Source organism: Sphingopyxis panaciterrulae, assembly GCF_014199295.1.
GTDB classification, from domain to species: Bacteria; Pseudomonadota; Alphaproteobacteria; order Sphingomonadales; family Sphingomonadaceae; genus Sphingopyxis; species Sphingopyxis panaciterrulae.
On the sequence record NZ_JACIJH010000012.1, the window covers coordinates 57,672 to 112,261 of the forward strand.

At 67.4% G+C, this 54,590-nt stretch carries 58 protein-coding genes and 1 tRNA gene (1 of these 59 only partly in view); 30 read left to right on the forward strand and 29 right to left on the reverse strand.

What is annotated here, in order from left to right:
* Nucleotides 1-45 precede the first annotated feature (45 nt).
* Nucleotides 46-372, forward strand: coding sequence for a DUF423 domain-containing protein (locus FHR21_RS15810; protein ID WP_184100079.1), 327 nt, complete (start codon nt 46-48; stop codon nt 370-372).
* A 368-nt stretch (nt 373-740) separates the two neighbouring features.
* Here the strand turns inward: FHR21_RS15810 and FHR21_RS15815 are convergent, their stop codons facing one another.
* The 8 genes from FHR21_RS15815 to FHR21_RS15850 all read right to left on the reverse strand — a co-directional run bounded on the left by FHR21_RS15815 (nt 741) and on the right by FHR21_RS15850 (nt 7,739).
* A complete protein-coding gene (locus tag FHR21_RS15815; protein WP_184100081.1) occupies nt 741-1,796 on the reverse strand; it encodes a potassium channel family protein in 1,056 nt (351 codons plus the stop codon).
* 6 nt (nt 1,797-1,802) lie between these two features.
* Nucleotides 1,803-2,870, reverse strand: a complete 1,068-nt coding sequence (locus FHR21_RS15820; RefSeq protein WP_184100083.1) for a peptidoglycan DD-metalloendopeptidase family protein — start codon at nt 2,868-2,870, stop codon at nt 1,803-1,805.
* 202 nt (nt 2,871-3,072) lie between these two features.
* Nucleotides 3,073-3,837, reverse strand: coding sequence for a 5'/3'-nucleotidase SurE (surE, locus tag FHR21_RS15825; protein ID WP_184100085.1), 765 nt, complete (start codon nt 3,835-3,837; stop codon nt 3,073-3,075).
* A gap of 97 nt (nt 3,838-3,934) precedes the next feature.
* The gene (serS, locus tag FHR21_RS15830; protein ID WP_184100087.1) at nt 3,935-5,218 is read right to left on the reverse strand and encodes a serine--tRNA ligase; all 1,284 of its coding nucleotides are present in this window, start codon (nt 5,216-5,218) and stop codon (nt 3,935-3,937) included.
* Nucleotides 5,219-5,316: 98 nt separating this feature from the next.
* Entirely contained in the window at nt 5,317-5,529 is a 213-nt protein-coding gene (locus FHR21_RS15835; RefSeq protein ID WP_184100089.1) for a hypothetical protein, read from the reverse strand.
* Between the two features lie 62 nt (nt 5,530-5,591).
* Entirely contained in the window at nt 5,592-6,062 is a 471-nt protein-coding gene (locus FHR21_RS15840; RefSeq protein ID WP_184100090.1) for an SRPBCC family protein, read from the reverse strand.
* On the reverse strand, nt 6,059-6,400 hold the full coding sequence (locus FHR21_RS15845; RefSeq protein ID WP_184100092.1) for an ArsR/SmtB family transcription factor: 342 nt from the start codon (nt 6,398-6,400) through the stop codon (nt 6,059-6,061). The genes FHR21_RS15840 and FHR21_RS15845 overlap by 4 nt, the downstream gene beginning before the upstream one ends.
* 121 nt (nt 6,401-6,521) lie before the next feature.
* Entirely contained in the window at nt 6,522-7,739 is a 1,218-nt protein-coding gene (locus FHR21_RS15850) for a PEP-CTERM sorting domain-containing protein (protein ID WP_184100094.1), read from the reverse strand.
* A gap of 389 nt (nt 7,740-8,128) precedes the next feature.
* Here FHR21_RS15850 and dksA point away from each other — a divergent pair, with 389 nt between their 5' ends.
* Together dksA and FHR21_RS15860 are read left to right on the forward strand one after the other, a co-directional pair.
* Nucleotides 8,129-8,590, forward strand: coding sequence for an RNA polymerase-binding protein DksA (gene dksA / locus FHR21_RS15855; protein ID WP_184100096.1), 462 nt, complete (start codon nt 8,129-8,131; stop codon nt 8,588-8,590).
* 80 nt (nt 8,591-8,670) lie between these two features.
* The gene (locus tag FHR21_RS15860; protein WP_184100098.1) at nt 8,671-9,069 is read left to right on the forward strand and encodes a PilZ domain-containing protein; all 399 of its coding nucleotides are present in this window, start codon (nt 8,671-8,673) and stop codon (nt 9,067-9,069) included.
* Between the two features lie 151 nt (nt 9,070-9,220).
* Here FHR21_RS15860 and FHR21_RS15865 read toward each other — a convergent pair whose 3' ends face one another.
* Entirely contained in the window at nt 9,221-9,382 is a 162-nt protein-coding gene (locus FHR21_RS15865) for an HP1242/YdcH family protein (protein WP_184100100.1), read from the reverse strand.
* Nucleotides 9,383-9,509: 127 nt separating this feature from the next.
* On the opposite strand from FHR21_RS15865, the gene FHR21_RS15870 reads away from it, so the two are divergent.
* From FHR21_RS15870 to FHR21_RS15880, 3 genes are all read left to right on the forward strand, one after another.
* Nucleotides 9,510-9,707: a DUF465 domain-containing protein gene (locus FHR21_RS15870; protein WP_184100102.1), complete on the forward strand. Its 198-nt coding sequence runs from the start codon at nt 9,510-9,512 to the stop codon at nt 9,705-9,707.
* A 110-nt stretch (nt 9,708-9,817) separates the two neighbouring features.
* On the forward strand, nt 9,818-10,288 hold the full coding sequence (locus FHR21_RS15875) for a DUF1465 family protein (RefSeq protein ID WP_221235211.1): 471 nt from the start codon (nt 9,818-9,820) through the stop codon (nt 10,286-10,288).
* A gap of 97 nt (nt 10,289-10,385) precedes the next feature.
* A complete protein-coding gene (locus tag FHR21_RS15880; protein ID WP_184100104.1) occupies nt 10,386-10,838 on the forward strand; it encodes a hypothetical protein in 453 nt (150 codons plus the stop codon).
* Between the two features lie 43 nt (nt 10,839-10,881).
* Here the strand turns inward: FHR21_RS15880 and FHR21_RS15885 are convergent, their stop codons facing one another.
* Nucleotides 10,882-11,964, reverse strand: a complete 1,083-nt coding sequence (locus tag FHR21_RS15885; protein WP_184100106.1) for a DUF2332 domain-containing protein — start codon at nt 11,962-11,964, stop codon at nt 10,882-10,884.
* A gap of 38 nt (nt 11,965-12,002) precedes the next feature.
* Here FHR21_RS15885 and hisG point away from each other — a divergent pair, with 38 nt between their 5' ends.
* From hisG to FHR21_RS15910, 5 genes are all read left to right on the forward strand, one after another.
* Nucleotides 12,003-12,671, forward strand: a complete 669-nt coding sequence (gene hisG, locus FHR21_RS15890; RefSeq protein WP_184100108.1) for an ATP phosphoribosyltransferase — start codon at nt 12,003-12,005, stop codon at nt 12,669-12,671.
* A complete protein-coding gene (gene hisD / locus FHR21_RS15895) occupies nt 12,658-13,962 on the forward strand; it encodes a histidinol dehydrogenase (RefSeq protein WP_184100110.1) in 1,305 nt (434 codons plus the stop codon). The genes hisG and hisD overlap by 14 nt, the downstream gene beginning before the upstream one ends.
* A 112-nt stretch (nt 13,963-14,074) precedes the next feature.
* A complete protein-coding gene (gene nusB / locus FHR21_RS15900) occupies nt 14,075-14,527 on the forward strand; it encodes a transcription antitermination factor NusB (protein ID WP_184100112.1) in 453 nt (150 codons plus the stop codon).
* Nucleotides 14,528-14,638: 111 nt separating this feature from the next.
* Complete coding sequence (gene thiL, locus FHR21_RS15905) at nt 14,639-15,568, forward strand: thiamine-phosphate kinase (RefSeq protein WP_184100114.1); 930 nt, start codon at nt 14,639-14,641, stop codon at nt 15,566-15,568.
* A gap of 365 nt (nt 15,569-15,933) precedes the next feature.
* Nucleotides 15,934-18,042, forward strand: a complete 2,109-nt coding sequence (locus tag FHR21_RS15910) for a sodium-translocating pyrophosphatase (protein WP_184100116.1) — start codon at nt 15,934-15,936, stop codon at nt 18,040-18,042.
* A gap of 219 nt (nt 18,043-18,261) precedes the next feature.
* On the opposite strand, the gene FHR21_RS15915 is transcribed toward FHR21_RS15910, so the two are convergent.
* Nucleotides 18,262-19,080, reverse strand: a complete 819-nt coding sequence (locus tag FHR21_RS15915) for an SDR family NAD(P)-dependent oxidoreductase (RefSeq protein ID WP_184100118.1) — start codon at nt 19,078-19,080, stop codon at nt 18,262-18,264.
* A gap of 313 nt (nt 19,081-19,393) precedes the next feature.
* On the opposite strand from FHR21_RS15915, the gene FHR21_RS15920 reads away from it, so the two are divergent.
* Nucleotides 19,394-19,921, forward strand: a complete 528-nt coding sequence (locus FHR21_RS15920; protein WP_184100120.1) for a CarD family transcriptional regulator — start codon at nt 19,394-19,396, stop codon at nt 19,919-19,921.
* 176 nt (nt 19,922-20,097) lie between these two features.
* Here the strand turns inward: FHR21_RS15920 and truA are convergent, their stop codons facing one another.
* Together truA and fmt are read right to left on the reverse strand one after the other, a co-directional pair.
* Nucleotides 20,098-20,838: a tRNA pseudouridine(38-40) synthase TruA gene (truA, locus tag FHR21_RS15925; RefSeq protein ID WP_184100122.1), complete on the reverse strand. Its 741-nt coding sequence runs from the start codon at nt 20,836-20,838 to the stop codon at nt 20,098-20,100.
* Between the two features lie 43 nt (nt 20,839-20,881).
* Nucleotides 20,882-21,802, reverse strand: coding sequence for a methionyl-tRNA formyltransferase (gene fmt / locus FHR21_RS15930; protein WP_184100124.1), 921 nt, complete (start codon nt 21,800-21,802; stop codon nt 20,882-20,884).
* Between the two features lie 180 nt (nt 21,803-21,982).
* Between fmt and recR the strand changes: the two genes are divergently transcribed.
* A complete protein-coding gene (gene recR / locus FHR21_RS15935; protein WP_184100126.1) occupies nt 21,983-22,579 on the forward strand; it encodes a recombination mediator RecR in 597 nt (198 codons plus the stop codon).
* A 31-nt stretch (nt 22,580-22,610) separates the two neighbouring features.
* The gene (gene def / locus FHR21_RS15940) at nt 22,611-23,144 is read left to right on the forward strand and encodes a peptide deformylase (protein ID WP_184100128.1); all 534 of its coding nucleotides are present in this window, start codon (nt 22,611-22,613) and stop codon (nt 23,142-23,144) included.
* Between the two features lie 52 nt (nt 23,145-23,196).
* On the opposite strand, the gene grpE is transcribed toward def, so the two are convergent.
* Nucleotides 23,197-23,748 carry a nucleotide exchange factor GrpE gene (gene grpE, locus FHR21_RS15945; RefSeq protein WP_184100129.1) on the reverse strand — a complete coding sequence of 184 codons (552 nt, stop codon included), beginning with the start codon at nt 23,746-23,748 and terminating at the stop codon, nt 23,197-23,199.
* Nucleotides 23,749-23,752: 4 nt separating this feature from the next.
* A complete protein-coding gene (hrcA, locus tag FHR21_RS15950) occupies nt 23,753-24,796 on the reverse strand; it encodes a heat-inducible transcriptional repressor HrcA (protein ID WP_184100130.1) in 1,044 nt (347 codons plus the stop codon).
* A 116-nt stretch (nt 24,797-24,912) separates the two neighbouring features.
* Here hrcA and rph point away from each other — a divergent pair, with 116 nt between their 5' ends.
* The 5 genes from rph to FHR21_RS15975 all read left to right on the forward strand — a co-directional run bounded on the left by rph (nt 24,913) and on the right by FHR21_RS15975 (nt 29,024).
* Nucleotides 24,913-25,629 (forward strand): ribonuclease PH, encoded by a 717-nt coding sequence (gene rph / locus FHR21_RS15955; RefSeq protein WP_184100131.1) that lies wholly within the window; start codon nt 24,913-24,915, stop codon nt 25,627-25,629.
* 189 nt (nt 25,630-25,818) lie between these two features.
* Entirely contained in the window at nt 25,819-26,445 is a 627-nt protein-coding gene (gene rdgB / locus FHR21_RS15960; protein WP_184100132.1) for an RdgB/HAM1 family non-canonical purine NTP pyrophosphatase, read from the forward strand.
* A gap of 7 nt (nt 26,446-26,452) precedes the next feature.
* Entirely contained in the window at nt 26,453-26,848 is a 396-nt protein-coding gene (locus FHR21_RS15965) for a hypothetical protein (protein ID WP_184100133.1), read from the forward strand.
* Between the two features lie 30 nt (nt 26,849-26,878).
* Nucleotides 26,879-28,024, forward strand: coding sequence for a radical SAM family heme chaperone HemW (hemW, locus tag FHR21_RS15970; RefSeq protein ID WP_184100134.1), 1,146 nt, complete (start codon nt 26,879-26,881; stop codon nt 28,022-28,024).
* 106 nt (nt 28,025-28,130) lie between these two features.
* On the forward strand, nt 28,131-29,024 hold the full coding sequence (locus FHR21_RS15975) for a tyrosine-type recombinase/integrase (RefSeq protein ID WP_184100135.1): 894 nt from the start codon (nt 28,131-28,133) through the stop codon (nt 29,022-29,024).
* Nucleotide 29,025: 1 nt separating this feature from the next.
* Here FHR21_RS15975 and FHR21_RS15980 read toward each other — a convergent pair whose 3' ends face one another.
* The 4 genes from FHR21_RS15980 to rsmI form a co-directional block, all read right to left on the reverse strand.
* The gene (locus FHR21_RS15980; RefSeq protein WP_184100136.1) at nt 29,026-29,634 is read right to left on the reverse strand and encodes a DedA family protein; all 609 of its coding nucleotides are present in this window, start codon (nt 29,632-29,634) and stop codon (nt 29,026-29,028) included.
* A gap of 231 nt (nt 29,635-29,865) precedes the next feature.
* Nucleotides 29,866-30,819 (reverse strand): glutathione synthase, encoded by a 954-nt coding sequence (gene gshB, locus FHR21_RS15985; protein ID WP_184100138.1) that lies wholly within the window; start codon nt 30,817-30,819, stop codon nt 29,866-29,868.
* 3 nt (nt 30,820-30,822) lie between these two features.
* A complete protein-coding gene (locus FHR21_RS15990; RefSeq protein WP_184100140.1) occupies nt 30,823-31,179 on the reverse strand; it encodes a YraN family protein in 357 nt (118 codons plus the stop codon).
* Nucleotides 31,176-32,021 carry a 16S rRNA (cytidine(1402)-2'-O)-methyltransferase gene (gene rsmI / locus FHR21_RS15995; protein WP_246427276.1) on the reverse strand — a complete coding sequence of 282 codons (846 nt, stop codon included), beginning with the start codon at nt 32,019-32,021 and terminating at the stop codon, nt 31,176-31,178. Before rsmI ends, FHR21_RS15990 begins: the two co-directional genes overlap by 4 nt.
* Before the next feature lie 76 nt (nt 32,022-32,097).
* On the opposite strand from rsmI, the gene FHR21_RS16000 reads away from it, so the two are divergent.
* Together FHR21_RS16000 and infC are read left to right on the forward strand one after the other, a co-directional pair.
* Complete coding sequence (locus tag FHR21_RS16000; RefSeq protein WP_184100205.1) at nt 32,098-33,228, forward strand: penicillin-binding protein activator; 1,131 nt, start codon at nt 32,098-32,100, stop codon at nt 33,226-33,228.
* Between the two features lie 167 nt (nt 33,229-33,395).
* Nucleotides 33,396-33,932: a translation initiation factor IF-3 gene (gene infC / locus FHR21_RS16005; RefSeq protein ID WP_184100144.1), complete on the forward strand. Its 537-nt coding sequence runs from the start codon at nt 33,396-33,398 to the stop codon at nt 33,930-33,932.
* Between the two features lie 206 nt (nt 33,933-34,138).
* On the opposite strand, the gene FHR21_RS16010 is transcribed toward infC, so the two are convergent.
* Nucleotides 34,139-34,834 carry an NRDE family protein gene (locus FHR21_RS16010; protein WP_184100146.1) on the reverse strand — a complete coding sequence of 232 codons (696 nt, stop codon included), beginning with the start codon at nt 34,832-34,834 and terminating at the stop codon, nt 34,139-34,141.
* A 125-nt stretch (nt 34,835-34,959) separates the two neighbouring features.
* Between FHR21_RS16010 and FHR21_RS16015 the strand changes: the two genes are divergently transcribed.
* On the forward strand, nt 34,960-35,397 hold the full coding sequence (locus FHR21_RS16015; RefSeq protein ID WP_184100148.1) for a hypothetical protein: 438 nt from the start codon (nt 34,960-34,962) through the stop codon (nt 35,395-35,397).
* 18 nt (nt 35,398-35,415) lie between these two features.
* Here FHR21_RS16015 and uvrB read toward each other — a convergent pair whose 3' ends face one another.
* Nucleotides 35,416-37,602 (reverse strand): excinuclease ABC subunit UvrB, encoded by a 2,187-nt coding sequence (gene uvrB / locus FHR21_RS16020; protein WP_184100150.1) that lies wholly within the window; start codon nt 37,600-37,602, stop codon nt 35,416-35,418.
* A gap of 102 nt (nt 37,603-37,704) precedes the next feature.
* Between uvrB and FHR21_RS16025 the strand changes: the two genes are divergently transcribed.
* The 6 genes from FHR21_RS16025 (at nt 37,705) to FHR21_RS16050 (ending at nt 44,342) form a co-directional block, all read left to right on the forward strand.
* Complete coding sequence (locus FHR21_RS16025) at nt 37,705-38,253, forward strand: DUF3617 domain-containing protein (protein WP_184100152.1); 549 nt, start codon at nt 37,705-37,707, stop codon at nt 38,251-38,253.
* 525 nt (nt 38,254-38,778) lie between these two features.
* Nucleotides 38,779-40,512: a tetratricopeptide repeat protein gene (locus tag FHR21_RS16030; RefSeq protein WP_184100154.1), complete on the forward strand. Its 1,734-nt coding sequence runs from the start codon at nt 38,779-38,781 to the stop codon at nt 40,510-40,512.
* A gap of 138 nt (nt 40,513-40,650) precedes the next feature.
* Complete coding sequence (locus tag FHR21_RS16035) at nt 40,651-40,887, forward strand: acyl carrier protein (protein WP_184100156.1); 237 nt, start codon at nt 40,651-40,653, stop codon at nt 40,885-40,887.
* Nucleotides 40,888-41,056: 169 nt separating this feature from the next.
* The gene (gene fabF / locus FHR21_RS16040) at nt 41,057-42,316 is read left to right on the forward strand and encodes a beta-ketoacyl-ACP synthase II (protein WP_184100158.1); all 1,260 of its coding nucleotides are present in this window, start codon (nt 41,057-41,059) and stop codon (nt 42,314-42,316) included.
* A 311-nt stretch (nt 42,317-42,627) separates the two neighbouring features.
* Complete coding sequence (gene mltG / locus FHR21_RS16045) at nt 42,628-43,542, forward strand: endolytic transglycosylase MltG (protein WP_184100206.1); 915 nt, start codon at nt 42,628-42,630, stop codon at nt 43,540-43,542.
* 50 nt (nt 43,543-43,592) lie between these two features.
* Complete coding sequence (locus tag FHR21_RS16050; RefSeq protein WP_184100161.1) at nt 43,593-44,342, forward strand: alpha/beta fold hydrolase; 750 nt, start codon at nt 43,593-43,595, stop codon at nt 44,340-44,342.
* A 223-nt stretch (nt 44,343-44,565) separates the two neighbouring features.
* Here FHR21_RS16050 and FHR21_RS16055 read toward each other — a convergent pair.
* The 5 genes from FHR21_RS16055 to FHR21_RS16075 form a co-directional block, all read right to left on the reverse strand.
* Nucleotides 44,566-44,642, reverse strand: a tRNA-Met gene (locus tag FHR21_RS16055).
* A 120-nt stretch (nt 44,643-44,762) separates the two neighbouring features.
* Nucleotides 44,763-45,167 carry a low affinity iron permease family protein gene (locus FHR21_RS16060; RefSeq protein ID WP_184100163.1) on the reverse strand — a complete coding sequence of 135 codons (405 nt, stop codon included), beginning with the start codon at nt 45,165-45,167 and terminating at the stop codon, nt 44,763-44,765.
* A gap of 32 nt (nt 45,168-45,199) precedes the next feature.
* Nucleotides 45,200-45,373 (reverse strand): hypothetical protein, encoded by a 174-nt coding sequence (locus tag FHR21_RS16065; RefSeq protein WP_184100165.1) that lies wholly within the window; start codon nt 45,371-45,373, stop codon nt 45,200-45,202.
* 9 nt (nt 45,374-45,382) lie between these two features.
* Nucleotides 45,383-47,779 (reverse strand): membrane-bound PQQ-dependent dehydrogenase, glucose/quinate/shikimate family, encoded by a 2,397-nt coding sequence (locus tag FHR21_RS16070; RefSeq protein WP_184100167.1) that lies wholly within the window; start codon nt 47,777-47,779, stop codon nt 45,383-45,385.
* A 46-nt stretch (nt 47,780-47,825) separates the two neighbouring features.
* A complete protein-coding gene (locus FHR21_RS16075) occupies nt 47,826-48,431 on the reverse strand; it encodes a cytochrome b (protein ID WP_184100169.1) in 606 nt (201 codons plus the stop codon).
* Nucleotides 48,432-48,580: 149 nt separating this feature from the next.
* On the opposite strand from FHR21_RS16075, the gene FHR21_RS16080 reads away from it, so the two are divergent.
* The gene (locus tag FHR21_RS16080) at nt 48,581-49,603 is read left to right on the forward strand and encodes an acyl-CoA dehydrogenase family protein (protein ID WP_184100171.1); all 1,023 of its coding nucleotides are present in this window, start codon (nt 48,581-48,583) and stop codon (nt 49,601-49,603) included.
* Here the strand turns inward: FHR21_RS16080 and FHR21_RS16085 are convergent.
* Together FHR21_RS16085 and FHR21_RS16090 are read right to left on the reverse strand one after the other, a co-directional pair.
* Nucleotides 49,600-50,730 (reverse strand): acyl-CoA dehydrogenase family protein, encoded by a 1,131-nt coding sequence (locus FHR21_RS16085; protein WP_338113185.1) that lies wholly within the window; start codon nt 50,728-50,730, stop codon nt 49,600-49,602. The genes FHR21_RS16080 and FHR21_RS16085 overlap by 4 nt on opposite strands.
* Before the next feature lie 50 nt (nt 50,731-50,780).
* On the reverse strand, nt 50,781-51,527 hold the full coding sequence (locus tag FHR21_RS16090) for a LuxR C-terminal-related transcriptional regulator (protein WP_184100173.1): 747 nt from the start codon (nt 51,525-51,527) through the stop codon (nt 50,781-50,783).
* A 152-nt stretch (nt 51,528-51,679) separates the two neighbouring features.
* On the opposite strand from FHR21_RS16090, the gene FHR21_RS16095 reads away from it, so the two are divergent.
* Nucleotides 51,680-54,142, forward strand: coding sequence for a TonB-dependent receptor (locus tag FHR21_RS16095; protein ID WP_184100175.1), 2,463 nt, complete (start codon nt 51,680-51,682; stop codon nt 54,140-54,142).
* Nucleotides 54,143-54,166: 24 nt separating this feature from the next.
* On the opposite strand, the gene FHR21_RS16100 is transcribed toward FHR21_RS16095, so the two are convergent.
* Nucleotides 54,167-54,590: the 3' portion of an aromatic ring-hydroxylating oxygenase subunit alpha gene (locus tag FHR21_RS16100; RefSeq protein WP_184100177.1), read on the reverse strand. The gene runs 605 nt beyond the window's last position; the window shows 424 of its 1,029 coding nt (coding positions 606-1,029); its start codon lies off the right edge, out of view; its stop codon occupies nt 54,167-54,169.

Sequence of the window (54,590 nt, forward strand, 5' to 3'; positions counted from 1 at the left end):
AACGCGTTCGGCATGACGCGTTGGTTGTGAAAGGCAGGATGGACGATGATCGGACTATGGGCCGCGCTATCGGCGGCGGTGGCGGTCGCGGCGGGGGCGTTCGGGGCGCATGGCGCGGCGGGGCCGCAGGAGGCCGAGTGGCTGCGCACCGGCGGGCTGTATCAGTTGATCCACGCCGTCGCGGCGCTGGCGATCATGGGATTCGCGCGCGGGCCGGCGGCGCTGCTGCTGATCGGTGGGGCGCTGTTCGCGCTGACCCTCTATGCGATGGCGCTGGGCGGGCCGCGCTGGCTGGGCGCGGTGACGCCGATCGGCGGGACGCTGATGATCGCCGGCTGGCTGTGGGCCGCGTGGCTGTTCTGGCGGGGGTAGGGCTGGGGTCAGGACCCATTAATTCCGCGCTCGAGGTTTGAAGCGATTTTGCACAGGGCGAGGAGGAAAGGCGTAGGAATATGAATATATTTCAAGACTTTTCGACGAAGCCATGGGCAAAATCGGTCAAATCGCGAAGCGACGCCGAAATGGCTTCGATCTCGGGCCCGTGCGACCTTGCGGGTAGCGATGCTACCCGCTGCGTCCGCCCGAACCCGATATCTTCGCCATTTCGACGCCTCGAACATGGAATTAATGGGTCCTGACCCTAGCGTTTCTGCGGCGTCAGAAGAAAGGACGGCCCTTCGACAAGCTCAGGGCAAACGGAGTTTTGGGGGTTCGGCGTTGCCGGTCCAATGGGCGCTGCATCAGCTCTTCTCCGCCTCGCTATCTTCGCAGCGGACGACCTCGACCACATGGTCGCCGGGTTGCAGCCGCTGCGCCTCTTCTTCCCAGAAGCCATAGGGCTTGCCGCCGCGATAGATGCGCAGGCCGCGGCCGCCGGAGGCGAGGCGGTCGATGCTGCCGCCGACCTCTTCGCCGCTGATCGGCCGTTCGATGAGCTGGACGCGCCCGGCGATGCCGGCGAGGTCGGCCATATAGTCGGCGACATGCGCGCCCTCGGCCGATCCGGCGAGGAGCAGGCCGGTGAAGCTGACCGGGTTGATGACGTTGTTGGCGCCCGCCTGGCGCGCGAGCAGTTCATTGTCCTGCGCGCGGATGACGACGCTGATCGGCACATGCGGCGACAGGTGGCGCACGGTGAGGACGATCAGGATCGAGGTGTCGTCGCGTCCCGCCGACACCAGCACCGAGCGCGCCTGTGCAATGCGGATGTGGAGCAGCGTGTCGTCGTTCGACGCATCGCCCTCCAGCACGTTGCAGCCGAGACGCTCGGCGGCGTTGATGCGGCCGCGGGCCTGGTCGATGACGACGATCTGCGCGGGCTCGGTGCCGCGCGCGATGAGTTCCCTGACCGCTTCGCTACCGCTGATGCCGAAGCCGAGGACGACGATATGGTCGGTGAGCTTTGCCTGGATACGGGCCATGCGCCATTTTTCCCATGAGCGTTTGAGGACGAATTGATAGGCGGTGCCGATGAAGATGAAGAGGACGGCGATGCGGATCGGGGTCACGATCACCGCCTCGATCAGCCGCGAGCGGTCGGACACCGGGGTGATGTCGCCGAAGCCGGTCGTGGTGACCGAGATCATCGTGAAATAGACGACGTCGAGGAAGCTGACATGGCCGTCGTAGCTGTCCTGAAGCCCGGCACGGTCGCTCCAGTGGACGAACACGACGATGCCGATCAGCAGGAAGGCGACGCCCAGCCGCGTCGCCAGATCGGCCCAGACGGGCCAGCGCGTCGCGCGGCGCAGCACGTCGAACTGCCGCTGGACGCTTTTCGAGAATCGCCGTGGCATCGCCGGCTATCGTGGGGGCAGTTGCTTCATCGGATCGACGGGTAGCCTATTCTTGCGCAACTGAAAATGGAGTTGCGGCGTCTGCACCTGTCCGGTTGCGCCCGACAGGCCGACGACGTCGCCCGCCTTCACCGCCTGGCCGCGCCGGACGTCGATGCGCCCGGCGTGACCATAGGCACTCATCCAGCCGCCGCCATGGTCGATCAGGATCAGTCCGCCATAGACGGCGATCTGATCGCCGGCATAGGCGACGACGCCGTCAGCCGCGGCATGGATCGGCGTGCCGGTCGCGGCGGCGATATTGATCCCGTCGTTGATCTTGCCCGGCGCGAGCGGGCCGAAACGCGCGATCACCCGGCCCGGCAGCGGCCAGCGAAAGCGGCCGGAAAAGGCGGCGGGCGGCGCGATGGCGCTCGTCACCTGTGGCGTCGCGCTTGCCGGCCGGTCGTGCGCCGCCAGTGCGGGCTGGCTGCCGGTCACGATATCGTCGATGTCGAGGGTGAAGGCGGCGGCGCGCGCCGCGACGTCGACCTCCGCCGGCGATTGCGGCGCCGCATCGGCGGGCAGGCGCAGCCGCTGCCCGACGCGGAGGATGTAAGGGGCGGAGAGGGCGTTGATCGTGATGACCTCGCCCCAGTCGACGCCATAGGCCTGCGCGATGCCGATCCCGGTCTCGCCCGCCGCGACGCGGTGATAGAGGCCGGCGGGAATGCGGAGTTGCTGCCCGGGATAGAGGGCGTAGGGGGCGGCGAGATCATTCTCCATCGCAATCGCCTCCGACCCCGCGCCGGTCATCGCGCCGACCGCGCGCAGCGTATCGCCGCGACGGACGGTGTAGACGCTCGCCGCGACGCGGCGGGCATCGGCGAGGACGGGCTTCAGCGCCCAGGTGGGGCGCGGGTCGCCGCCGGACACCGCGCCGAGCGAATGGCGTTCGAAGCCGTCGGGGACGGATGTCGCGACGGGTGCGGGTCGGGAGGCGGCGGGTCGTGACGGGGGTGAGGCCGCGGGAATACATCCCGCGAGCGCGAGCGTGCCCAGAAACGCTGCGATACGATGGTTAACGGCCCCCACGCGCCCTTCTTGCCAGAGCGCGGGGCGGATGGCTAGGGCTGATCCCTCTCCCCTTTGGGGGAGAGGATATGGAGGCTTGGCAGCTTGCTGCCTAGCCGGAGTTGGAGAGGGGGGTGTGCCGCGGCTTCCCCTCGCCAAGCTCCGCTAGCTCCTGGCGGAGCAAGCTGCGCTATCCTCTCCCTTGAAGGGGAGAGGGCATTTGTCAGCCCTCGTAGGCGCTGCGCAGGGCCGCGAGCGAGGCGTCGTGGGTCAGGTCGAGTTGCAGCGGCGTCACCGCGATATAGCCGTCGTCGATCGCCTCGAGGTCGCTGTCGTGGGCGAGCGACTGCTCGATGCCGTGGAGGCCGAACCAGTAATAGGTGTAGCCGCGCGGGTCGACGCCCTCGACGATCGAGCCGCGGCTGTAGTCGTGGAAGCCCTGCCGCACGACGCGAACACCCTTGATCTGCTCCGCGGGCAAGGCGGGAAAATTGACGTTGATGAGGGTGCGCGGTGCCATCTCCATCGCCAGCAGCGGCGCCAGCACCTTCGCGCCCCACGCCTCGGCCGCCTCGAAGGGAACGGTGTCGCCCATGCCCTCGCGGGCATAGACCTGGCTCAGCGCGATGGCGGGGATGCCGGCGAGCGCGCCTTCGATCGCCGCCGAGACGGTGCCCGAATAGGTGACGTCGTCGCCCAGATTGGCGCCGCGGTTGACCCCCGACAGGATCAGGTCGGGCTTTTCGGGCATCAGCTTGCCGATCGCCACCATCACCGAATCGGTCGGGGTGCCGGTGCAGGACCAGCGCCGCTCGCCGTGCTGGCGGACGCGCACGGGGCGCGACAGGGTGAGCGAATGGCCGGCGCCAGACTGTTCCTCTGACGGGGCGCAGACCCAGATGTCGTCGCTGAGCTGGCGCGCGATCGCTTCGAGCACGGCGAAGCCGGGGGCGTAATAGCCGTCGTCATTGGTGAGGAGGATGCGCATTCGTCTCTCTTTCTTCGTCACCCCGGACCTGATCCGGGGTCCCGCTTTTCCGGCGTTGCTGAGCGGGACCCCGGATCAAGTCCGGGGTGACGATGGTTCAGTTCGTCAAGGGTGTCAGCCGGGTGATGCCGCCCATATAGGGGTGCAGCGCCTCGGGGATGGTGACGCTGCCGTCGGCCTGCTGATAATTTTCGAGGATCGCCACCAGCGTCCGGCCGACCGCGAGGCCCGAGCCGTTGAGCGTGTGGACGAATTCGGTGCCTTTTGCGCCTTCGCGGCGGAAGCGGGCGTTCATGCGCCGCGCCTGGAAATCGCCGCAGTTGGAGCAGCTCGAAATCTCGCGATAGGCGCCCTGGCCGGGCAGCCACACCTCGAGGTCATAGGTCTTGCGCGCCGCGAAGCCCATGTCGCCCGCGCAGAGCAGCATCCGGCGATAGGGCAGGCCGAGCGCTTCGAGGATCGCCTCGGCGGCGCGGGTCTTGCGTTCGAGTTCGGCGTCGGCGTCCTCGGGGCGGACGATCGAGACGAGCTCGACCTTCCAGAACTGGTGCTGGCGGATATAGCCGCGCGTGTCGCGTCCCGCGGCGCCTGCCTCCGAGCGGAAGCAGGGGGTGAGCGCGGTCATGCGGATCGGCAGCCCGGCCTCGGTCAGGATCTGCTCGCGCACCGCATTGGTCAGGCTCATCTCCGACGTCGAGATCAGCCACATTCCGTCGGTGGTCTGGAACAGGTCCTCGCGGAATTTCGGAAGCTGGGTGGTGCCGAATGCCGCCTCGTCGCGGACGAGCAGCGGGGTCGCGCATTCGCTGTAGCCCGCCTCGATCGTCTGCCGGTCGAGCATATATTGGCCGAGCGCGCGTTCGAGGCGCGCCATCGGACCTTTCAGAAAGGCGAAGCGGGCACCCGACATTTTGGCGGCGGTCTCGAAATCGAGGCCGAGCGCGGGGGCGAAGTCGGCATGTTCCTGCGGCGGGAAGTCGAAGGCGCGCGGGGTACCCCAGCGGGCGATCTCGACATTGCCCGCCTCGTCCTCGCCATCGGGCACGTCGGCGGCGGGGAGGTTGGGGAGGGCGGCGAGCGTGTCGTTCAGCGCCGCGAGCTGCTCGCGCTCGGCGGCTTCCTGGTCGGGCAGCTTCTGCTTGAGCGCCGCGACCTCGGCCTTCAGGGCTTCGGCGCTCTCCGTGTCGCCCTTGGCCATCGCCTGGCCGATGGCCTTCGATGCCTCGTTGCGGCGCGCCTGCGCGGCCTGCATCTCGGTCTGCAAGGCGCGCAGATCGGCGTCGGCGGCGAGGATGGCCGCGGATTGCGGTGCGACGCCCCGGCGCGCGAGGCCGACGTCGAAGGCGGCGGGATCGTCCCGGATCAGGCGGATATCGTGCATGGCCGCGCTATGGCGTCGCGGCCCGCGCCGCGCAACCCCGCGCGTCGCCTATCGCCCGTTGCGGGAGGGCTGCGGTTCGGGTCGAGCAGGGCCAAATCCTATCGCCGCGGGCGCGTCCATCCCTTGCTCGTCATGCAGGTGTCGATGGCGAAGCGGCGTTCGGTCTTGCCGCCCATCGCGCTGGTCCGCGCCTTGCAGTCCGCGAGCGCCTCGGCGAAGGGCTGCGTATCGGGGCCTGTCCAGCCGCCATGGGCGGCGCAGCCGGCCAAAAGCGCCAGCGCGGCGGCGGATAGTGCGGCATGGCGAAGCATCGGCCCCCTCCTTCGGGGGGCATGGCTAGAGGGTCAGGGCGCTTTGCGCAACAATGGCGCGATTATCGCCCGTCTTCGAGCAGGGCGGCGAGCTGGCCGAGGACGGTGCCCCAGCCGTCGTGGAAGCCCATCTCCTCATGCTTGCGGCTGTCCTCGGGGCTGCGATGGAGGACGCGCGCCGAATAGAGGGTGCCGTCGTCCCGCGCCTCGAAGGTCAGGATCGCGGTCAGTGCGAGCCACGGGTCGACCGGCTGCCAGCCGGCGCGCAGCGCGGTGGTGAAGACGAGGCGCCGCTCGGGTTCGACGTCGAGGAAGCAGCCGTCGATATGCGGCTGGAAATCGCCGCTCCCCTCGCGCATCTGCGTTTCGAACCCGCCGCCGGAGCGCAGGTCGAGCGTGATGACCCGGCACGCGATGGGCGCCGGAATCCACCATTTTTCGAGCTTGGCCGGGTCGCTCCATGCGTCCCACACCGCGGACGGCGGCGCGGCGATGAGGCGGTCGATGATGAGGGTGGATTCGCTGCTGGTCATGACGGGCTCCCGATAGTCTGCGATTCGACGAAGGCGGCGAGCCGGTCGGTGCGGCCCTGCCAGACGGCGCGCTGTTCGGCGAGCCAGTCTTCGGCGGCGGCAAGTCGCTCGGCGTCGATCCGGCAGGTCCGCACGCGGCCCCGCTTTTCGGACCGGATCAGGCCCGCGCCCTCGAGCACCGCGAGATGCTTCAGAAAGGCGGGGAGGCCGATCGCGAAGGGCTGGGCAAGCTGCTTCACCGGCGCTTCGCCCTGAAGCAGGCGGGTCACGACCGCGCGCCGGGTGGGATCGGCGAGCGAGTGGAAGACGGCGTCGAGCGGAGCTGGTTGGTTCGCCATATGGTGAACTATATTGCATGGTTTGCCGTTTGGCAAAGTTTTTGTGCGTTGGGCAAAAAAAGGGCCGCCCGAGGGCAGCCCTTCAATCGGTGGCGAGATGCACCCGCCGCCAGTGGATAGCTTAAGCCGCCTCCGCCTGGTCGTCCTGACGATTCGCGGCGCGGCGGCGCGCGACGAGCGCGGCGGCCGCGGCGCCGAACAGCAGCAGCATCGGCGGCGCCGGCACCGGGGTCGGATCGCCCGACGAGCCGCCGCTGCTGCCGCCCGAGCTGGACGAGGACGACGAAGAGGAGGACGATGAGCTGCTGCTCGACGACGAGGACGAGGAACTGCTGCTGCTCGACGCGCCGAAGCTGCTGCTGCCGCCGGTCGCGCCCGACGAGGTCGCGCCGCTCGATGAACTGCTGCTCGACGAGGACGACGACGAGCTGCTGCTCGACGACGAGGCCGAGCTGCCGCCCGACGAACTGCTGCTTCCCGAGCCGCCGGAGCCGCCGCTCGATCCGCCCCAGCTCGAGCTGCCGTGCCCATGCGACGAACCGCCGTGCGAGCTGCTGCCGTGGCCGTGCGAGGAGCCGCCCTTCGACGAACTGCCGCCGCCCGACGAGGAGGAGCTCGACGAGGATGAGGAGGAAGACGAGGAGGAACTGGACGAGGAACTGCTGCTCGACGAGGACGAGCTGACGTTGCCCGACGAGGTCGAGACACCGCCGGTCGAGGTGCTGACCCCGCCCGTCGACGTCGAGACCCCCCCGGTCGACGTGCTGACACCCCCGGTCGAGGTCGAGACGCCGCCCGTCGACGTGCTCACGCCTCCGGTCGAGGTCGAGGTGCTGACGCCGCCGGTCGAGGTCGACACGCCGCCCGACGTGCTGCTCGTCGTCGAGCTGAGGCCGCCGGTGGTGGTCGAGGTGACGACGATGCTGCCGCTGCTGCCCCCGCCGCTCGATCCGCCGAAAAAGCCCCCGAAGAAGCCGCCGCCGAAACCGCCCCCGAAGCCGCCGCCGATCACGGTGACCCCGCTGCCGCCGCCCCCGCCGCCTTCGAAGCCGCCGCGCTGCGGAAAGGGCGCATAGGGAATGGGAGGCAGGGGGATGGTCTGCGTCACCACCTGCGTCTGCGGGGTCGCGGTGCGGACGACGCGCTTTGTCGTCACGACGCGGCGTACCCGCTTGACCGGGCGTTTCGCCGCGTGGCGCTTGCGGACCACCTTTTTCTTGCAGCAGTTCTGCACCTGTGCCGTTGCCGGGACGTCGGCGATCTGCATCGCGCCGCTGCCGATGATCGCGCCGCCGCAGGTGCAGGCGCAAAGCTTGGCGAGGGCCATTCGGACAGACATAGGTTTCTCTCTCTTTTCCCGTTGCGCGGCGCACCGAACCCCCGGCGCCCCCGATCGCTCTTCTGCTTAGCTGCAAAAGGCCAAAGCTTCGTGAACGCGTCCATGGCGTTAACCGCCTTTGCCTGTCCGAGAGTGGGAAAGGACACGCGAATTCAACCTTGACAGCCCATCCTGTCCCAAAACGGGACGGAAAAGGCGGAAAATCTGCACTTCCGGTTAACGTTTACGGAAAGCGGGATGGCGCTGCGGTTCAGCCGGCCTTCACTCGCCGGTCGCTACCCGCCGCTTCCGCGCTTGTGTCGCAACCGGCGGCTGGTTATAGGCGCGGCGCAATCCATGGCCGCCGAACGTGGCGGCCAGGCGAGAGGAAAGGACGCGAAAAGCCCCCTATGCCGACCCAGATTGCCGATGTTGGCGCCGACGCGCTCCTGGAAGCCAAATCCACCCTCGATTCGGATTATGTCCCCAGCGACGACGAGCCGTTCATGAACGAGCGGCAGCAGGATTATTTTCGCGGCCTGCTGCTCGCATGGAAGAAATCGATCCTGACCGAGGCCGAATCGACCCTCGCCCAGCTTCAGGACGGCCCGCTGCGCGAACCCGACCTGGCCGACCGCGCGTCGAGCGAGACCGACTGGGCGATCGAGCTGAGAACCCGCGATCGTCAACGCAAGCTGATCGCCAAGATCGATTCGGCGATCCGCCGCATCGACGAGGGCGAATATGGCTATTGCGCGGTCACCGGCGAGCCGATCTCGCTCGCGCGGCTGCAGGCGCGACCGATCGCGACGATGACGCTGGAGGCGCAGGAGCGCCACGAGCGCAACGAGCGCATCTCGCGCGAGGACTGACCCCCTCCCGCCATTTACAATATCGCAAGGGCTGACCCCTAGACTGCCCGACCCGGGAACAGGTCAGGGGATGGGTCGCGATGGATTTGCAGGGTCCGGTATCGGTAGACGAGGAAGTGGCCGCGCTGTCGCGCAGCGCCGATCGCGACAGCCTGTTCATGCGGGCGGCGCTGACGCTGTCCGGGCGCGCCGATCCGCTGATCGTGCGTGTGCGCAACCTGTCGGCGGGCGGGATGCTTGCCGAGACCACCGAAACGAAAGCGAATGTCGAATCGGGCGCGGCGGTCGAGGTCGAGTTGCGCAACGTCGGTCCGGTTGCCGGGCGCGTCGTGTGGGTCGGTGAGGGGAAGTTCGGGATCGCCTTCGATCGCCAGATCAATCCGCAGGTCGTTCGCCGTCAGGTGGTGACCCAGTCGGATCTGCCGCCGCATCTGCGGCGGACGGGTCGGGAGCCCAACCCCGTCTACCGCCGACGCTGATGCGCAGTCTCCCCTGACCGGATTGAACCGTAGCCCTGAGCTTGTCGAAGGGCGCTTATCGCCGTGAAGCGCCCTTCGACAAGCTCAGGGCTACGGTGACATGCAGCGGGACAGGCCAGGCATCAGCGGGCGGTAGGGCCTGTGCCTTGGGTCAGCCGACCGAAAGCACCATTTCTTCCTTGAGTTTCAGCTTCTGCTTTTTCCATTGCGCCAGCAGGGCCGTGTCGGGGGCCGGGCGCCGCTCTTCATTCGCAATTTTCGCGTCGAGGTCCGCATGGCGGGACTTCAGGGCGGAAAGGTGCGATATGCTCATGGACCATTCTCCTTTTCGACTCGCGATTGGACCTTCGAGTAGATCACGAATCGCCCCCGATGTCGTCCCGATTCGCCCAGCCGGTCCCCGTTGCGGACGGGGCGTGATCGTGGCAGGAGGTTCCCCCGTGAACCCCGAAGAAATCGCCCAACGCCTCGAACTGCTCCGCATCGAGCATCGCGACCTCGACGCCGCGATCATCGCGCTCGCCGCGGCGACGGTTCCCGACCAGCTCCAGCTCGCCCGGCTCAAGAAGAAGAAGCTGAAGCTGCGCGACGAGATCAGTTGGTGCGAGGACCAGTTGCTCCCCGATATCATCGCCTGACTCGAAACGGCCTGAATCAAAACGGCCTGAATCAAAACGGGACGCCCGCGGCACCCGAAAAATGGTTAGCGGCGTTGCTCCCGTCCGCCGCCTCATGGCATGCCGCGGCGATGGACAGGGGGACATCATCGTCGAACGCGGACGGCCAGCCGATCCGGCGCGCGCAGGTCGAGAGTCTCTATGTCGAGGCGATGCTGCTCGCCGACGAGGCGCACGCGGCCTTCGCCGTCGCGCGCGAGCTGGGTCGGGAGGGCCGCGACAGCCTGCTCCAGATCAGCCTGGCCTGCGAATCGCTGAAGACGACGACGCGGCTGATGCACATCATCGCCTGGCTGCTCCACCACCGGGCGATGTTCGCGGGCGACGCGGGCGCCGGCCCCGACGACAGCGCCGCGCGCATCGGCGCGCCCGTCGCCGCCGACTGGGCGGTCTGCGCCCGCTTCGATTCGCCGCTGCGCCGCATCGTCGCGGCGAGCGAACGCCTGTTCGAACGCATCGCCGCGATCGAGGCAGGATGGCGCGCCCCGCAGGCGGTGCGGCCGGTGCAGGCGCTGTTGGCGAGGTTGGAGGCGCGGCTTTAACCCTGCCCCCTTCGAGAGAGGGGGCTTGAAGGCATCCCTGTTCCGCTTGCATAAAAAGAGGTATGTGAAATATCTCTTTATGGGAAGGGAGAGCCGGATGGAGCGTGCGGAGAAGATGGCGTTGCTCGACCGCGGGCTGACCCGCGCGGCGGAAGCGATCGGGGACGTCACGCCGGCGGTCATGGCGCTCTATTATGCGCGCTATCCCGAGGCGGCGGCGAGTTTCGAGCATCATGGGCTGGGCAAGACCGCGGCGCTGGAAGGCGAGATGGTCGAGAATTGCCTTTACTGCCTGATGCACTGCATCGACCGACGCGGCGAGATCGACATATTGCTCGAAACCTCGGTGCCGCACCATCATTTCACGCTCGACGTGTCGCTGGGCTGGTATCGGGGCATGGTCGATGCGACGATCGACGTGATCGCGGAAACGGTGCCCGCCGAAGCGAGCGACGAGCTGGCGCTATGGACGGAGATCAGGGGCATCATGGATGCCATATTCGCCGAGTGCCGGACGCTGCTGCCCGAGGAAGGGGTGGAAGCGGGGTGAGGCGGTGCTTTAAGCCCCTCCTCTGAAGGGGAGGGGAGGGTCGTCACTCGCCCGCCCATTGAACCCAAGCGCCATGCGGATGCGCGCGGGCGAGCAGGCGCGGCGCTTCGCCGTCGGGCCAATGGCGGACGACCAGTTCGTGATGATGCACGGTGCGGTTGGCCTCCAGCGCGATCCACGCGAGCGGTCGGTCGGGGGTGGCCCGCGCGCCCGCGGCCTCCATGGCGGCCGTGACCCGCATCTGCTGATCCTCGGGCACATATTGCCAGACGATCGAGTGCATCAGCACGCGCGTCGTCCCCGCAGTCTGCGGCTTCGCCAGTTCGGCCTCGACGAAATCGGCGGCATTCATCCGAATGAGATCGGGCCGATCGGCCTTTGCGGCGGCGATTGCGGCTTCGAGGCGGTCGAAGCGGACGGTGTGTTCGGGCCAGATATAGGCCTTGAGCCGCAAGGCCTGCGCGGGATCGGTCAGGTCGACCGGTGCGACGTCGCAGCCTTTCAGGCTCGCGATCGCGATCGGGTGCTGCGGCGGGTGATTCCCCTGCCATTCGGGCGTGAAGGCGATGATGCCGGGCTGCGGCCCGACCTGCACCCCGCCCAGATCGTAATGATAGCGGTCGATCATCAGGTTGATCCCCGCGCTCGACCCGATTTCGAGGCATTGAAAGCGCGGCGGCAGCCCCCGGTCGGCGAGCCACAGCATCGCGGCGATGAAGGCCGAGGAGCGCCCCGCCTCGTTGGTCTGCGGCGGGCCGTCGAGCCATGGCAGCAGCGCCGTTTCGTGCCGCGCCACGACTCCGGCGACGATCGCGGCATCGTTGATATCCTCGGCATCGGCGTAGATGGGCGCCAGCTCGGGCGCGGTGCCCGACAGGTGCAGCGCGTGCAGTCCGCCCGCGGCGCGCAGCGGCAAGGCGTCGGCGAGCGGCGCGCCGGGCCATGCCGCGATGCGGCGTGCGAAGCCGGTCGCGGGCGCGTCGAGCAAGGTGGCGAGCGCAGCGGCGATCCGCGCCGTGACCGGCGCGCCGGCGGCGCGGCAATAGGCGACCTGATTGGCGAAAGCGGTGCGCACGGCGTCGGCTCCGGTCGCGTTGATGTCGACAAACTGATAGCGCTCGCTCATTGCCCTTTCTCCCGCTGCCGCTTAAAGGCACGGCGCTTATGCCCGAACCGATCATCTTTGCCATCCCCAAGGGACGCATCCTCGACGAAGCGCTGCCGCTGCTCGCGCGCGTCGGCATCGAGCCCGCGGCCGATTTCTTCGATCCCAAGAGCCGCGCGCTGGTGTTCGCGACCAACCAGCCGCATATCTCGCTGATCCGCGTGCGCGCCTTCGACGTCGCGACCTTCGTCGCGCATGGCGCGGCACAGCTCGGCATCGTCGGGTCGGACGTGATCGACGAGTTCGACTATTCGGAGCTTTACGCGCCGGTCGATCTGGGCGTCGGCCATTGCCGCCTGTCGCTTGCCGGCCCCGCGGACAGCGCGCCGCCGGGCGCCACCGGTTTCGGGGGCGCCAGCCATATCCGCGTCGCGACGAAATATCCCGCGACTACGCGCCGCTGGTTCGAGGGGCAGGGGATTCAGGCCGAGTGCATCAAGCTCAACGGTGCGATGGAGATTGCGCCGAAGCTGGGGCTCGCCTCGCATATCGTCGACCTCGTCTCGACGGGGCGCACGCTGGTCGAGAATGCGCTCGCCGAGCAGACGGTGATCAGCGAGGTGTCGGCGCGGCTGATCGTCAATCGCGCCGCGTTCAAGCTGCGCTCGGCCGAGGTGCCGGCGCTGGTCGAACGCTTTCGGCAGGCGGTGGGCGATGCGGCGGCTTGATGCCTCCGACCCCGGCTTCGCGGCCGCGTTCGACGCGCTGGTGAACGACCGGCGCGAGAGCGCGTCCGACGTTTCGGCCGACGTCGCCGCGATCGTCGCGCGGGTGAAAGCCGAGGGCGACCCGGCGCTGGCCGACTATACCGCCAGGTTCGACCGCTTCGACCTCGACGCGAGCGGGTGGAGCATATCGAAAGCGGACTGCGCCGCCGCCTATGCGGCGCTGGCGCCCGAGCTTCGCGGCGCGCTCGACCTCGCGGCGGAGCGCATCCGCGCCTATCATGCCGCGCAGCGGCCCGAGGATCGCGACTATCGCGACGCGGCGGGCGCGCGGCTCGGCGCACGCTGGCGCGCAGTCGACGCGGCGGGGGTCTATGTTCCCGGCGGGCGCGCCGCCTATCCCTCGTCGGTGCTGATGAACATCCTCCCCGCGAAGGTCGCGGGGGTCGAGCGGATCGTCATGGTCACGCCGACGCCCGATGGCACGGTCAATCCGGTCGTGATGGCGGCAGCGCATATCGGGGGCGTCGATGAAATCTGGCGCGTCGGCGGCGCGCAGGCGATCGCGGCGCTCGCTTATGGTACCGATCGGATCGCGCCGGTCGATGTCGTGACCGGCCCCGGCAACGCCTGGGTCGCCGAAGCGAAGCGCCAGCTTTACGGCGTCGTCGGGATCGACATGGTCGCGGGACCGAGCGAGATCGTCGTCGTCGCCGACGCGAAGAACGAGCCGCACGTCATCGCCGCCGACCTGCTCAGCCAGGCCGAGCATGACCCGACCAGCCAGTCGATCCTGTTCACCGACGACGGCGATTTCGCCGATGCGGTCGCGGCGGCGGTCGCGCATGTCATCCCGACGCTCGGCACCGCGCCGACGATGCAGGCGAGCTGGGCCGAATATGGCGCGGTGATCGTCGTGCCGAACCTCGCCGACGCGATCCCCCTGTGCGACCGGCTCGCGCCCGAACATCTGCAACTCGCGGTCGATGCCGCCGAGGCCGACGCGCTGTTCGGGCAGGTGCGCCATGCCGGGTCGGTCTTCCTCGGTCGCCAGACGCCCGAGGCCATCGGCGATTATGTCGCCGGGCCCAACCATGTCCTGCCCACCGGCCGCCGCGCGCGCTTTTCGAGCGGGCTGTCGGTCACCGACTTCATGAAGCGCACCAGCTTCCTCGCGCTTGACGCGGACGCTCTGGCGGCCATCGGTCCTGCTGCGGTCGCGCTCGCGACGGCCGAGGGGCTTCCCGCCCACGCGCTCAGCGTTCAGAACAGATTGAAGCCGAACAGCCCCTGATCCCTCCCTGTTCGTCATTCCGGCGAAAGCCGGAATCTCGCCGTGGCGGCCCTGAGGCACCGTCGAGATCCCGGCTTTCGCCGGGATGACGATTTAAGGTAAAGCAGACAGTATGACCAAACGCGCCCAATCCCGCTCCGCCGCCCGCCTCGCCGCCGTGCAGGCGCTCTATCAGCACGAGATGGAGGGCACGCCGGTCGCGCCGCTCATCCACGAATTCCACCAGCACCGCATCGGCGCGATCATCGAGGACGCCGAATATGCCGATGCGGATGTGCCTTTCTTCGACGATATCGTGAAAGGCGCACTGGCGCGGGCCGACGAGATCGACGCCGCGATCAGCGCTCGGCTCGCCAGTGGCTGGACGATGGAGCGGCTCGACCGCACGATGAAGGCGATCCTGCGCGCCGGCGCCTATGAGCTGATCGCGCGCGGCGACGTGCCGGTCGGGGCGGTGGTCAGCGAATATGTCGACGTGGCGAAAGCCTTCTTCGACGGACGCGAGGCGGGTTTCGCCAATGGCCTGCTCGATGCGATCGGCAAGGATGTACGGGCGAAGGGGTGAAGCGTTCTCTCGGCCGTTCGGGCTGAGCTTGTCGAAGCCCCGTCCTTCTTTTAGCGACGTCAAGAGAAAGGACGGCCCTTCGACAAGCTCAGGGCGAACGGGGTTTGTGAGATGAGCGAAGCCGATTTCATCGCCCGCCTGCGCGGCATCGCGACAGATCCCGCCGCGCGCGGGCTCGCCGACGATGTGGCGGTGTGGGAGGGGCTGGTGCTGACCCACGACATGATCGTCGAGGGCATTCACTTCCTGCCCGACGAGGCGCCGCAGGACGTCGCGTGGAAGCTGGTCGCGGTCAACCTGTCCGACCTCGCGGCAAAGGGCGCCGCGCCGCTCGGCGTGCTGGTCGGCTACAGCCTTGGCGATGCGGCGTGGGACAAGGCGTTCGCCGACGGGCTCGACACCGCGTTACGCCGTTTCGGTTTGCTGCTGCTCGGCGGCGATACGGTGCGCGTTCCGGCGGGCGCGCCGCGCAGCTTCGGGCTGACCGCGATCGGACGCGCGCCCGAGGGCGGCGCGCCGGCGCGCAGTGGCGCGCGGCCGGGCGACCAGATCTGGGTCACCGGCACGATCGGCAATGCCGGCGTCGGCCTCGCGATGCGGCTCGGCGAGATCGAGCCGAACGAGACCTGCCTCGCCGCCTATCGCCGCCCGCAGCCGCAGCTCACCTTCGGCCAGGCGGTCGTGCCGCATGTCCATGCGATGATGGACGTCTCCGACGGGCTGCTGATCGACGCGCAGCGCATGGCGGAGGCGAGCGGCTGCCGCTTCGGCCTGATGCTGGAGGCGGTGCCGCTGTCGGCGGCGCTGCTCGCGGTGCGGCCCGACGTGGTCGACACGCGGCTCGCCGCCGCGACCGCGGGCGACGATTATCAACTTCTTTTCGCCGCCGATCCCGCCAAGGCGCCGATGATCCGGGAGATCGCCGACGGGCTCGACGTGCCGGTGACGGTCGTCGGCCACGCGGGGGTGGGCGAGGGGGTCGTCCTGACCCACAAGGCACAGCGCGTTCCGCTGCCCGAGCGACTGGGGTTCATGCATTGACGCCACCCCGGTTGTTGCCGGGCGGTGGCGCCGTTTGACCATGCCTCTCGATATCCAGCCTTCGTCATCCTGAACTTGTTTCAGCATCCATGGCCGGACCTTGCGGCAAACGCCGCGCAAAGCGGGAGGGCAGACCATGGATGCTGAAACAAGTTCAGCATGACGGACTGAGAGCAAAGGACCGATTCCCGCAAACCATGTCACCGCCATTGCGGGCTTGTGCTTAGCATTCTTTCTTCCCATAACCCGGCCGTCCAAATTTGGGGCGGTCGCATCAGGGGAGAGAGCGAGCCGGCATCAACAAGTCGGACGTTCGACTGCTGTCCTTGCGTTCGCCCTTCTCTATGGGGAAGGAACAGACACGCATGAATCCGGTTCTGATCGCGATAGCGTGCGGCCTTTTGGCCGTGCTCTATGGATTCATTACCTCCCGTCAGGTGCTCGGCGCCTCGGCCGGTAATGAAAAAATGCAGGAAATCGCCGCGGCGATCCAGGAAGGCGCGCAAGCCTATCTGAAACGCCAGTACAGCACCATCGCGGTCGTTGGCGTCGTCGTCGCGATCATCGTCGCCTGGGCGCTCGGCCCGGTATCGGCGGCCGGGTTCGTCATCGGCTCGATCCTGTCGGGGGTCGCCGGATTCATCGGCATGAACATTTCCGTGCGCTCGAACGTCCGCACCGCGGCGGCGGCGCAGAATGGGCTGCAGTCGGGCCTGACGCTGGCGTTCCGCGCTGGCGCGATCACCGGGCTGCTGGTCGCCGGTCTCGCGCTGCTCGCGATCTCGGTCTTCTATTGGGTGCTGACCACGCAGATGGGCAAGACGGTGGGCGGCGACGACCGCACGGTCGTCGACGGGCTGGTCGCGCTGGCCTTCGGCGCCTCGCTGATCTCGATCTTCGCGCGTCTCGGCGGCGGCATCTTCACCAAGGCCGCCGACGTCGGCGCCGATCTGGTTGGCAAGGTCGAGGCGGGCATTCCCGAGGACGACCCGCGCAACCCTGCGGTGATCGCCGATAATGTCGGCGACAATGTCGGCGACTGCGCCGGCATGGCGGCCGACCTGTTCGAGACCTATGTCGTCACCGTCGGCGCCACCATGGTGCTGACCGCGCTGCTGCTCAAGAGCGCGGGCGACCTGCTGCCGGGCCTGATGGCCTTGCCGCTGCTGATCGGCGGCGTGTGCATCATCACCTCGATCATCGGCACCTATTTTGTCCGCCTCGGCGGGTCGAACAACGTCATGGGCGCGATGTACAAGGGCTTCCTGGTCTCCGCCGTGCTGGCGGTTCCCGCGATCTGGTTCGCGACGAGCCACGCGCTCGGCGGCATGGCAGCGCCGATCGCCGGCACCGATTTCACCGGCCGCGACCTTTTCTATTGCTCGCTGCTCGGGCTCGTCATCACGGGCCTCATCATCTGGATCACCGAATATTACACCGGCACCAATTTTCGCCCGGTCCGCAGCATCGCCAAGGCATCGGAAACGGGCCACGGCACCAATGTGATCCAGGGCCTTGCGATCAGCCTCGAAGCCACCGCGCTGCCGACGATCGTCATCGTCGCCGGCATCATCATCGCCTATCAGCTCGCGGGGCTGATCGGCATCGCCTATGGCGCGACCGCGATGCTCGCGCTCGCCGGCATGGTCGTCGCGCTCGACGCCTATGGCCCGGTGACCGACAATGCGGGCGGTATCGCCGAAATGGCCGGGCTGGACGACAGCGTCCGTGAAAAGACCGACCTGCTCGACGCCGTCGGCAACACGACCAAGGCGGTGACCAAGGGCTATGCCATCGGTTCGGCGGGCCTCGCCGCGCTGGTGCTGTTCGCGGCCTATACGACCGACCTTCGGGAATTCTTCCCCGATCTGACGGTCAATTTCAGCCTCGAGAACCCCTATGTCATCGTCGGTCTGCTGCTCGGCGCGCTGCTGCCCTATCTGTTCGGCGCGATGGGCATGACCGCGGTCGGCCGCGCCGCGGGCGACGTGGTCAAGGACGTGCGCGAGCAGTTCGCGGGCGACCCCGGCATCATGGCGGGCACCTCGAAGCCCGACTATGCGCGCACGGTCGACCTCGTCACCAAGGCGGCGATCAAGGAGATGATCATCCCCTCGCTGCTGCCGGTGCTGGCGCCGATCGTCGTCTATTATGTGATCAGTTGGGTCGCGGGCGACCAGGCGGCGGGCTTTGCCGCGCTGGGTGCCCTGCTCCTCGGCGTGATCGTCAGCGGGCTGTTCGTCGCGCTGTCGATGACCTCGGGCGGCGGCGCGTGGGACAATGCCAAGAAATATATCGAGGACGGCAACCACGGCGGCAAGGGCAGCGAAGCCCACAAGGCCGCGGTGACGGGCGACACCGTCGGCGATCCCTACAAGGATACCGCGGGTCCGGCCGTGAACCCGATGATCAAGATCACGAACATCGTCGCGCTGCTCCTGCTCGCGGCGCTGGCGGGGCACGCCGCCGGCTGACGTTTGCCGTTGGGTGAAGACGAAGCCCCGCCGGAGCGATCCGGCGGGGCTTTTTCTTTGGAGGTTCTGAGGTGGAGAGCGACCATTCCTCCACCCTTGTCCTTCCCGCGAAAGCGGGAATCCAGTGTGGGCAGCCGACGCACGCTCTGGATTCCCGCTTTCACGGGAAGGACAATATTATGAAATGCTGATCCTTGCCTGCCGGCCGGCATCCGCCCCTCAGGACGCCGACGTCGCTCCCATCTGCTTCGCATAGCCGGCTTGCACCATCGCGCTCATCCGGTCGAACAGCGCGTCGGGGTCGCTGCGGCGCAGGGCCGGGATTTCGGCCTCGGCGCCCTCGGCGACGACGATCTCGCGCTTGCCCGACGCGACCGCATCCAGAATCTGCGTCGCCGCGTCGTCGGGGGACAGGCCGTTGTCGATCGCCTTGTCGCTCGCTCCGCGGACGCTGCCGTCGGCATTCAGCGCGTTGCGGCTGACGTTGGTACGCACCGATCCCGGCGCGACGACCAGGACCTTCAGGCCCAGATGCTCATTTTCGGCGCGCACACTGTCGTGATAGCCGATCAGCCCGTGCTTGGCGGCGCAATAGGCGCTGCGTACCGGGATGCCGGCCATGCCCGCGACGCTCGAAATCGCGACGATCTGTCCGCCGCCCGCGCCGACCATGCGCGGCAGAAGCTGCTGGGTCAGCGCGATCGGCGCGAGCAGATCGACGCCGATGATCTTTTGATAGACCGAAAAATCGGTCTCGACCGCAAGGCTGCGCTGCGAGATTCCGGCGTTGTTGACCAGACCGTCGATCCGTCCGCACCAGTTCCAGGCTTCCTCCACCATGCGGGGCAGCGCGTCATAATCGGTCGCCTCGAAGGGCAGGATCATCGTGCCGGCGCCGATATCCTTCGCAACCGCTTCGAGCGCCGCGACGTTGCGGCCCGACAGGATCAGCTTCGCGCCGCGCGCCGCCAGACCGCGCGCCAGCGCCGCGCCGATCCCCGACGAAGCGCCCGTAACCCACCAGACTTGATCCTGCATAGCGGCATCCCCATTGTTGATTTGCGTATCAAGGTGAAACGGGTTCAAATCGCCGTCAAGCCGCTGATTTCGCGGATTTCCGCGCGGGGGTGGCAATTTTGTTGCGACTCTGCTATAATAAATGTCAACACGCCGGACTTTTCCCCGCTTGCCAGCGGCGATGGGCATCGCCCGGCGTTCCTATGGAGCCACATCCCTTGTCACTTTAACGGGCTAGCGCCGACCGAATCGCTCATCCCCCTCCCGACCGAGGGCCGGATGCACCGGAGTCTTGACGCTGATCCCCCGGCAGGGACCAAAGAAAGGAAACTGCATGTCCGCCAATACGCTCGTCTTTGAAGTCGGTGACTATGTCGTTTATCCGAAGCATGGCGTGGGGCGCGTCATCGAGCTGCAGAAGTCCGAAATCGCGGGCATGCAGCTGGAACTCTATGTCCTGCGCTTTGAAAAGGAAAAAATGACCCTGCGTGTCCCGACCAACAAGGCCGAGGGCGTGGGGATGCGCAAGCTGTCGTCGGACAAGACGCTGAAGGAAGCGTTGCAGGTGCTGACGACCAAGCCGAAGGTCAAGCGCACCATGTGGTCGCGCCGCGCGCAGGAATATGAAGCGAAGATCAACTCGGGCGACCTGGTGTCGATCGCCGAAGTGACCCGCGACCTGTTCCGCGCCGACGACCAGCCCGAGCAGAGCTATTCGGAGCGCCAGATCTTCGAAGCGGCGTCGAGCCGCCTCGCGCGCGAACTCGCCGCGATGGAGGAAAGCGACGAAAAGACCGCGCAGGCGAAGATTCTCCAGATCCTGAACGAACATGCGCCGCTCTATTATGCCGAGAAGGTGTAAGCGCGTCGCACGGCGATAAAGGGGGAAGGGGCGGTCCGCAGGGGCCGCCCTTTTTCGTTTCCAGCCCTACGTCCACCATTCGTCATGCCGGACTTGATCCGGCATCCCGCTTTTTGAAGCGGCGAAGAAGCGGGACCCCGGATCAAGTCCGGGGTGACGAGAGCTAAGATGAAGTTTCAGGGATACCGAGCCTCGACGAAATACAGCCCGTCGGGCGGCGCGTTGAGCCCCAGCGCGGCGCGATCCGCGGCGTCGAGCGCGGCCTTCAGGTCGCGCGCCGACCATTTGCCCGTCCCGACCAGCACGAGGCAGCCGACCATCGAGCGCACCTGATGGTGCAGGAAGCTGCGTGCTGCCGCCTCGATGACGATCTCCTCGCCGTGGCGGCTGACCGACAGCCGGTCGAGCGTCTTGACCGCGCTTTCCGCCTGGCAATGCACCGAGCGGAAGGTGGTGAAATCGTGCCGCCCGACCAACGCCTGCGCCGCGCCGTGCATCGCCCCGGCATCGAGCGGCCGAGCGAATTGCCATGCGAGCCCCTTGTCCCAGGTCAGCGGCGCGCGGCGGTTGACGATGCGATATTCATAGGCGCGTCCGAGGCAGGAGAAGCGCGCGTGCCAGTCCTCGGCGACCGTTTCGCACGCGAGCACCGCGACGGGGGCGGGACGAAGCTGCGCGTTGAGCGCTTCCATCAGCCGAAAGGGCGCGATGCTCTTCGCGATGTCGACATGCGCGCGCATCGCGAGCGCGTGGACGCCGGCGTCGGTGCGCCCGGCGCCGTGCACCGCGGCCTCCTCGCCGGTGATGCGCGTGACGGCCTCCTCCAGCGCTTGCTGGACGCTGGGGCCGTGAGACTGGCGCTGCCAGCCCATATAGGGGCGGCCATCATATTCGATGGTGAGGGCGAAGCGGGTCATGGTTCTGAACCGATATTTCTACGAAGCAGGGGAAGGGAGAGCATCATGCCAGCCGCGTCCCTTTGGAAATCGCGCGCCCGCGTAGCAGGTCCGCCGCATCCATCGCCGGCTTTCCTGCGCGCTGTACCCGCGTCGCGCGGATCGCGCCGGGGTTGCAGGCGATGGTCAGCGCGTCGTCGAGCGTGACGCCCGGCGCGGCGCCCGCGACCGTTTCGGCCGGATGCACGACCTCGGCGGCGAGCAGCTTGCAGCGTTCGCCCTCCAGTTCGAAAAAGGCGCCGGGCATCGGATTGAACGCACGAATCTGGCGTTCGACCTGCACCGCGCTGGTCAGGAAATCGAGCCGCGCCTCGCTCTTGTCGATCTTCGCCGCATAGGTGGCGCCGGTGCCGGGCTGCGGCTCGGGCGCGAAGGCGTGAAGGTCGCCCAGCACCTTCACCATCAGCGCGGCGCCCATGTCCGCGAGTTCGTCGGTCAATTCGCCCGCGGTCTTGCCATCGACCGGCGTGCGCCCGATCAGTCGCATCGCGCCGGTGTCGAGTCCGGCGTCCATCTGCATGATCGTCGCGCCCGTCTCGGTATCGCCCGCGAGGATTGCGCGCTGCACCGGTGCCGCGCCGCGCCAGCGCGGCAGGATCGAGCCGTGGACGTTCAGGCACCCGTCGCGCGGCGCGTCGAGCACCGCCTGCGGCAGGATCAGGCCATAGGCGGCGACCACCGCCACATCGAGATCGAGCGCCGCGAATTCGGCCTGGTCCTCGGCGCCCTTCAGGCTCTTTGGGGTGCGGACGGGCAGGCCGTTTTCCTCGGCCCACAGATGCACCGCGCTCTGTTGCAGCTTCTTGCCGCGCTGCGCCGGGCGCGGCGGCTGGGTGTAAACGGCCGCGATCTCGTGCCCCGCCGCGTGGAGAGCGGCGAGCGTCGGCACCGCAAAGGGCGGCGTTCCCATGAAAGCGATGCGCAAGAGCGTGCCCGTCCTTTTCCGTTCGCCCTGAGCTTGTCGAAGCCTGTCCTGAGCTTCGCCGAAGGGGGCCGTTCTTCCCTTTGCCGTCGTCCGAAGAAAGGACGGGGCTTCGACAAGCGCAGCCCGAACGGATGGGGGAGGTGATTGTTATTTCCAGCGCGCCGCTTAAGACCATCCGTCATGGCATCGCAAGAGATTGAAGCCCTCGTCCAGCAACTCGCCCGGCTGCCCGGCCTTGGGCCGCGGTCGGCGCGGCGCGCGGTGCTGCACCTGATGAAGAAACGCGAGAGCGCCTTCGCGCCGCTGCTCGCCGCGTTGCAGACGGTGTCCGAACGGCTCGTCACCTGCGGGATTTGCGGCAATGTCGACACGCAGGACCCCTGCGCGATCTGCGCCGACCCGCGCCGCGACGCGCGCAGCCTGTGCGTCGTCGAGGAGGTGTCGGACCTGTGGGCGCTCGACAAGTCGCGGCTCTTCCCTGGAAAATATCATGTCCTCGGCGGGCGGCTGTCGGCGCTGGAGGGGGTGCGGCCGCAGGACCTGAGCATCGACGCGCTGGTGAACCGCGTCGCCGCGGGCGGCGTCGACGAGGTGGTGTTGGCGATGAACGCGACGCTGGAGGGGCAGACGACCGCGCATTATCTCGCCGAGCGGCTCGAAGGCTATCCGGTGCGGCTGACCCAGCTCGCGCACGGCCTGCCGGTGGGGGGGGAGCTCGACTATCTCGACGAAGGGACGCTGGCGCAGGCGCTCAGGGCGCGAAGGCCGGTGGGTTGACGGCGGCCCTGCGAGTTCATACCTGCACGCCATGGCCCTGCTACCCATCATAGAGACCCCGGACCCCCGGCTGCGCGTCATTTCCAAGCCCGTCGAGACGTTCGACGCCGAGCTGAAGACGCTGGTCGCCGACATGTTCGAGACGATGTACGACGCGCCCGGCATCGGGCTGGCGGCGATTCAGGTCGGGGTGGCGAAGCGCATCCTGGTCATCGACCTGCAGGAGGCCGATCCCGAGGACGAAGAGGGCAAGCGCATGATCCGCGATCCCCGCGTGTTCATCAACCCGGTCTTCTCCGACTTTTCGGAGGAGCATAGCGTCTATCAGGAAGGCTGCCTGTCGGTCCCCGAGCAATATGCCGAGGTGACGCGCCCCGCCGAGGTCACGGTCGACTGGCAGGACGAGGACGGCCAGCACCACCGGGAACGCATGACCGGCCTGATGGCGACGTGCATCCAGCACGAGCACGACCATCTGGAGGGCATCCTGTTCATCGACCATCTGTCGCGGCTGAAGCGCGACATGGTGCTGAAGAAGCTGGCGAAGCTGCGCAAGGCGGCCTGACCATAAACATTCGTCACCCCGGACTTGATCCGGGGTGACGATGCTTTGGATATTAATCCGCCTTTTTGGCCACCCCGACCATCGCGGGGCGCAGCAGGCGGTCCTTCATCATGTATCCCGCCTGCATTTCCTGCACGATCGTGCCGGCGTCCTTGTCGCTCGGGATTTCGAGCATCGCCTGATGCTGGTTGGGGTCGAGCGGCAGGCCGATCGCGGCGATGCGGGTGATGCCGTGGCGTTCGAACACGCTCATCAGCTCGCGCTCGGTCGCCTCGAGGCCCGCGACGAAGGGCTTGAATTTCTCGTCCTCGCGCTGCTCCTCGCCGATCGCGGCGAGCGCGCGGCCCAGATTGTCGGCGACCGACAATATGTCGCGCGCGAATTTGGTCGCGGCATAGGCGTGCGCGTCGGCGATCTCCTTGTCCTTGCGGCGCGTGACATTCTGCGTCTCGGCACGCGCATAGAGCAGGTCCTGCTGAAGCGACGCGACCTGCTCGGCGAGCTTTGCCGCCTCGTCCTGCGGCTGCGCGGCGGCGGTGTCCGCCTCGGGGGTTTCGGCTTCGGTGCCGTCTTCGACGGGCGTTTCGTTTTCGATGTTCGTCATAAACCTATCGTATCAGTCTGGAGAGCGATTGGGCGGTGAAGTCCACCATGGGAACGATGCGCGCATAGTTCAAGCGTGTCGGGCCGATGACCCCGACCACGCCGACGACGCGCCCGTCCGATCCGCGATAGGGCGCGGCGATAACCGACGAGCCCGAAAGCGAAAAGAGCTTATTCTCCGACCCGATGAAAATGCGGGTCGCGCTGCCCTCGCGCGCGCTGTCGAGCAAGTGCGCGATGTCCTGCTTGGCCTCCAGCTCGTCGAGAAGCTGGCGCACGCGGTCGAGGTCGCCCGCCGCGCTGTCGTCGAGCAGATTCGCCTGGCCGCGCACGATCAGCACCGGGCGGTCGGACCCGTCCGACGACCAGATGGCGAGCCCGCGCGACACGAGGTCGGCGGCGGCGCGGTCGATCGCGATCCGCTCGGCCTCGATCTCGCGCCGCACCCGCGATTGCGCCTCGGCCAGCGTCAGCCCCCCGAGCATGGCGGAGATGTAATTGCCCGCCTCGACCAGCGCCGAGGGGGGCAGGCCGGCGGGAATGTCGATGACCCGATTCTCGACCACGCCATCGCCCGCGACGAGCACGACGAGCGCCTGCGCGGCCGACAGCGGCACGAAGGCAACCTGTTTCAGCACCGGCTCATGCTTGGGGACGAGGACGAGGCCGGCGCAGGCCGACAGGCCGGACAGCGCCGCGGTCGCCTGCGCGAGCGCGCTTTCGATCGGCCCTCCCTCGGACAGGCTCGCCTCGATCTGCGCGCGGTCCTCCGCGCTCGGCTCGGCAACCTGCATCATGCCGTCGACGAACAGGCGCAGCCCCTGCTCGGTCGGCATCCGCCCCGCGCTGGTGTGCGGGCTGGACAAGAGGCCGAGTTCCTCGAGATCCTGCATCACGTTGCGGATCGACGCGGGCGACAGGTTGAGCGCCGCGAGCTTCGACAGCGTCCGTGACCCCACCGGCTGTCCGGTATCGAGATAGGCGTCGACGACCAGCCGGAACACGTCGCGCGCGCGCGTGGTGAGTTCGATGATCGGCGGCGTGGTCATGCGGAGGATGTAGGCATGGGGAGGGATGGGGGCAAGCGTGCGAGCGGATGGGGTCTGGACGGGGCGGGGTATTCGCCGCTAAGCGCCCCGCACAGCTTCACGAGGAGACACGAGACATGCGCCCTTCCGGCCGCGCGCCCGACCAGATGCGCCCCATCGCCATCGAAACCGCCTTCACCATTCATGCCGAGGGCAGCGTTCTCGTCGCCTTCGGCAATACGAAGGTGCTGGTGACGGCCAGTGTCGAGGAAAAGGTGCCGCCCTTCCTGCGCGGCAAGGGGCAGGGCTGGGTGACGGCCGAATATGGCATGCTCCCGCGCGCGACCCACACGCGCGGCAGCCGCGAGGCGGCGAAGGGCAAGCAGTCGGGACGAACGCAGGAAATCCAGCGGCTTATCGGCCGTAGCTTGCGTGCCGTCGTCGACATGAAGAAGCTGGGCGAACGGCAGATCGTCATCGACTGCGACGTGATCCAGGCCGACGGCGGCACCCGCACCGCCTCGATCTCCGGCGCGTGGGTCGCGCTGCGCCTCGCGGTCGACAAGCTGCTGGAAGCGAAGGCGATCGCCGAGGACCCGATCGAGGATCGGGTCGCGGCGATCAGTTGCGGCATGTATCAGGGCACGCCGGTGCTCGACCTCGATTATGACGAGGATTCGAACGCCGAAGCCGACGGAAATTTCGTCCTCACCGGCAAGGGGCAGATCGTCGAGGTGCAGGCGAGCGCCGAGGGCGCGACCTATGACGAGGAAGGCCTGCTCCGCCTGCTCCGCCTTGCGCGCATCGGCTGCGGCGAGATTTTCGCGGCGCAGGCGAAGGCGGTGGGGCGATAGGGTTGAATCTATTAGTAGATTCACGCAACGGCACAAAGAGGTTGCGTTTGCCGCGAAGCGGCTTTTTTCATCTTCGCGGCGTCGTGACGCGACGTCGATATGATAAAGGGCCTTTCGGCCCAGACGTTCTTCTTCGCGCCTTTGCGCCTTTGCGTGAGTCCATTTAGCCGACAGAGGATGGATCATACCATGACCCACCGCAAACTCGCCCCCGGCAGGCTCGTCATCGCCAGCCACAATGCGGGCAAGGTGCGCGAGATTCGGGCGCTGCTCGCATCCTTCGGCATCGACCCGGTATCGGCGGGCGACCTTGGCCTGCCCGAACCCGAGGAAACGGGGACGACGTTTCGCGACAATGCGCTGGTCAAGGCGCACGCCAGCACCGCCGCCTCGGGCCTGCCCGCACTCGCCGACGACAGCGGGCTGGAGGTCGCGGCGCTCGGCGGGCGGCCCGGCGTCTACACCGCCGACTGGGCCGAGCGGCAGTGGTTCGAGGGCGAGAAGGGGCGCGACTGGTATATGGCGATGGGCAAGGTCGAAGGCCTGCTCGCCGAACAGGGGCCGGACGTCGACCGCAGCGCCGCCTTCGTCTGCACCCTCGCGCTCGCCTGGCCCGACGGCCATGCCGAGGTTTTCGAGGGCCGGGCGGCGGGCAGCCTGACCTGGCCGCCGCGCGGCACGCTGGGTTTCGGCTATGATCCGGTCTTCATTCCTGCGGGCAAGTCGCTGACTTATGCGGAAATCGACCCGGCCGAAAAACATGCGATCAGCCACCGCGCCGATGCGTTCGCGAAGCTGGTGGCGGGCGTTTTTTAAGGCGGTCATGGCATATTTCCGCATCCTGCTTCGTGGTATTTGGAGCCCGCCCCCCGGCGATTATGCCGGCTTCTTCGCTACGCGGACCGTAAAGTCGGCACGTATCGAGGATGCAAAGGCCGCTGGTCTTTCGGCATTGGCGCATGAGTGGGCGGAAACGCCGTTCTTCGAGCATGGCGGTGCGGGGCTGTCGCTGACGGTCATCGACGCATGGCGCGTGGGTTGGCTGCGCGCCTGGCGGTCGGCGAATGGCGGGCACTGCTTTTTCTCCGGCGATGCAGAGAGCGATGCTGCGGGTGTTGAAGCGAAAGCGGCGGTTGCGCCGCCCGGCTCGAACATCTGGCGATTGGCGGCGCATGCCTCAACGGACGCGCGGTTTTTCGTTTTTGAACCAGATGCCTGATTTTCCTGGCCAAGCGCCTATATCGCCCGCATGACCGAGCCGCTCGCCCTTTATGTCCATTGGCCCTTCTGCGTCAGCAAATGCCCCTATTGCGACTTCAACAGTCATGTGCGCGCGGGGGTCGATCAGGCGGCGTGGCGCGCGGCGCTGCTCGCCGATCTGCGGCACGAGGCGGCTTTGCTGCCGGGGCGCGCGGTTTCGTCGATCTTCTTCGGCGGCGGCACGCCCAGCCTGATGCCGCCGGAGACGGTCGCGGCGGTGATCGCGGCGGCGGATGCGGCGTGGGGGCTGACCGCCGATTGCGAGATCACGCTGGAAGCGAACCCCAATTCGGTCGAGGTCGCCAATTTCGCGGCGCTGGCGAACGCGGGCGTCAATCGCGTGTCGATCGGCGTTCAGAGCTTCGATCCGCAAGTGCTTGAATTTCTGGGCCGCGCGCACAGCGGGGATGAGGCGCGGGCGGCGATTGCGGCGGCGCAGGCGCATTTCGCGCGGGTCAGCTTCGACCTGATCTATGCGCGGCCCGGCCAGTCGCCGGCGGCGTGGGAGGCCGAGCTGGGCGCGGCGCTGGCCTTCGGCACCGGCCATCTGTCGCTCTATCAGCTCACCATCGAGCTGGGCACGCGCTTCGCGACGCTGGCGGCGAAGGGCGAACTCGTCATCCCCGACGGCGACGCCGCCGCCGACCTGTTCGACGCGACGCAGGCGATGACGCGCGCCGCCGGCCTGCCGCGCTACGAGGTATCGAACCATGCGCGGCCGGGGGAGGAGAGCCGGCACAACCTGACGTATTGGCGCTATGGCGACTATGCCGGCATCGGTCCCGGTGCGCACGGGCGGCGACTGGCGCAGGCGACCGAGCGGCACAGGAAACCCGAGAATTTCCTTGCGGCGGTGGAACGCAATAGTCACGGACTGAAGGTGGAGAGCGACCTGCCGGGCCGCGAGCGCGCGACCGAGGCGATGCTGATGGGGCTGCGGCTGACTGAAGGCGTCGACCTGACGCGGATCGAGGCGCGCAGCGGGCTGGCGCGCGCGGCGTTTCTGGATTCGGAGGCGGCGGCGCGGCTGGCGGGGCAGGGACTGGTCACATTGGACGGCGACCGTCTGGCGGTGACGGACAACGGGATATTGCTGCTCGACTCCATTCTTTCCGAGGTGGTGCGGACCGGCTAAGCTGTCCAAGGTCCGTTCGCCCTGAGCCTGTCGAAGGGCCGTTCTTCTTTTCGAGGCTGGAAGAAAGGACGGGGCTTCGACAAGCTCAGCCCGAACGGAATAGGGGATGGCTGACCGATTGATCCGCGAATGGGACGCCCATCTGGCGCATGAGAAGCGCCGGTCGGACCATACGCGCCGCGCCTATGTCGCGACGGCGGAGCGGTTCTGCGCCTTTCTGTCGGAGCATCGCGGCGGCGCGGTCGGTGCGTCGATGCTGGCGACGCTCGGCGCGAACGACCTACGCGCCTATCTCGCGACCCGCCGGGACGACGGGCTCGGCAATGCCTCGGCGGCGCGCGAATTGTCGGCGCTGCGGGGTTTCCTGCGCTTCGTCGGCGGATCGAATGCCAGCGTGCCGCAGCTTCGCGGCCCGCGCGTCAGGAAAGGCCTGCCGCGCCCGGTGGCGCCCGACGAAGCGCTCGCCCTCGCGCGCGATGTCGAGGAAAAGGCGCGGGCCGGCTGGATCGGCGCGCGCGATTTCGCACTGCTGCTGCTGCTCTATGGTGCGGGGCTGCGCATCGGTGAGGCGCTGTCGCTGACCGGCGCCGCGCTGCCGCTCGGCGATACGCTGCGCGTCACCGGCAAGCGGGGCAAGACGCGCGTCGTGCCGATCCTGCCGGCGGTCGCCGACGCGGTGGCACGCTATGCCGAGGCTTACCCTCGGCCGATCACGAAGGATATGCCGCTGTTCCTCGGCGCGCGAGGTGGGGCGCTCGACCCCGGCGTGGTGCGCGCCGCGGTGCGTTCGGCGCGCCGGGCGCTTGGCCTGCCCGAACGGACGACGCCGCACGCGCTGCGCCACAGCTTCGCGACGCACCTGCTTGCGGGCGGCGCCGACCTGCGCAGCCTTCAGGAACTGCTCGGCCATGCCAGTCTCGCCTCGACGCAGGTCTATACCGCGGTCGACGCCGCCCACCTGCTCGACATCTATCGTACCGCGCATCCGCGGGCGGACTGAGTCAATCGCCGCGCGGCTTCGCCTTCCAGGTGACGACGCGCCAGATATAGATCAGCACCAGCGATCCGATCGCGATCAGCGCGATCGGGCCGACGAACTGGTCGAGGTCGGCGAAGCGCCGTCCGAACCAGCTTCCGGCGCCCGCCAGCGCGCTGACCCAGATCGTCGAGCCGGCGGCGGTCCAGATCAGGAATTTCACCTGGTTCATCCGCACCATGCCCGCGGGCAGCGACACCATGGTGCGCGCGACGGGCAGGAAGCGCGCGACGAAGACGATGCCAGGGCCATATTTCAGAAAGCCCGCGTGCAGACGCTCGACCTCGCGCCAGTCGAGGGTCAGCCAGCGCCCGTGCCGGTCGACGAAGGGTTTGAGCCGTTCATAGCCGATCCAGCGCCCGATGCCGTACCAGACCCAGTTTCCGGCGGTGGTTCCGGCGACCGCGACCGCGATCAGGGTCCAGAAATCCAAGCGCCCCTGCGCCGCGGCGATACCGCCGAGCGCCATGATGACCTCCGACGGGATGGGTGGAAAGACATTTTCCAGCACCATCAGCACGAAGATGCCGAAATAGCCCCAGCTCTGGATCAGGTCGAGGATGAAGCCGGTCATGCGAGGGGTAACGCGGAGATCTTTGTCCGGTTTCCCTTCCGCCTCGATGGGGGAAGGATATGGAGCCTTACCGCGAAGCGGTTAGGCGGAGTTGGATGGGGGTGATGGTGCGTCATGGCACCGTCGCCAAAGGCCGCCACCGCACCCCCTCCGCTGCGACTAGGCGATTGCATCGCCAAGTCTCGCTGCCTCCCCCATCAAGGGGGAGGGTGTGGGGACTGCTGCGGCGGGTCACTTGCCGATCCGCCGCGCGATCGCGTCCCAGATCATCGCCACGGTGTCGGTGCCGTTGAAGCGGTCGATGGCGACGATGCCGGTGGGGGAGGTTACGTTGATCTCGGTCAGCCACTCGCCGCCGATCACGTCGATGCCGACGAAGATCAGCCCGCGTTCGCGCAGTTTGGGGCCGAGCGCGGCGCAGATTTCCTGCTCGCGCGGGGTCAGCGCGGCCGCTTCGGCATAGCCGCCGACCGCGAGATTGGAACGGAACTCGCCCTCGCCGGGCTTGCGGTTGATCGCGCCCGCGACCTCGCCGTCGATCAGCACGATGCGCTTGTCGCCCTCGCGCACGCTGGGCAGGAACTGCTGGACCATGAAGGGTTCGGGCCACACCTGTCCGAACAGCTCGACGAGCGCGCCGAGGTTGGTGCCGGCCTCGTCGATGCGGAACACCGCCTTGCCGCCGTTGCCGTGCAGCGGCTTGATGACCAGCGCGCCGTGGCGCCGGTGGAAATCCTTCACCGCGTCGAGATCGCGGGTGACCATCGTCGGCGGCATATATTCGGGGAAATCGAGCACGAACACTTTCTCGGGCGCGTTGCGGACCGAGACCGGGTCGTTGACCACCAGCGTCTCGCCCGCGATGCGTTCGAGCAGCCAGGTGCCGGTCAGATAGCCGAGGTCGAAGGGCGGGTCCTGCCGCATCAGCACGACGTCGACGTCGCGGCCGAGGTCCAGCGTCACCGCCTCGCCGAAGCGATAATGCGCGCCCGCCTCGCGCCGGACGTCCAGCACCCGGTGTGCGGGGGTCGTCAGCCGCCCCGCCTCCCAAGTCAGGCCGCGCACGTCATAATGATAGACGGTGTAACCGCGCTCCTGCGCCGTCAGCATCAGGGCAAAGCTGCTGTCGCCGGCGATGTTGATAGTGTCCATCGGGTCCATTTGCACCGCGGCGCGCAGGGTCATCATTCACTCCAAAGGCTGCCAGACGTGGACCAGATGGCGCGGCAGACGCCTCGGCGCAAGGAGCATCACGTCGATTCGGATCGCATCGTCCGCACGCGCGAAGCGCGGGGCGAGTATTTCCGCCGCCGCCGCGACCCGGCGCAGGCGCCAGGCGTCGATGGCGAAATCCAGATCTTCGACGCGGTCGCGCCATTTGACCTCGACGAAGGCGAGGGTGCGGCCGCGCCGCGCGATCAGGTCGACCTCGCCCGTCGGTACCCGCAGCCGCTCGCCCAATATCCGCCAGCCGTGGAGGCGCAGCCACCAGGCGGCGCGGCGTTCGGCCCGCCGCCCGCGCGCCTCGGCGGCGGCGCGGGTCAAGCGCCGCCCTTGAGCGCGAGCGCGCGGGCGTAGAGTTCGTGCCGGTCGCGGCCGAAGCGTTTGGCGACCGCCTTCGCGGCCCTGGCGACCGGCTGCCCGGCGAGCGCGTCGCGCAATGCGGCGTCGACGGTCGCATCGTCGGCCGCCTCGGCGCCGGCCTCGGCGGGCGGCGCGACGACGATCACGATCTCGCCCTTCGGCGCCGCCTCGGCATAGCGCGCGGCAAGCTCGGCGAGCGAACCGGTCACGCATTCCTCGTAGAGCTTGGTGATCTCGCGCGCGACCGCCGTCTCGCGGGCGCCGAGCCCTTCGGCGAGCGCGGCCAGCGTCGCGGCAAGCCGCGGCCCGCTTTCATAGAAGATCAGCGTCGCGCGCAGTCCCGCGACCTCGGCGATCGCATCGGCGCGCGCCTTTGCCTTGGACGGCAGGAACCCCGCGAACAGGAAGCGGTCGCTCGGCAGCCCCGACAGGGTGATAGCCGCGATGGCCGCGCACGGCCCCGGCACGGTCGTCACGTGCCGCCCCGCCGCGCGCGCGTCGCGCACCAGCTTGTAGCCGGGGTCGGAGATCAGCGGCGTCCCCGCATCCGACACCAGGACGACAACTTCATCGACCATGCGCGCAACCAGATCGGCGCGCGTGCGTTCGTCGCTATGATCGTGATAGGGGGTCATCTTTATCCGCAAACCCAGATGCGACAGAAGTTTCGCGGTAACCCGCGTGTCTTCGGCCGCGATCAGGTCGGCGCGGGCGAGCACCGCTGCGGCGCGCGCACCGATGTCGCCGAGGTTGCCGATGGGCGTCGCCACGATATAGAGACCGGGCAAGGGAGATTTGGACATGGTCGAATCCGGCATGATGCCGAAAATGGCAGAAACTGTCGCCGAGCGCCAAGGATATGCGTCGTCGCGGCGCCGGATGCTGCGCGGACTGGGCACGCTGGCGCTGGGCGGGCTGCTCGCCGCCTGCCAGGTCGTGCCCAAGACGCAGGGGCCGCCGCCCCCGCCGCCCGAGAATCCCGACGCGATCGAGCCCGGCCTGCCGACCGACACCGACCGCCACCGGGTCGCGCTGCTAGTACCCGAAACGGGCACCAACGCCGACGTCGGCACCGCGATCGCCAATGCGACGACGCTGGCTCTGCTCGACACCAAGGCCGACAAGCTGCGCATCACCACCTATGACACCGCGCTCGGCGCCGCCGAGGCGGCGCGCCAAGCGGTGGCAGACGGCAACAAGCTGATCCTCGGCCCGCTGCTCAGCGAGGATGTGAAGGCGGTCGCGCCGATCGCGCGCGCCGCGAAGGTGCCGATCCTCAGCTTCTCGAACGATACCGGCGTCGCGGGCAACGGCGTCTTCATCATGGGCTTCGTCCCCGGTCAGTCGATCGAGCGCGTCGTCGCCTATGCGCGCAGCAAGGGGCAGCAGCGTTTCGGCGCGCTGATCCCGAAGAATCTCTATGGCACCCGCGCGACGGGCGCGTTCCGCGATGCGGTGTCGAAGGCGGGCGGCACGCTGGTCGCGATCGAGACCTATGACCGCAGCGCGACCGCGCTGTCGGGCGCCGCGCGCCGCCTCGCCAATGCCGGCGACATGGATGCGGTGCTGATCGCCGACGTCGGCGGCAACGCGATCCGTGCCGTGCCGGTGATCCGCAGCACCGGCGACAAGCAGATTCTCGGCACCGAACTGTGGAACACCGACGCCTCGCTGGGCGGCAGCGCGGCGATGCGCGGGGCCTGGTTCGCCAGCGTGTCCGACGGTCTTTATGGCCAGCTCGCGACCAAATATCGCAGCCGCTATGGCAAGGCGCCCTATCGGCTCGCCAGCCTCGGCTATGATTCGGTGCTGCTGACCGTCCGCATCGCCCGCGACTGGAAACCGGGGACGCGCTTTCCGGTCAACCGGTTGATGGCGGCCGACGGCTTCGGCGGCATCGACGGCATCTTCCGCTTCGACAACCGCGGCATCGCGCAGCGCGCGCTCGAGGTCAGTCAAGTGGGTGCCGGCGGCTTCCGCGTCGTCGATCCGGCACCGACCAAATGGTGAGGGTCGGCGTGGCATAGCCGCCACAGTCGGGTGAAAAGCGTCGCCGCATGGCCACAGGCAGCCTTTACGCGGCGGCTGCGTTCACTATATGACCGCTAGGCGCGTTTGCGCGAGGATGCCGCGCGCCCATCGAAACGAGTTCAGGAGATACAGCTATACGCCCGCCCATGACCCGCCGCCCGCTTGGACAGATTCCGCCCAAGAACGGCCCGCGATATAATGAATTCATCGCCTCTCCCAAGGTCCGCGTGATCGACGAGGAAGGCGAAAATCTGGGCGTGATGCTGACTGCCGAAGCCATCGAAGCGGCCGCCGAGGTCGGACTCGACCTAGTCGAGGTTTCCCCCAATGCCGACCCGCCGGTGTGCAAGTTCCTCGACGTCGGCAAATATAAGTATGAAGCGCAGAAGAAGGCGAACGCCGCGCGCAAGACGCAGAAGACGCAGGAGATCAAGGAGATCAAGATGCGTCCGAACATCGACGATCACGACTTCGACGTGAAGATGAAGAAGGTGTTCGACTTTCTGGAGGAAGGCGACAAGGTCAAGATGACCATGCGCTTCCGCGGCCGCGAGATGAGCCATACCCAGCTTGGCCTCAACGTGCTCCAGCGCGTCGCCGAAATGACCGCCGAGGTCGCGAAGGTCGAGGCGCACCCGCGCACCGAAGGCCGCCAGATGCTGATGGTGCTGGCGCCGAAGTGATCTGACGTTCGTCCTCCTCTATGGAGGAGGGGGATTTTGCCAACCGGTCGTTTGGAGCCGCAACCAGCCACTCCTTCGTCATCCCGGACTTGATCCGGGATCCCGCTTTTTCAAGGCATCACTGGTTTCGGCATCCAGCGGGACCCCGGATCAAGTCCGGGGTGGCGGGAGCGATAGGGCGGCCTACGCAAGGCCGCCCGCCATCGTCACCCGATCCGGAAATCCTGCATCGTCGTTCCGTCGGGGCGGCCGCCTTTCGCGTAACGGCGCTCGACCATATGCGCGGCGCCCTGCCCGTCGACCGCGATCAGCGTCGAGGCGCGCGTGCCATAGACGTCGCCGTGCAGGAACAGCGCGGGGTCGCTCGTCGCGGTCAGCGTGTCGAGCAATCCTATGGGGTCGCTGGTGCTGTCGACGACCGCCGCCAGCGCCGCGCGCAGCCGCTCGGCGCGGAGGCAGGGGCGGTCGACCGGCTCGTTGGCCAGCGCATGCACGCCCGGCGTCAGCGCCAGGATGCGCGGCCCCGGCCGGTTGGTGAACAGACGCGCCGTCCCGTCGACCGCGAACAGGTTGAAGGCGTTGAAACGGTCGAGCTCGGCCTCGTCCGGATCGGCGAAGCGTCCGGTGCCGCGCAGCAGATCGACGACCAGCGCTCCGCGCGATTCCCTGGCGGGATCGGGCATCTCGCTGCGAACATTGGTGACGACGACGACGCGCCCGCTCGGCGCGTGTAGCCCCATCCAGGTCCCGCCCGCCTGCAGGTCGCGCCCGGCTACGATGCCGCTGCCGTCGTCCCACGGGCCGAGCGGCGCGCTCGGCCGGTCGTGGAACTCGTCGCGATTGCCGATCAGGATCAGCGGCCAGTCGGGATGGACCTGCCAGGCGAGGGCGACGACACACATGCGCGCCCTATCGCCGCTCGGCGCCCGCTTGCCAAGCGCGGTGTGACCGCCGCGGCGAAATGACAGGATTTCCTGTAACCCCGAAAGATGGTAGAAGGCGCGCGTTCCATGGGGAGGGGATCGCCATGAATACCACCGTCAAGACGCCGTGGCACCTGTGGGTCGTCGGCGTGCTTTCGCTGCTGTGGAATGCGGTCGGCGCATTCGACTATACGATGACCAAACTGAACGACGCCGACTATCTGTCGGCTTTCACGCCGGAGCAGATCGCCTATTTCCAGAGCTTTCCGCTCTGGGCCAATGCGGGCTGGGCGCTGGGGGTATGGGGTTCGGTCGTCGGCTCGCTGCTGCTGCTTGCGCGCAGCCGTCACGCGGTGACCGCCTTCATCGTGTCGCTCGTCGGACTCGCGATCAGCAGCCTCTATCAGTTCGGGATGCACTGGGGCGATCTGCAGCGGATGTTCGGCAATTTTCCAGCGATCTTCACTGCGATCATCTGGGTGATCGCGATCGCGCTGCTGCTCTATTCCCGGCGGCAAGCGGCGGACGGGGTCCTGCGCTGAGTTGACGTCGATGGGGGCTTATCGCCCCCACTTCGTCTTGCTCTGCTTGCCGAAACGCCCCTTGCGCGTGCCGGGTTTGCCCTCGTTGCTGCGCCCGACGCGCGGGGCGACCTGTTCGTCGGCGGGCAGGCCGAGCTCGTCGGCTTCCAGCCGGCGGATTTCGTCGCGCAGGCGGCCGGCTTCCTCGAATTCCAGGTCGGCGGCGGCGTCGCGCATCTTCTTTTCGAGGTCGGCGATATAGGCGCGCAGATTGTGGCCGACCATATGGTCGGGCCTGTCGTCGCCAAGGTCGACCGTGATCTGATCCTTCGACGCGACATGGGCGATGATGTCGCCGATCTGCTTCTTCACGCTTTCGGGCGTGATGCCATGCTCTTCATTATAGGCGAGCTGCTTTTCGCGGCGGCGGTCGGTCTCGCGCATCGCGCGCTCCATGCTGCCGGTGATACGGTCGGCATAGAGGATCACGCGCCCGTCGACGTTGCGCGCGGCGCGGCCGATCGTCTGGACGAGGCTGGTCTCGCTGCGCAGGAACCCCTCCTTGTCGGCGTCGAGAATCGCGACCAGCCCGCATTCGGGAATGTCGAGCCCCTCGCGCAGCAGGTTGATCCCGACGAGCACGTCGAACACGCCAAGCCGCAGGTCGCGGATGATCTCGATGCGCTCCAGCGTCTCCACGTCGCTGTGCATATATCGGACCTTCAGCCCCGCTTCGTGGAGGAATTCGGTCAGATCCTCCGCCATGCGCTTGGTCAGCGTGGTGACGAGGGTGCGATAGCCCGCCGCCGCGGTCTTCTTCGCCTCGGCAATCAAATCGTCGACCTGCTCCTCGACCGGTTTGATCTCGACCGGCGGGTCGATCAGCCCGGTGGGGCGGATCACCTGTTCGGCGAAGACGCCCTGGGTGCGCTCCATCTCCCACGGCCCCGGCGTCGCCGAGACGCTGACCGTCTGCGGCCGCATCATATCCCATTCGGCGAAACGCAGCGGGCGATTGTCGATGCACGAGGGCAGGCGAAAGCCATATTCGGCGAGCGTGATCTTGCGGCGATGGTCGCCCTTCGACATCGCGCCGATCTGCGGGATCGTCTGGTGGCTTTCGTCGACGAAGAGCAGGGCGTTGTCGGGCAGATATTCGAACAGCGTCGGCGGCGGCTCGCCGGGCAGGCGGCCGGTGAGGAAACGGCTGTAATTCTCGATCCCCGCGCAGCTTCCGGTCGCGGCGATCATCTCGAGGTCGAAATGGGTGCGCTGCTCCAGTCGCTGCGCCTCGAGCAGCCGGCCCTCGGCCTCCAGTTCCTTGAGTCGCTCGGCGAGTTCGTGCCTTATCGCTTCGCTCGCCTGTTTCAGCGTCGGACCCGGCGTCACATAGTGGCTGTTCGCAAAGACGCGGACATAGTTGAGGTTGGCGATCTTCTTGCCGGTCAGCGGGTCGAATTCGGTGATCTCCTCGATCTCGTCGCCGAAGAAGCTGACGCGCCACGCCATATCTTCATAGTGCGACGGGAAGATCTCCAGAGAGTCTCCACGCACGCGGAAATTGCCGCGGGCGAAGGCCTGGTCGTTGCGCTTGTACTGGAGCGCGACGAGCTTCCTGATGATCTCGCGGCTGTCGGCGACCTGTCCCTTCTTCAGATCGAAGATCATCGCCGAATAGGTTTCGACCGACCCGATGCCATAGAGGCACGACACCGACGCCACGATGATCACGTCGTCGCGTTCGAGCAAGGCGCGCGTCGCCGAATGGCGCATCCGGTCGATCGCCTCGTTCACGCTCGACTCCTTCTCGATATAGGTGTCGGAGCGGGGAACATAGGCCTCGGGCTGGTAATAGTCGTAATAGCTGACGAAATATTCGACGGCGTTGTTCGGAAAGAAGCTCTTGAACTCGCCATAAAGCTGCGCGGCGAGGATCTTGTTCGGGGCGAGAATCAGCGCCGGGCGCTGCAATTCCTCGATCACCTTCGCCATGGTGAAGGTCTTGCCCGATCCGGTCACGCCGAGCAGCACCTGATCGCGCTCGCCCTCCTTTGCGGTGCCGACCAGTTCGCGGATCGCGGTCGGCTGGTCGCCGGCGGGCTGATAATCGCTGACCAGTTCGAAGCGCTTGCCGCCCTCGACTTTGTCGGGGCGCGCGGGGCGGTGCGGGACATAGGCGTCCGCGGTGTCGATCTCGTCGAGCGAGGTGCGAATCTGGATGGCCATCGCGCGCCAATATGGGATCGCCCGCGCGCGGCTGCAATCGGCTTGCAACCATCCGCTCCTATTGGGGTTTCAGCTTGACCGACAACAGGAGGATGGAAGTTTATGAAAAGATTCGCGACGGTTGCGGCGCTCGGCGTCGCCCTGGCACTGGCCGGCTGCGGCAAATCGGACGACGCCGGCAAGGCCGACGGCACGGCGACCGCCGATGCGGGCGCGACCGCGGGCCCGGCGACGGGGCCGATCAAGCGCGAAGCCGGCAACTGGAAGACCGAGGTGAAGCTGGTCAAGTTCGACATGCCCGGCGCTCCCGCGGCCATGAAGGATCAGATGGCCAAGCAGTTCGCGTCGGCCGGCGCGACCGAAACCTGCCTGACCCAGGAACAGGCCGACCAGGAAGACATCGCCAATGCCATGGCGAAGGGCTATGGCGACGCCTGCACCTGGACGAAGAATGCGATCGGCGGCGGCAAGATCGACGTCGCGGGCACCTGCACCGCCAACGGCCAGAAGGTCGATCTCGCCATGGCGGGAACGATGGAGCCGAAGAAGACCGACATGACGATCACGACCAAGACGGCTGCTCCGACCGGCGGCCAGATGGAAATGCAGATGCAGGTCACCGGGACCAACATCGGCCCCTGCAAGGCCTGATCGGCGGTTTTCCTATCGAGGGCGCGTGGCCGAAGCTGCGCGCCCTTTTCCTTGCGCGCGTGTCGTGCGTGGCTGTCGTGATAAGAAAGAAGGGGGGGCGGACTTGCCGATCGGGATGTAGGTGGGGCTACGATCCCGATCGGCGAAGTCTCAGTGCATGAAGCCGGAAAGTCGTTAGCGAAAGATGCCAGGGACCAGCTCGCATCCTTCGACCCACCGGCCTCACTATGTCCAACTGAGAAATGATCTCAGGCCAGACCGCGACGTTGTGGGGAACGCCGCGTCGAGAGCAAATGTGACAGGACGGGCGTCGCGGCGGCAGTTACTTGGGGTCACGTATCGGCGTGTAGCTAAATGATAAGCTTGCCTTAACCTTGTTTGGTGGAAATCTGGCAAATATTGCCGGAACAAACAGCGCGACCGCGCGTTCGGCACGGGTTGTTACCGTAACATGGATGTAACCATAGCTGGTCGCCGGGGAAGATTTTCGTATCACCCTCGGCTCGGGGGGACTAGAGAATAGCAATGGATCGCACCAAGGCCGAGGCCTCCGATTCCGGCGACAGCGACCGGATCGTCGCGGAAGAGCTGGAGAGGCTGCTCGCCTCGCCGCTGTTCGTCCGTTCGCCCGTGCTGTCGCGCCTGCTCCAGTTTCTGGTCGATCATCGCCTGCGCGGCGGTCGTAGCGCCCCCAAGGCCTATGCGATCGCGACCGAGGCGCTGGGACGCAGCGCCGATTTCGATCCGGCGATCGACAGCTATCCGCGCGTCATGGTCGGCCGCCTGCGCGGCCTGCTCGATCGCTATTATGCCGACATCCCGTGGACGCACCGGTTGCGCGTGCCGCAAGGCAGCTATGAGATCGTCGTCCAGAATCGCACGCCGCCGCCGGCGCGGACCGCGGACGCGCCGGCACAAGAGGGAGGCGGCGCATCGGCCGAACCGCCGACGCGTCCCGGCCCACCGGCCCGCAGCGGCGGCGGTCGCCGGTGGCCGTGGGCGCTCGCCCTGCTGCTCGTGGCGGCGATTGCCGCCGTCTGGTGGATCGTCGATGGCCGCGACCGGCTGCTTGGCCGGACTCCGGTGGCGATGCCGCTGCTCCAGGTGAGCGCGCCGTCGGCGGGCGAGACGCCGCAGTCGCGCGCGATCGCCCGCGCGATCGACGGAACGCTGCGCGACGGGTTGCGCCGCTTCGACCTCGTCGACCTGCTCAGCGCCCGCGCGCCCGGAGAGGCCGATCCGGCGCGCCCCGCCGACTACCGCCTCGACACCTCGATCGTGCGCCGGATCGATGGTCCGGTCGACGTCACGCTCGTCCTGAATCGGGTATCGGACCAGCGCGCGATCTGGTCGACCCAGATCAGGGTCGCGAGCGAACAGCTTCCCGAATTCGACGCCCTGGCACCGGCCATTGCGCAGATCGCGGGCGATTATGGCGTCATCGTTCGCGATCAGGTGCAGCGCGAGCCCGACAGTTACGCGCCGGGCTATCCCTGCCTCGCCCAGTTCAACCGGATGCGCCAGATGCGCAGCACCGGCCGGGTTCAGCCGATCGACGCCTGCCTGCGCGATACGCTGCGGACCCAGCCTGCCGATCCCGTCGTCCTCGGCGCCCTGTCCTGGCTGCGCTTCGGCGACTGGCAGCCGCTGCGCGGGACGAAAGGCGGAAAAAAGGCGTTCGCCGAGGCGCGGGCGCTGGCGATGCGCGCCTATGAAAGCGGGCCGAACAGCTCGGCCGGGCTGTTCGCGATGGCGCGCGCGCATTTCTATGCCGGCGATTGCGCCGGGGGCGAATCGATGGGCAATGCGGCGTTGCAGTTGAACGTCTATGATCCCGACATCACGGGTTTCCTGGGTCTGTTCACCGCGGCGTGCGGCCAGGGCGCGACGGCGCTGCCGCTGCTTCAGCGCTCGGTCGATCTCGACGCCAGCTATGCCGGTGTTCCGGCGGTGACATTGGCTTTCATGCTGGCGCAGAATGGCGAAGTCGAACGGGCGCTGGCGATTCTCGACCACATGCCGTCGCCCAGCAATCTCGAGCCGCAATATCTGATGGTGCGCGCGGTCGTGCTGGCGCGCGGCGGCGACATGGCCGGCGCCCGCGCGCTGTGGCGGCGGCTGCTCGATTACACGCATCAGCCGGCGACCGCGCCCGCCGAACAGGTGCTCCGCCAGTTCATGATTACCCCCGCCGTGATCGGGCGGGCGTCGCAGGTGCTGCGCGAAACCGGCATCGCGCCCGCCAAGCCCGCCGCCTGACCTGCAGCCGGGCGGGGCAGCGGATGCGACGAACCCGATATGGCTTTTATCGCACACGCGCGCCCTCTTGCCAGCCTCGCCGCTGCGCTCTAGGGCAAAACTCAACATTCACGCCATAGTCAGAAAAAGGAACTGTGCATGAGCGATTCGGCCGAAAAGGTGAAAAAGATCGTCGTCGAACATCTCGGCGTCGAAGCCGAGAAGGTGACCGAGGAAGCGAGCTTCATCGACGATCTGGGTGCCGACAGCCTCGATATCGTCGAACTGGTGATGGCGTTCGAAGAGGAATTCGGCGTCGAGATCCCTGACGATGCGGCGGAAAAGATCGCCACCGTCAAGGACGCGATCGACTATATCGAAGCGAACAAGGGCTAAAGCGGTCCCGTCCGGCTTGGCCGGACGCGGCGGCGGCGCCGCCCACGCGTTTCCGGCTTCCCGGTCCCGAGCGCTCGCGCGCAGCGACCGGGAAGCCTTTTTTATGGATATGCGTCCACCTATCTGATGCGGATCCTTGCGGGGGCAGGGGCCGACGAAAGGAAAGACTATGCGCCGGATTGTGGTGACGGGACTGGGTTTGGTGACGCCGCTGGGCGGAGACGTCGAAACCAGTTGGGCCAATCTGCTCGCCGGAAAGTCGGGGGCGGGACAGATCACGCGCTTCGACGCGTCGGATCAGAAATGCACGATCGCGTGCGAGGTGAAGCCCGCCGATCACGAATATGGCTTCGATCCCGGCAAGCGCGTCGATCACAAGGTCCAGCGCCAGGTCGACCCGTTCATCGTCTATGGCATCGACGCCGCGGGCCAGGCGCTCGAGGACGCGGGGCTGATCGACATGACCGAGGAACAGCGGCTGCGCGCCGGCTGCTCGATCGGTTCGGGCATCGGCGGCCTGCCGGGGATCGAGAGCGAAAGCCTGCTGCTCGCCGAAAAGGGGCCGAGCCGCGTCTCGCCGCACTTCGTTCACGGCCGCCTCATCAATCTGATCTCGGGCCAGGTCAGCATCAAATACGGGCTGATGGGGCCGAATCACGCCGTCGTCACCGCTTGCTCGACCGGTGCCCATTCGATCGGCGACGCGGCGCGGATGATCCGGGACGGCGACGCCGACATCATGCTTGCGGGCGGCGCCGAATCGACGATCTGCCCGATCGGCATCGCGGGCTTCGCGCAGGCGCGCGCGCTGAACATGAGCAGCAACGACGCGCCCGAAAAGGCGAGCCGCCCCTATGACAAGGGCCGCGACGGCTTCGTGATGGGCGAGGGCGCGGGCGTCGTCGTGCTCGAGGAATATGAGCATGCCAAGGCGCGAGGCGCGAAAATCTATGCCGAGGTCGTCGGTTACGGCCTGTCGGGCGACGCCTATCATGTCACCGCGCCGCACCCCGATGGCTTCGGCGCCTATCGCTCGATGGAGATGGCGCTGAAAAAGGCGGGCATGACCCCCGCCGACATCGACTATATCAACGCCCACGGCACCTCGACCATGGCCGACACGATCGAACTCGGCGCGGTCAAGCGCCTGTTCGGCGACGCGATCGGTGGCGTGTCGATGAGTTCGACCAAATCGGCGATCGGCCACCTGCTCGGCGGCGCCGGCGCGGTCGAGACGATTTTCTGCATCCTCGCGATTCGCGACCAGATCGTCCCGCCGACGCTCAACCTCGACAATCCCGACGAGGGCACCGAGGGCGTTGACCTCGTCCCGCACAAGGCAAAGGCGCGCCCGGTCAAGGCGGCGCTCAACAACAGCTTCGGTTTCGGCGGCACCAACGCCAGCCTGGTGGTGAAGGCCGTCGACTAGGACGCAATAGCCCTCTCCCCTGAAGGGAAGAGGGTTGGGAGAGGGGGAGGCAGCGCGCTTCCTGCCCCTCTCGACTTCGGCCAGCGAGCAAGCTCGCAAGCCTGCGTATCTCTCCCTTGAAGGGGAGAGAGCGTGGGCGCCCGCAAAACCCCTTTCCTACTTGCGCCGCCATGCCTTATGCCTGCGGCGCCGCAATCCGGTGACCGGGCTTAAAGCGACCGAGGAGACACTCCGGCCCCGCACGGCCGTATCTTTTGTCGCTTTAAGGGCAGCATAGGGAGATTATCGTGCGTCCGTTCCGCTGGCTGACGATGGCGATCCTGGCCCTGCTCCTCGCCGCCTGTTCGGGCGGCGCGCCGCGCGATACTGTCGTGGTCATCCCGCCGGGCGCGAGTATCGCCAAGGCGGGCGATATCCTCGAACAGGCGGGTGCGACCTCGGCCTCGGCCTTCGTCAACCATGCGCGCCTGTTTGGCGGCGACGACCCGATCAAGCCCGGCGAATATGAGGTGAAGAAGGGGATGAGTCCCGGCGACATCCTCTCCTTGATGCAGGCCGGCAAGACCATCCAGCGCTTCGTCACCGTGCCCGAAGGCATGCCGTCGATCCTGGTGTGGGAACGGCTGATGGCCGAAAAGCGGCTGAAGGGAAAGGTCGCGGTGCCCGCCGAGGGCAGCGTGCTGCCCGACACCTATGCCTATACCACCGGTGAAACGCGCGCCGCGGTGCTGAAGCGGATGCAGGCGGCGATGGACAAGGCCTTCGCCGAACTATGGGCGAAGCGCAGCCCCCGCACCGCGGCGAAGGACCGCAACCAGGCGCTGACCCTCGCCTCGATCGTCGAAAAGGAAACCGGGGTTCCCGCCGAACGCCGCACTGTCGCGGGCGTCTACACCAACCGCCTTGCGGTCGGCATGAAGCTTCAGGCCGATCCGACGATCATCTATCCGATCACCAGGGGCAAACCGCTCGGCCGCCGCATCAAGCGGTCGGAGATCCAGGCCGTGAACGATTACAACACCTATGCGATGACCGGCCTGCCCAAGGGGCCGATCGCCAACCCCGGCAAGGCGTCGATCGCCGCGGTGCTCGATCCCGAACCCAACGACTATCTCTATTTCGTCGCCAAGGGCGACGGCGGCCACATCTTCGCCCGTACCCTCGCCGAGCACAGCGCGAACGTCCAGAAATGGTATGAGATCCGGCGCGCACGAGGAGAGATGTAGGTAAAATCGTCGCCCCAGCTTTCGCTGGGCGACGGAAGATGGGAGGGACCATGACCGCCGCAAAACTCTTCCTCCACGGCGTCCCCGACAGCCCGACGATCTGGCGTCCGCTGCTCGCTGCGCTCGATCTCGGCGAAAGCCCCGTCGCGGTTCCCGCGCTGCCCGGCTTCACCGGGCAGCTCCCTGCCGGCTTCCCCGCGACCAAGGAGGCTTATGCCGACTGGGCGGTGGGCGAGGCGGAGGCGCTCGCGGGGCAGCATGGCCCGATCGACATCGTCGGCCACGACTGGGGCGCGCTGATCGCGCAGCGCGTCGCGATGCTGCGCCCCGACCTGATCCGAAGCTGGGCGGTCTCCAACGCGGTGATCGACCCCGACTATCGCGGCCACCGCATCGCGCGCATCTGGAACACGCCGATCCTCGGCGAGCTCTTCATGGCGCTGAGCCAGCCCGCTGCGCTCGCGAAGGGATTGGTGCGACAGGGGATGCCCGCCGCCATCGCGGACGAAGAGGCGGCGCAATGGGCGAACAAGGACAAGCGCCGGGCGATCCTGCGCCTCTATCGCTCGGCCAAGGGGCTGAGCTTCCGTCACGACTGGGCGCGCGACATCGGCCGTCTGCCCGCGAATGGCACGCTGATCTGGGGCGCGAACGACCCCTATGTCGACCTTACGGTGGCGCAGCGTTTCGCCGCCGCCACCGGGACGCCGCTGACCATCATCGAGGATGCGGGCCATTGGGCGATCGCCGAGCGTCCGGGCGAGGTGGCCGCTGCCCTCCGCGCCTTCTGGAATGCTTGAACGATACAACCGATCATAGTGAGCCAATTTATCGATTGGATTTGCCAAGGCGAAACGACCATTTCGCGAGCGGTCGCCCAGCCGAACCGCAATCGGCTCTTTCAAGGCGGCCCGACATAGCCGGCGCGGGCTTCCCCCCTCCCGACCGCGCCGCTGGCGCCGCGCCCATCGAGATCACTGGACCGATGGGTGCGGCGGACCGGCCGATTTCGATGATCTGAAGTGGTAGCGGAGGAGGGACTTGAACCCCCGACACGCGGATTATGATTCCGCTGCTCTAACCAGCTGAGCTACTCCGCCCCGAAAGGCCGCCCGTGGGGCGAGCCGCGCCTATAAGCAGATGGTTCCGTCGGGTCAATATCGTGTCTTGCCGACACCGGCATTCTCCAAAATCGACGATAATGCCGCTCGCATCGGCCCTCACAGCCGCTTCAGCAGGCGCTCCACGGTGCGATGGCCGTCGCTGCTTTCGCCCTTGGCGAGGTCGGCTTCCAATGCGTCGCGAATCTCGCCGATCTCGACATCGGTCAGATGCTCGATGCCGACGAATTCGATCCGCGCCTTCTCGACCGCGCGCAGAATCTCGTCGAGCTTGGCCTGCATCGCCGCGCCGTCGCGGTTCTGACTGTTCTGGATCAGGAACACGGCCAGAAAGGTGAGGACGGTCGTCGCCGTGTTGACGATCAACCGCCAGGTGTCGGAAAAATGCAGCAGCGGGCCGCTCACCGCCCAGACGAAGATGAAGGTCACAGCGGTGATGAAGGTCGCGGGCTGGCCCATGATATGGGCGCATCGGGATGCGATGCGGGTGAAGAGATGGTCCATGGCTACCTCCGATGGAATGAAGGATTGTCCGTCTATTCGTGGCCCAGGTCGCTGTGGGCGTGCGGCTTGGCGCGGCCGGCCTTGCGAAGGTAGCGGCGGTCGATCTCCTCGATCAGGGAATCCGCCTTGTCGGCGCCGGCGAGGCGGATCAGCTCGTCGATCTTCGCTCGACGCGAACGGAAATCTAAGGCGGTTCTTCTCCTCAACAGAGGTAATCAGGGCAGGGCGTAGGCCACCACCTCGTCGCCGATCGGCGTTTCCATGAAATGATGGCCCCCGGCATAGAGGACGACATATTGCCTGCCGTTGGCCTCATAGGTCATCGGGGTCGCCTGTCCGCCCGCGGGCAGGACGTCGGACCAGACGGTCTTTCCGGTCGCAAGGTCGATGGCGCGGATCAGATTGTCGGTCGCTGCGGCGATGAAGATCAGCCCGCTCGCGGTGACGACCGCGCCGCCGTTGTTGGGCGTGCCGATCGTCACCGGCAGCATCGACGGGATGCCGAACGGCCCATTGGTGCGCGCGGTGCCCAGCGGGCGGTCCCAGATCGTCTTGCCGGTCGCGATGTCGATGGCGCGGATGCCGCCATAGGGCGGCTGCTTGCACAGCATCCCGGTGAAGGGCAGGCGCCAGCCGGCGTTGACGTCGATCGCATAGGGCGTGCCCGCCTGCGGGTCGCCGGCGCCCTCGGCGCCGCCGATCTCGCCGCGCGCCTGATCGCGCGGCGCCCAGCCCTTCCTGTCGGCCTCGGCGCGGGGGACAAGGCGGACATAGTTGGGCATGTCGTTGTAATTGGCGACGATTACCCCGCGCACCGGATCGACCGCGACGCCGCCCCAGTCGGTGCCGCCATTATAGCCCGGATATTCGATCGAGCGGCCGTCGCTGGTCGGCGGTGTGTAGAAGCCCTTGTAGCTCGCCCTGCGGAACTGGATGCGACAGATCATCTGGTCGATCGGCGACATGCCCCACATGTCGCGCTCGGTCAGTTCCGGCTTGCGAAGCGTATGCCACAGCGAGACGATCTGCGTCGGCGAGCGTTCGGCGGGCTCGACACCGCCGCCGGGAACCTCGATCGTGCCGACCGGAGTCAGCGGCCGGCCGGTGCGCCGGTCGAGGATATAGACGTCGCCCTGCTTCGACGGCAGGACCAGCGCGGGAACCGTGCCGCCCACGCCCGGATAGTCGATCAGCGTCGCCTGTGCGCCGAAATCATAATCCCACACATCCTTCTTCACCGCCTGAAAGTGCCAGCGCGGCTTGCCCGTGGTCACGTCGAGCGCGACGAGCGAGGTGGCATAGGCGTTCTCGGGCGGGCGGCGCAGGCTGGAATAATAATCGGCCGCGGCATTGCCCATCGGCAGATAGACAAGGCCGAGCTGCTCGTCGCCCGATGCGATCGTCCACATGTTCGGCGTGCCGCGCGCCCAGGTCTGGCCGGCGGGCGGATAGCCGTTCCAGTCGGGGTGCATCATGTCCCACGCCCATTTCAGCTTGCCGGTGACCGCGTCGAAACCGCGAATCACCCCCGAGGGGGCCCAGCGATCCTGTCCGTCGAGCACCTGATGCCCGGTGACGACCACGCCGCGCACGATGGTCGGCGGCGAGTTGATCGAGACATAGCCCGGCGGCGTGTCGCCCATGCCGATCCTGGTATCGACCTGGCCGTTGGCGCCGAAATCCTGGCACGGCCGGCCCGTCGCGGCGTCGAGCGCGAACAGGCGCGCGTCGAGCGTGCCGAAGATGATCCGCCGCGCGCACGCCTGGTCGGCGGCGGCGTCGGGCACGGCATAATAGGCGACGCCGCGGCAGGCGGCGGTATAGGGGATCGCATCGTCGGATATCCTGGGGTCGAAGCGCCAGCGCTGCTTGCCGGTGGCGGGATCGAGCGACAGCACCATATTCTTCGGCGTGCAGACATAAAGGCTGTCGCCGACCTTCAGCGGCGTGTTCTCCGCGCCATAGGTGCCGTGCGCCGCCTCCGACGGAAGGTCGCCGGTGTGGATCGTCCAGGCGCGTTCCAGCTTGCCGACATTGGCGGGCGTGATCTGGGTCAGCGGCGAATAGCGCCGCGCGCTGTAGGTGCCGCCATAGGCGGGCCAGTCGGCGCCGGCCTGCATCGCCGCGGGGTCGGCCATCGCCCAGCGCGGGCCGGGCAGCGGCTGCAACGGACGCACGGCGTTGAGCGTCCCGAGCGTCGCGCCGCCCGCCGCGACGAGCAGGACGACGACGGCGCTGCTCGCCAGCGCGAGGCGCCAGCGGCGCGGGCGCGCCGACAGCGCCGCCATCGCGAACAGGACCAGGATCAGCAGCACCGCCGGCGCGACGATCCGCGGCACCAGCGCCCAGCCGTTGCCGCCCACCTCCCAAAAGGCCCAGAGCAGGGTGAAGAAGACGACGGCGATATAAATCCAGCCGCCGAGCATCCGCCCGCGCATTAGCAGCAGGCCCGCCGCGAGCATCGCGATGCCGGTCACCAGATAATAGGCCGATCCGCCGAGCGCGGCGAGCCAGACGCCGCCGATCAGCAGGATCAGCGCGATGGCCGCGACAATCAGCCCGGCGATCAGGGCCAGGAGCGGAGCGGGAAATATCTGGCGTAACCGGTTCATCGCCATGTCCTTCTGTGTCGGGCGGACGGGGCCGCGCAGGATAGGGTCAGGGGGAAGGGAGCGGATGCTCCCCGGGGGTCCGGAAGGGCGGCATGCGCCCAGCGGCGCGGTGGCGCTGAATCTGATGCTTGAGCGCGGCGGCGACATGCAGCACCAGGATGGCGAGGGTGATGAAGACCAGCAATTCGTGGGCGCCGCCCAGCCGTTCGCCGGCGTCTTCCGAAATTCCGGGGATCAGCGGCAGCGGAATGCCGCCGAGCAGCGGCGTGCTTGTCCTGCCGTCGGCTTCCGCGCCGCCCGATACCGCCATCAGACCGGTCAGCGGCAGCAGGATCAGCAGCAGATAGAAGGCGCGGTGCGCCCAGACGCTCGCTACTCGTTCCCAGCGCGGCAATTCGGTCGGGAAGGGCGGCGGCGGATGGAGGAGGCGCCAAGCGAGGCGGACCAGCGCCAGGATCAGGATCGTGGCGCCAATGCTTTTGTGCACGGTGAACAGATCGCCGCGTGCCGGGCCGCGCTCCATGCCCGCGAAGGTGAAACCGACGGTAACCTGGGCAACGACGAGCAGCGCGGTCAGCCAGTGCAACGCCACCGCGCCATCATTATAGCGCAACAGCCGCTCCTGCGGCGTGGCTTCGGGCACGCTCGCCATGGCTCCCCAACGCGCGCGCCGGCTTTCCGTTCCGGACGCACCTGATATCTTCGTCAGCTAGGAAAGGCGCCGGCCGCCGGTCAGGGTGACGTCGAGGAGAAGCATCGTGGCAGAAGACGATATGACCCGCCGGCCGCGGCAGCGCTGAGATGGCGCTCGACCTTTCGCTCGAACCCGGTCAGCAGATGCTGCGCGACGGTCTCCGGCGCTTCCTTGCCGACAATGCGTGGCCGGGCTGGCGCAGCTTGTCCGATGCGTTGGGTCTCGGCGGCGTCGCGGTGCCTGAAGGGGCGGGCGGTTTCGGTGGCGGGATGCGCGACATCGCATTGGTCATGGGCGAGCTGGCGCCGGCGCATGCGGGTGCCGACTGGCTTTCGCATGCGGTGGCGAGCTGGCTGCTCGGCCGTGCGGCGCCGGCGCATCCGGCGCTTCCCGGCCTCGCAACGGGTAGTCGCCGGGCCGCGATTCTTTGTCCGGCGTCGAGCGCCGCCTTGCCCGCCATCGACGAGCGTGGGGTGCCGCGCGGCACCGCGACGCTGGTGGCGGGCGGGGCCGGGGCCGACCTGCTCCTGTTCGCCGCCGACGAGGCGATCCTGCTGATTGCCGCGCGCCGCGACAAGGTCGAGCAGCGGCACCGCATCATGCTCGACGGCAGCGTCACTGCCGATCTTTGCTTCGCGCTCGAACCCGGCGATGCCGAGCCGCTCGCCTCGGGCGCCGCGGCGCGCGCGCTAGGCGACCTCGCCAACGACATGATGCTGGCGGCGCGCTGTGCCGAGGCGGTCGGCCTGATGCGGCGGATGCTCGACGATACGACCGCCCATCTTGGGCAGCGGCGGCAATTCGGGGTCGCGATCGGGTCCTTTCAGGCGCTGCGGCACCGCGTGGCCGACATGCAGCTTGCGCTGATGAGGGCGGGGGCGCTGACCGAGGCCGCGGTCGGTGCGGTCGAGGCCGATGACGCGGGGCGCGGCCGCGCGGTCGCCGCCGCCTGCGTCGAGGTGGCCGATGCGGTGCGCGTCGTCGGCGAAGGGGCGGTGCAGATGCACGGCGCGATGGGGCTGACCGAGGAACTGGCGCTCGGCGCGCATTTCAAGCCCGCGCTGGCGATCGGCGCGGCGCTGGGGCCGCAGGCGGGCCATCTCGCCCGGTTCGTCGAAACGACAGCCTAACCGAGGACCAGCCGTGCGATCAGGTCGCGCTGGATCTCGTTCGAGCCGGCATAGATGCTTGCCGCCCGGTCGTTGAGGTAGCGCGGCACCGCGACGGCCAGTTCGGCCGGCGTCTGCCCGTCGGCATCGGCCCAGGCGGCGAAGCCCGCCATCTCGCACGCCAGCGCATCGATCCGCTGCGCCGCCTCGGTGCCGAGGATCTTGAGCGCCGAGGCATAGAGGGCGGGGCTGCCGCCGGTGCCGCGCATCGCCTTGAGCTCGAGCGCCTGCAAGGCTTCCAGTCCGACCGCCTCGCGCTCGAGCCGGGCGCGCAGCACCGTGTCGCGGCAGGGCTGCGCGCGCAGCCGCGCGACGCGCCCGATCAGCGCCGGGGCATATTTGCCGCCGCGCTCAAAGGTCAGCAGATGCTTGGCCACCGACCAGCCCTCATTCTCGGCGCCGAGCCGGTTCGCCTGCGGGACGCGGACGTCGTCGAAGAAGACCTGGTTCAGCTCATGGTCGCCGGCGAGGGTGCGGATCGGCTCGACGCCGATGCCCGGCGAGCCCATGTCGAGCAGCAGGAAACTGATCCCCGCCTGTGGCTTGCCCTCGGCCGAGGTACGGACGAGGCAGAACATGCGGTTGGCGAAATGGGCGTGGGTGGTCCAGATCTTCGAGCCGTTGAGGACATAATCCCCGCCATCGCGGTCGGCGCGAAGCTGGAGCGCGGCGAGATCCGACCCAGCGCCCGGTTCCGAAAAGCCCTGGCACCAATAATCCTCGCCCGACAGGATGCGCGGCAGATAATGCGCGCGCTGTTCCGCCGTCCCGTAATGCATGATGACCGGCGCGACCATTTTCAGCCCCATTGGGGCGAGGTTGGGGGCGCTGGCGCGCGCGCATTCGGCGGCGAAGATGTAGCGCTGCATCTCGCTCCACCCTGGTCCGCCATGCTCGGCGGGCCAGTCGGGCGCCGCCCAGCCGCGCGCGTGCAGGATGCGCTGCCACGGCAGCGAGATCGCGGGATCGACGAACACGCTGGTCGCGCGCTCGGCGCCGCGGCGCAATTCGTCGGGCAGACGCGTTTCGAGAAAGGCGCGGACTTCGCTGCGGAAGGCGGCGAGCGCGGGATCGGTCATCGGGTCCATCATCGCTCCTGTCTAGGCCGCGGCGGGACGGCGCCAAGCTGGCGGATGCGTCAGGCCCGCGCACCGACGAAGCCCAGTCCTGCCGCAAGCTGGATCGACTGCGCCCGTCCGGTCGCGCCCAGCTTCGCGGCGGCGTTGCGCAGGTGAAAGCGCACGGTCGACACCGACAGCGACAGGATGATGCCGATCTCTCCGTCGGTCTTGCCCGCGGCCGCCCAGCGCAGGCATTGCACCTCGCGCCGGGTCAGCGTCTGGGGCACCGTGGCGTTGCGCGGCCGTCCGCGCGCTTCGTTGTGCGTCGCAACGAGGCGCAGCGCGAGATCGTGGAGACGCCCGGCATGGCGTGCGAACAGCGCCTCGACCCCGACCGGCTCGCGCGAGCACCAGAAGACCGCGCCGACCAGCCCGCGCGGCAGATGCACCGGGGCGATGATCGCCTCGCCGAAATTGGGCGTATCCTTCGTCTGTTGGCAATCGACCGCGTCGAGCAGGCCGGTCGCGCGCCAGCTTCCCAGCCGCCCGTCGCTGTAGAAGAAGGGCTCGGCCACCAGCCGCGCCGCGGTCAGGAAGGCGACGTGCAACGCCAGCTTGCGGTCGCGCCAATAGGCATAATCGGGATCGATCCAGCGAAAGCTGGTTTCGGCATAGGGGCTGCCGTCCCGGTCGGCCATCGGTTCGGGATCGCCGAGATCGGCCTGCGCCGCGACGAAGGGCAGGCCGATTTCGTCGCCGATCGCCTGCACCCCGGCGATCAGTGCGGGCATGTCCGCCCAGCAGCGCGCCTGGCTGTCCGTCACCTCATCCGTCCCCATCTGTCCTCTGACCCCCATCCTGACACAGGTGCCAGCTTGTCCGCGCGGCCGATATCCGGTCCTCTGCCACGGTCCGGCCTCCGCGACGTTCGCACGAAGACGAACGCAGCGGCAAGCCGTTTGAGGGAGGATCGACGATGAAGGCAATCCAAATTTTCCTGCTCGCGGGAACCAGTCTCGCGGCTGCGACCCCGGCGCTGGCGCAGGACGCCGCGGCGGACGGCGTGGTCGCCGACGGCGATATCATCGTCACGGCGCAGCGCCGCGCCGAATCGATCAACGATGTCGGCATGGCGATCCAGGCGGTCGATGCCGAAACGCTCGAAAATCTGCGCGTCACCGATGTGCGCGATCTGACCGCCGTCGTGCCCAGCTTCACCGTATCGCAAAGCTATCAGGGCGTGCCGACCTACACGTTGCGCGGGATCGGCTTCAACACGATCAACCTGTCGGCCACCTCGACCGTCGGTACCTATGTCGACGAGGTCGCCTATGCCTATCCGATCATGAACACCGGTCCGGTCATGGACCTCGAACGGGTCGAGGTGCTGAAGGGGCCGCAGGGCACGCTCTATGGCCGGAACACGACCGCCGGGTTGATTAACTTCATCACCGCCAAGCCGACAGACCATTTCGACGCAGGCGTCACCGCGGAACTTGGCAATTACCAGACCTATAATTTCGCGGGCCATATTTCCGGCCCGCTCGGCGAAGGGGGCGCCGCGCGCCTCGCGATCCGCAGCGAGAACAGCGACAAGGGATGGCAGATCAGCAATTCGCGTCCCGACGAACGCCTCGGCAAGGTCGACAAGCTGGGCATCCGAGGGTCGCTGGCGATCGACCCGGGTCCCGGCACCAGCATCGATCTGTCGGTCACCTGGTGGCAGAACAAGTCGGACACGGTGGCCGGACAGGGCATCGGCTTCACCCCGGCGACCGATCCGGTGACGGGGACCAGCGCGTCGCACTTGTTCAATGTCCCGGGGATCGCCGACTATATTGCGGATAATTTCCCGACCGGCGCAAGCCAGGCCGACTGGGCGCCCGAGGCCGGCCGCTCGGCCGATATCGGGCGGGGGGCCGGATTGCCCGGCGATCTGGCGGAAGACAATCGCTTCTGGGGCCTGAAGCTGCGGGTCGATCAGGACCTCGGCGATGCGGTGAAGCTTGTCAGCCTGACCAGCTACAACGACTTCCGGCGCAAGGCGCTGTCCGACTGGAGCGGCGCGCCCTATGAGATTCTGCTGCAAAAGGCCGACGGCCGCATCAAGAGCTTTGCCCAGGAAATCCATTTCGAGGGCGAGGCCGGCCGGGTGAACTGGCTGGTCGGCGGCTATTATGGCCACGACAAGATCGTCGACAGCAACCGGACGCTGCTCGGCGAAAACGCGAATGCGCGCTTCATCCGCGCGGCGCCCTATCTCGTCGTGCCCGGCGTCAACCTGCTCGAAACGCCGTTCAACTCAGGTGGCTATACCGCCGCCGACATGGCGACGGCGTTCCGCACCTATGAAGACATCGGCACGATGAACACGAAGACATGGAGCCTCTTCGGCAATGCTGACGCAGAGTTGACCGAGCAGCTCAAGCTGACCGTCGGCCTCCGCTATACCGAGGACAAGCAGGATTATGTCGGCTGCTCGCGCGATTATAAGGGCAGCATGCTGCCCAACGTCAACGTCGTGAACCGCTTCCTCTTCTCGGCGGGGGGCACGCTGCCGATCCCGGCGCCGATCGTGGAGGGGCAGTGCAATACCTTTGACGATGTAACGAACAGCTTCGGCCCGGTGGTCTCGACGCTCGACGAGAACAACCTTGCCTGGCGCGTCGTGCTCGACTGGTCGCCGAACGAGAACACGCTCGTCTATGCGTCGGTTTCGCGCGGATACAAATCGGGCACCTCGCCGGTCAACGCGGCGAGCAAGGCCCGCCAGAATGCGCCGGTCGTGCAGGAAAGGCTGACCGCCTACGAACTGGGTCTGAAAGCGACGCTGGCGGACCGGCTGCTCCAGGCGAACTTCGCCGCCTTCTATTATGATTACAAGGACAAGCAGATCAGCACCTATTTCGCCGATCCGATCTATACGGCGTTGGCGAGGCTCGACAATGTGCCGAAGTCGAAGGCTTATGGCTTCGAGGGCGAGCTGATGCTGCGTCCGGCGCAGGGCGTGACGATCGCCGCCAACGGCCTGTGGCTGAAGACCCGCGTGATCGATTATGTCGGCACCAATGCCGCCGGACAGCCAGAGAATTTCGATGGAGCTGAATTCATCTACAGCCCGCGGTTCCAGGGCAGCATCGTCGCGGCCTACGATACGCCGGTGAGCGACACGCTGAACGTCAACGGCGCGGTCAGCCTGCGCTATCAGGGTAAATCGAACACGATTTTCGAAGACGACCCGCTCTACAAGATCGATTCCTACGCCGTCGTGAACGCCAGTCTTGGCCTGAAGTCGCAGGCCGGCTGGTCGCTGTCGCTGTGGGCGAAGAATCTGTTCGACAAATATTATTGGTCGGCGGTCGCCAGCAACGCCAATGTCGTCGTTCGCTTCGCCAACCAGCCGCGGACATACGGCCTGACCCTGGGATTCGATTTCTAGGGCCGGGTCGCCCGGCCCATCCGATCAGCCTGCCGGGGCGGGCGCGCCGGCGGCAAGCGCCCGGTTCATCATCAGGCGGGCATGGGTCGCGCCGGCGTCGATGTTCAGCGCGCGCAGCTTGGCGTCGGGGTGGGCGTCGACATAGCGCTGCTGCGCCTCGAGCACGTCGATATCCTGCTGGACCAGCGCCCGCATCGTCGCGTTGAAGCGCGCCTGCGTGGCCGCGTCGGCGTCGCGCGCGAAATCGCGGGCCTGAACCAGGAAATAATAGCAGCTCCGCTCGGTCGCGGGGGTGATGAGGTTGATGACATAGCCGGTAACGCCTTCCGCCCGGTCGCCCGCGAAGCCGCCCGTGCCGACGAGCGCGACGCCCGAATCGATCAGCACCGTCGATGGGAGGATGAAGCGGCAGACCTGCCAGCGGTCGACGCGACCCGGCTTGCCGAGC

Excerpts from the sequence above, each read along its gene's own strand:
- FHR21_RS16010 (WP_184100146.1), bottom strand. The coding sequence starts at position 34,834 with ATGTGTGTCGTCGCCCTCGCCTGGCAGGTCCATCCCGACTGGCCGCTG.
- FHR21_RS16025 (WP_184100152.1), top strand. The coding sequence starts at position 37,705 with ATGAAAAGATTCGCGACGGTTGCGGCGCTCGGCGTCGCCCTGGCACTG.
- FHR21_RS15880 (WP_184100104.1), top strand. The coding sequence starts at position 10,386 with ATGGAGCGTGCGGAGAAGATGGCGTTGCTCGACCGCGGGCTGACCCGC.
- truA (WP_184100122.1), bottom strand. The coding sequence starts at position 20,838 with ATGACCCGCTTCGCCCTCACCATCGAATATGATGGCCGCCCCTATATG.
- FHR21_RS15885 (WP_184100106.1), bottom strand. The coding sequence starts at position 11,964 with ATGAGCGAGCGCTATCAGTTTGTCGACATCAACGCGACCGGAGCCGAC.
- dksA (WP_184100096.1), top strand. The coding sequence starts at position 8,129 with ATGCCGACCCAGATTGCCGATGTTGGCGCCGACGCGCTCCTGGAAGCC.
- rdgB (WP_184100132.1), top strand. The coding sequence starts at position 25,819 with ATGACCCACCGCAAACTCGCCCCCGGCAGGCTCGTCATCGCCAGCCAC.
- FHR21_RS15840 (WP_184100090.1), bottom strand. The coding sequence starts at position 6,062 with ATGACCAGCAGCGAATCCACCCTCATCATCGACCGCCTCATCGCCGCG.
- infC (WP_184100144.1), top strand. The coding sequence starts at position 33,396 with ATGACCCGCCGCCCGCTTGGACAGATTCCGCCCAAGAACGGCCCGCGA.
- FHR21_RS16095 (WP_184100175.1), top strand. The coding sequence starts at position 51,680 with ATGAAGGCAATCCAAATTTTCCTGCTCGCGGGAACCAGTCTCGCGGCT.
- serS (WP_184100087.1), bottom strand. The coding sequence starts at position 5,218 with ATGCACGATATCCGCCTGATCCGGGACGATCCCGCCGCCTTCGACGTC.
- FHR21_RS16015 (WP_184100148.1), top strand. The coding sequence starts at position 34,960 with ATGAATACCACCGTCAAGACGCCGTGGCACCTGTGGGTCGTCGGCGTG.
- FHR21_RS16000 (WP_184100205.1), top strand. The coding sequence starts at position 32,098 with ATGCTGCGCGGACTGGGCACGCTGGCGCTGGGCGGGCTGCTCGCCGCC.
- FHR21_RS15835 (WP_184100089.1), bottom strand. The coding sequence starts at position 5,529 with ATGCTTCGCCATGCCGCACTATCCGCCGCCGCGCTGGCGCTTTTGGCC.
- gshB (WP_184100138.1), bottom strand. The coding sequence starts at position 30,819 with ATGACCCTGCGCGCCGCGGTGCAAATGGACCCGATGGACACTATCAAC.
- FHR21_RS15865 (WP_184100100.1), bottom strand. The coding sequence starts at position 9,382 with ATGAGCATATCGCACCTTTCCGCCCTGAAGTCCCGCCATGCGGACCTC.
- FHR21_RS15915 (WP_184100118.1), bottom strand. The coding sequence starts at position 19,080 with ATGCAGGATCAAGTCTGGTGGGTTACGGGCGCTTCGTCGGGGATCGGC.
- grpE (WP_184100129.1), bottom strand. The coding sequence starts at position 23,748 with ATGACGAACATCGAAAACGAAACGCCCGTCGAAGACGGCACCGAAGCC.
- FHR21_RS16060 (WP_184100163.1), bottom strand. The coding sequence starts at position 45,167 with ATGGACCATCTCTTCACCCGCATCGCATCCCGATGCGCCCATATCATG.
- FHR21_RS16080 (WP_184100171.1), top strand. The coding sequence starts at position 48,581 with ATGGCGCTCGACCTTTCGCTCGAACCCGGTCAGCAGATGCTGCGCGAC.
- hemW (WP_184100134.1), top strand. The coding sequence starts at position 26,879 with ATGACCGAGCCGCTCGCCCTTTATGTCCATTGGCCCTTCTGCGTCAGC.
- rph (WP_184100131.1), top strand. The coding sequence starts at position 24,913 with ATGCGCCCTTCCGGCCGCGCGCCCGACCAGATGCGCCCCATCGCCATC.
- uvrB (WP_184100150.1), bottom strand. The coding sequence starts at position 37,602 with ATGGCCATCCAGATTCGCACCTCGCTCGACGAGATCGACACCGCGGAC.
- FHR21_RS16050 (WP_184100161.1), top strand. The coding sequence starts at position 43,593 with ATGACCGCCGCAAAACTCTTCCTCCACGGCGTCCCCGACAGCCCGACG.
- FHR21_RS16035 (WP_184100156.1), top strand. The coding sequence starts at position 40,651 with ATGAGCGATTCGGCCGAAAAGGTGAAAAAGATCGTCGTCGAACATCTC.
- recR (WP_184100126.1), top strand. The coding sequence starts at position 21,983 with ATGGCATCGCAAGAGATTGAAGCCCTCGTCCAGCAACTCGCCCGGCTG.
- def (WP_184100128.1), top strand. The coding sequence starts at position 22,611 with ATGGCCCTGCTACCCATCATAGAGACCCCGGACCCCCGGCTGCGCGTC.
- FHR21_RS15875 (WP_221235211.1), top strand. The coding sequence starts at position 9,818 with ATGGACAGGGGGACATCATCGTCGAACGCGGACGGCCAGCCGATCCGG.
- thiL (WP_184100114.1), top strand. The coding sequence starts at position 14,639 with ATGAGCGAAGCCGATTTCATCGCCCGCCTGCGCGGCATCGCGACAGAT.
- FHR21_RS15965 (WP_184100133.1), top strand. The coding sequence starts at position 26,453 with ATGGCATATTTCCGCATCCTGCTTCGTGGTATTTGGAGCCCGCCCCCC.
- FHR21_RS15845 (WP_184100092.1), bottom strand. The coding sequence starts at position 6,400 with ATGGCGAACCAACCAGCTCCGCTCGACGCCGTCTTCCACTCGCTCGCC.
- rsmI (WP_246427276.1), bottom strand. The coding sequence starts at position 32,021 with ATGTCCAAATCTCCCTTGCCCGGTCTCTATATCGTGGCGACGCCCATC.
- hisD (WP_184100110.1), top strand. The coding sequence starts at position 12,658 with ATGCGGCGGCTTGATGCCTCCGACCCCGGCTTCGCGGCCGCGTTCGAC.
- hisG (WP_184100108.1), top strand. The coding sequence starts at position 12,003 with ATGCCCGAACCGATCATCTTTGCCATCCCCAAGGGACGCATCCTCGAC.
- FHR21_RS15850 (WP_184100094.1), bottom strand. The coding sequence starts at position 7,739 with ATGTCTGTCCGAATGGCCCTCGCCAAGCTTTGCGCCTGCACCTGCGGC.
- FHR21_RS15810 (WP_184100079.1), top strand. The coding sequence starts at position 46 with ATGATCGGACTATGGGCCGCGCTATCGGCGGCGGTGGCGGTCGCGGCG.
- hrcA (WP_184100130.1), bottom strand. The coding sequence starts at position 24,796 with ATGACCACGCCGCCGATCATCGAACTCACCACGCGCGCGCGCGACGTG.
- fabF (WP_184100158.1), top strand. The coding sequence starts at position 41,057 with ATGCGCCGGATTGTGGTGACGGGACTGGGTTTGGTGACGCCGCTGGGC.
- FHR21_RS16075 (WP_184100169.1), bottom strand. The coding sequence starts at position 48,431 with ATGGCGAGCGTGCCCGAAGCCACGCCGCAGGAGCGGCTGTTGCGCTAT.
- surE (WP_184100085.1), bottom strand. The coding sequence starts at position 3,837 with ATGCGCATCCTCCTCACCAATGACGACGGCTATTACGCCCCCGGCTTC.
- FHR21_RS16070 (WP_184100167.1), bottom strand. The coding sequence starts at position 47,779 with ATGAACCGGTTACGCCAGATATTTCCCGCTCCGCTCCTGGCCCTGATC.
- FHR21_RS15980 (WP_184100136.1), bottom strand. The coding sequence starts at position 29,634 with ATGACCGGCTTCATCCTCGACCTGATCCAGAGCTGGGGCTATTTCGGC.
- mltG (WP_184100206.1), top strand. The coding sequence starts at position 42,628 with ATGGCGATCCTGGCCCTGCTCCTCGCCGCCTGTTCGGGCGGCGCGCCG.
- FHR21_RS15920 (WP_184100120.1), top strand. The coding sequence starts at position 19,394 with ATGTCCGCCAATACGCTCGTCTTTGAAGTCGGTGACTATGTCGTTTAT.
- nusB (WP_184100112.1), top strand. The coding sequence starts at position 14,075 with ATGACCAAACGCGCCCAATCCCGCTCCGCCGCCCGCCTCGCCGCCGTG.
- FHR21_RS15815 (WP_184100081.1), bottom strand. The coding sequence starts at position 1,796 with ATGCCACGGCGATTCTCGAAAAGCGTCCAGCGGCAGTTCGACGTGCTG.
- FHR21_RS15910 (WP_184100116.1), top strand. The coding sequence starts at position 15,934 with ATGAATCCGGTTCTGATCGCGATAGCGTGCGGCCTTTTGGCCGTGCTC.
- FHR21_RS15860 (WP_184100098.1), top strand. The coding sequence starts at position 8,671 with ATGGATTTGCAGGGTCCGGTATCGGTAGACGAGGAAGTGGCCGCGCTG.
- FHR21_RS16030 (WP_184100154.1), top strand. The coding sequence starts at position 38,779 with ATGGATCGCACCAAGGCCGAGGCCTCCGATTCCGGCGACAGCGACCGG.
- FHR21_RS16085 (WP_338113185.1), bottom strand. The coding sequence starts at position 50,730 with ATGGACCCGATGACCGATCCCGCGCTCGCCGCCTTCCGCAGCGAAGTC.
- FHR21_RS15975 (WP_184100135.1), top strand. The coding sequence starts at position 28,131 with ATGGCTGACCGATTGATCCGCGAATGGGACGCCCATCTGGCGCATGAG.